This window comes from Firmicutes bacterium HGW-Firmicutes-1, from assembly GCA_002841625.1.
Lineage (GTDB): Bacteria > Bacillota > Clostridia > Lachnospirales > Vallitaleaceae > HGW-1.
Genome location: PHAG01000015.1, coordinates 1 through 57671, shown reverse-complemented (window position 1 = coordinate 57671; position 57671 = coordinate 1). Strand labels below are relative to the sequence as shown.

Genomic DNA, 57671 nt, shown 5'->3' with positions numbered 1-57671 from the left:
CTTTTAACTCAGCTAAGTCCCATTCATCAATTTCATCCATACCATTAGAATGAGAATTAACAACACGTTCTATAGTCTCTTTAAGCATATTGAAAATATATTCGCGCATGTCATCGCCTTCTAACACTTTTCTTCTCTCACCATATATAATTTCTCTTTGCTCATTCATAACTTGATCATAATCTAGTAAACGCTTACGAATACCAAAGTTATTACCTTCAACTTTCTTTTGAGCATTTTCAATTGCGTTGGATAAAATTCCTGCTGCAATTGGCTGACCTTCTGGCAATCCTAATCTATTTACTGTATTTTTCATCTTTTCTGATCCAAATAAGCGCATCAAATCATCATCTAAAGATAAATAGAAAGTAGATTCTCCCGGATCACCTTGACGTCCTGAACGTCCTCTTAACTGGTTATCTATACGTCTCGATTCATGTCTTTCTGTTCCCATGATTTTCAATCCGCCTACTTCGATAACACCTTCTCCAAGTTTAATATCAGTACCACGACCTGCCATATTCGTTGCAATTGTCACCGCACCGAATTGCCCTGCGTCTGCTACGATTTCTGCTTCTCTTTCATGGAACTTAGCATTTAAGACATTATGCTTTACACCATTCTTTCTTAATTTATTACTAAGGTCTTCCGATGCATCAATTGTAATCGTACCCACTAAAACTGGTTGCCCGATTTTATTTGCCTCTATGATATCTTGAATGATTGCATTTGTTTTCTCTTCGTGAGAACGATAAACAAAGTCTGGATGATCCTTTCTTGTAATCGGTCTGTTGGTTGGTATCACAATAACGTCCATACCATATATTTCTCTAAATTCAAGTTCTTCAGTCAATGCTGTTCCTGTCATTCCTGACTTTTTAGTATATCTATTGAAATAATTTTGGAAGGTAATTGTTGCAAGCGTCTTACTTTCTCTTCGCACTTTTACAGATTCCTTCGCTTCTATTGCTTGGTGAAGCCCGTTAGAATATCTTCTTCCTGGCATTAAACGTCCCGTAAATTCATCAACTATAAGAATTTCTTCATCTTTAATAACATAATCCTTATCTTTAAACATAATATTATGAGCTTTAAGCGCTAACGTAATATGATGTTGGATTTCCATGTTCTCAGGATCTGCAAGATTCGTTATTTGAAAATATGATTCTGATTTGTGTACTCCATCAGCAGTCAAAGTAACGTTCTTTGCCTTTTCATCAACAACATAGTCGCCTTCTTCTTGAATTTCTTCATTTAAGATGGCACTCATCTTAGTGACTTCTCCAATGATACGTCCTTTTGTAAGTCTTCTAACAAAAATATCTGCTTGTTGGTATAAATGGGTAGATTTATTACTACTTCCAGATATAATCAAAGGTGTTCTAGCTTCGTCGACTAAAACTGAGTCAACCTCATCGATGATTGCATAATGGAGTGGTCGTTGAACCATATCCTGTTTATATAAAACCATATTATCTCTTAAATAATCAAATCCATATTCATTGTTCGTTCCATATGTAATGTCACATCCATAGGCTGCTCTTCTTTCTTCATTTGTAATACCATTGACAATTACACCAACAGTTAAACCTAAAAATTCATATACCTTGCCCATCCACTCAGCATCACGACTTGCTAGATAATCATTCACTGTAACAACGTGAACGCCCTCTCCTTCAAGTGAATTTAAATAAGCAGCTAAGGGAGCAACTAAAGTTTTACCTTCACCTGTTTTCATTTCTGCTATTCTTCCTTGATGTAAAATAACACCCCCAATTAACTGCACTCTATAATGTGTCATGCCAAGAACTCTGGTTGATGCTTCTCTTACTGTCGCAAACGCTTCAGGCAACAAATCATCTAATGTTTCCCCTTGCTTGTAGCGTTCTCTTAAATGTGCTGTCATTCCTTTTAATTCATCATCAGATAGACCTTTAAACTTATCTTCTAAATTCTCGATTTGATCTACCAAGTCTACTATTCTTTTTAATTCTCTTTCACTATGTGTTCCAAATATTTTTTCAAATACATTCATTATTTACACCTTCCATTCCATTGAGTAAAACAAGATTGTGATTACCTTATTCTTACAATTATAGTCTATTTTTATACAATAATCATGTATGTTTTTTATATTCACATTATTTCATTCTACCATTAAGTGGTAGGTTATTCAATATTAATTTCTTTTTTGTTATTGATTTGTAACAGGCCTAAGTTGAAAATAATTGCTCAATGTATCTGATTTATGTTAAAATACTTGTAAACTTCATAGTATTATAAGAAAATCGGCTAAAGGGAGTTAATATCCTCGTTACACTTCTGCCGCTTTTCCAATTACTTATGCATTACATGATTCGTAATCAAATAAATTAGGGGGTATTATCTATGAAATTAGCTTTTTCCACATTAGGATGTCCTAACTGGTCATGGTCAGATATGATATCAACTGCTAAAGACCTAGGTTTTGATGGAATTGAAGTGCGAGGCATAGCACATCAACTATTCGCACCAAAGGCTTTGCCTTTCACACCAGAAAACATTGAAGCTACTAAGTCAAAATTAAATCATCTTAATCTTGAGATCTCATGTCTTTCTTCTGCTTGTTATTTATTTGATCAAGTAAATCTTTTGCAACATCTTAGTGATGGCAAAGAATATATAGACCTTGCAAGTAATCTTGGCGTAAAATATGTTAGAGTTCTTGGTGATAAAGAGCCCCATGTTACTGAACCTGTTGACATGAATGCTGTTAGAGAAGCAACAATTATTTTAGCTGATTATGCCAAAAGCAAGGATGTCACCATTTTAATTGAAACAAATGGTGTATTTGCCAATTCTGCTACTATGAAAGCTTTTATTGGTTCTCTAAAAAAAGAAAATGTAGGCGTTCTCTGGGATATACACCATCCTTTTACTTTCATGAATGAAACCTTGGAACATACTTACGATACATTAAAGTCATTTATTAAATACATTCATGTTAAGGACTCTGTTGTTGTAAATGGTACTGTAATCTATAAAATGCTCGGAGAGGGTACTATACCAATAAAGGAACTTATTAAATATTTATCAGCTGATCAATACGATGGTTATGTTGTACTTGAATGGACAAAAAGATGGCAAAAGGATTTAGAAGATCCCGGTATTGTTTTCCCTCACTTCATGAATACCATTAAATCTTATCAAGTATCTTCCTCTAATGTGTTAACAGCAAAAGGCCTTGTTAAACTAACTATGGGTGATTTAATTGACCAAGTTGCAGATGCTTATCCTAATCATGAAGGTGTTGCCTATGGAGATCAAGATTATAGGAAAACTTATGGTGAACTAAGAGATGAAATTAATCAAGTTGCTAAAGGCTTTATGGCTTTAGGTATTAAAAAGGGAGATAGTGTTGCTGTTTGGGCAACTAATTATCCCGAATGGATTACCGCATTATTTGCAACCGCTAAAATTGGAGCTGTCCTCGTAACTGTTAACACAAATTATAAAATCTATGAAGCAGAATATTTATTGAAACAATCTGATTCAACAACTTTAATTTTAATGGACGGTTTTAAGGATACTAATTATGTAGAAATATTAAATAAATTGTGCCCTGAACTTAGCCAATCGGAACCTGGCAAATTAAACTCTGTTAAGTTCCCCTATTTAAAAAACATTATTTATTTAGATAATGCTACGTATGCAGGAATGTATCATTGGAAAGACCTCACTTCCTTAGGTAAAGATATTCCTGACGAAGACCTGTTCAGTATTCAACGATCTTTAGATCCTGATGATATCATCAATATGCAATATACCTCGGGAACCACTGGTTTTCCAAAAGGTGTTATGTTGACTCACTACAATATTGTGAACAACGGAAAAAACATTGGTGACTGTATGCACTTTACAAAGGATGATCGTTTGTGCATTCCTGTACCTTTCTTCCATTGCTTTGGTCTTGTACTCGGTTTACTTGCTTGTGTAACGCATGGTTCTACTATGGTGCCTGTTGATCATTATAATCCAGAAGTTGTTATGTCTACACTTGACAAAGAAAAATGTACAGCATGTCATGGTGTTCCAACAATGTGGATTGCAATGCTTAATCATCCAAATTTCAAAAATTATGATTTTACTTCACTAAGAACTGGAATAATGGCTGGCTCACCTTGCCCTGAAAAAGCGATGAGACAAGTAGTGGAAGATATGGGTTGTACAGAAATAACCATTGCCTACGGGCAAACTGAAGCAGCTCCTGTTTGTACACAATCAAAGGCTGATGATAGTATAGAAAGAAAGGTTACAACTGTAGGACGTGCCCTTCCTTTTGTAGAATGTAAAGTCGTAGATCCAGAGACTGGTGAAACCTCACCATACGGTATTCAAGGAGAATTTGTAGCTAGAGGCTATAATGTTATGAAAGGCTATTACAAAATGCCTGAAGCCACTTCTGCTGCAATCGATGAAAATGGTTGGCTACATACTGGTGATTTAGCTACAATGGATGAAGAAGGCTATTATAAAATTACTGGTCGGATCAAAGACATGATTATTCGTGGTGGTGAGAATATTTACCCTAAGGAAATCGAGGAATTTCTGTACACTGTTGATGGTATATTGGATGTTCAAGTTATTGGTATTCCAGATAAGGAATATAATGAAGTCGTAGGCGCATTTGTTATTTTGAAGGAAGGTTCTACCCTTACCGTTGATAACATCAAGGATGAAGTTCGTACACACATGGCAAGACACAAGGTTCCTAAACATATTTTCTTTACAGATAGCTTTCCTATGACTGCTAGTGGTAAAATACAAAAGTTCAAATTAAGAGATCTTGCAGTTGAAACGCTTCAATTATCAGAAGATGACTTAAATGCAACAGTATAAGAGTTCATGTAATCTCATTGATAATATAATATCTAACACAAATTACGAAAGAGCTAAGTAATTATTTTACTTAGCTCTTTACTCATCTATTCACTTACCCTATGGCATACTTATTTAAGATCTGCAAAGTGTGTCATAATTTTTGACCAAACACGTTGTGTTTCTTGAAATTTATTATAGTGATTTTTGACATTCCTATTGTATTTTTCTAATTCAGTTAAGACATTCATAAAATTTGGTTGTTTAAAATATGCACAGATTTTTGGCAATGTTACTTTAAGCTGCTCCCGCATTTCATCAATTCTTTCTTCGTAACAATCTGGTTGTGTGATATAGAGTAGTAAAGGTTTATATCGAATCCAGCCTATACAAGCTTTGTAAAATCGAGTAATAATCTTTTCATTATCGGCTATGATCGGCTTCAAGCGAATAGGTAAAACTCCTTCTAAAAGGTGATTATAGGTTGAGAACCCATCATGGAACGCGTAACATGGAACACGAAGCACCTTTCGATCACTTAGACAGGTACTCAAAAAGGTATCCTCGCCTCTAGCTGACGGTGGATTGTAAAAAGGAAAAACACGTTGTGAATCAACTAGATTAATGCACAAATTTGCACCTGAGATGAATTTAGCATGATTTGTTTCCTGTACCTCTGTAGCCTCATCGCTGGTTAATATGCTTATATCAGCATATGTAACACCACCGTTTTTCATATTGGTTTTCAAAGTATCCCAATTAACAATATCATTGCTAATTGCTTCAATAAAAATACGAAAATCAGTTTCGGTCATTATGTCATTAAATTCTAAAGATGGAATTGGTGATATATAACCACAATGATGTCCATGAGTAATGTCTGCACCAGCAATATGTTTAAGATGATTCGTAAGAACCTGCTGACCTCCCCAAATTGCAGTATTACGTGTATTGGTTACAGCCAATGGATATTCGTCATCATCTAAAAAAATCAGATAATCCATATTATTCTTTATAGCGTTATACAACACTGCATTACGTTTACCAGCATACCCCTTTCCAAATATCAAGGTCGCTTCATTACTCGATATAATACCTTCATTCACTAAATACTCAATTTCTTCTTGAATAGCTTCGATTCCAATAAATTTACTGCTATCAATCTGCTCAACGAGTTCAGGATGTATATTGGTGTAATCCGCTCTTTTCGTTTTGTTATAATTAAGGTCATAAGCAACAAAAAGATTCAAACTAATCTTTTCATTTTCTACCAAACCCGATTCCTTCCAACTATGCATATATGTTCTTAGCACCTTTTGAAAACTTTTTCTCCCAGTTGAAAAGCCAATTCCAACTTTGATATACTTTTGTTTCTGCATTTCATCACTCCCCTAACCAAATGAATTCTCATAACTTGTAGAACTATTCATTTCGTATATTTACCTAATTTTTGTTACAAATCGTTTATTTCCTTATGCCCGTTTCTATCCTTCTAATATTTCTTTTTGTGCCTTTTTACTCATTGCACCTAGTACCAATTCATAGGATTGATCAATCATATGCTGTAGCACCTCATCTGGTACAATACCATCTAAATAGACCGAGCTCCAATGGTCCTTATTCATATAATATCCTGCAATAATGTGTTTATGCTGTGTTCTTAGTATTTGTCCAAATTGTGGTTCGTTTTTCAAAGTAATGATTGCTTTCTTTTCTTTATCACCACCCTGCATGGCAAACATTTTATTGCCGATAAGGTATCGTATTGCATCCCATTCAACTTTATATTCCTTTACAGCTCCTTTCTTTGATAAGCAGTATTCATCAATCCATGAGTATTTCATATGATATCCTCCTTCAGGTTATAAACAAGAGCATCCTTACAGGATGCTCTTGTAAAAAATCCTCATATTATGTTTTAAGCAATGATTATCTTATTCTTCAATTCCATCTGGCTCTATTAAACCATAGTTTCCACTTTTTCTTTTATATACTACATTAACTTCATCTGTTTCACTATTTCTAAAAACATAGAAGTCATGTCCTAATAAATCCATTTCCATACAAGCTTCTTCAGAATCCATTGGCTTGACTGCAAACTTTTTACTTCTAACAATTTCAATACCTTCTTTATCATGAAAATATTCATGATCTATGAAGTCTTGTTTAAAAGTACCGTGATGCCTATGCTTATCCATGAGTTTATTTTTATGCTTCAACAATTGTCTTTCAAGAACATCTACCACCAAGTCAATAGCCGCATACATGCTTTCTGCTTCTTCCTCAGCTCGAATGATACTTCCTTTAATAGGTATCGTTACCTCGATGATTTGACGCTGTTTTTCAACAACCATTGTAATAATTGCTTCATTGTCTTTAGAAAAGTACTTTTCAAGTTTACCAATCTTCTCCATTACTACATCTTTAAGAGCTTTTGTAACATCAATATTTTTACCCGTAATAATATAACGCATATATAACACTCCTTCCAAAATGATATGAGAGATGTACATATCATTTGCTTCTTAATATATAATTACTGTTAAAATATCTTGTCTATGTATAACTAGAATTTAGGCATCCATATCAACAAGTAATTATACTTAAATATTCTATATTTGTTTCAAATTTCCTTTTATGCATTGAAAAATAAATAATCTGATTAATTAGTCATTTGTCTGTTAATTCATACAATTTAACACATCTTCCTGTGGATAACTCTCAATTATCGCTGTCATGACTACATAATTTATGTGGATAGTGTGTTTAACTCTGTGCACAACCCTAAATTCTTGGATTTTTTCATTTTTTGGATGTGGATATTATTTTTTAACATTCGTGTTATGTAAACCAACTTATGCCCGATATATACCTTAATTTTCTTGTTCAATTACATTAATTTTTGTGTTCAAAATATATACATTGTATAACAAAGACTTAATGATTTAAAAGGTAAAATGATATAGGTATTTGTTCCCAACTTTAAAATTAAATTATGCATTATTTCTTGAATTGTATGTAAATATGTCGAAAATTGAAAAAATTTGACAAGTGAATAATTTTTAAATAATCGTAAATTTTGTTATGCAGGTGAAAGGGGACAGGCACTTTTCCTCACCTTTTTCTCTTTGGAACTCCCTATTAAAAATGCTATTAGTTTCCACTGTTATAGTTGGCTCTTTTTAAGACAACAGTACCTGTCCCCTATGACTTCAGTTTGCTAACTAATCTCTCTTCTTAAGACAATAGTACCTGTCCCCTATAACCTATTTTAAGACAATAGTACCTGTCCCCTATAACCTACCCTTTAACCTGTCCCCAATAAACCTAAAAAACAGGCTACCTCTACGTAGAATTGATCTACTTTGAGATAGCCCATTTGGCAATTTAATTTATCTATTATACTTTATCTTTAACATGGTAATGAGTATGAAGTAACTTGTGAGATAATTCACTCATTGGTTTTCCAAGGAAAGTTTCATAAATCTCAGTAATAGCTGGATTTTCATGTGACTTTCTAATTGGCATTTCTCTATCTATTTGATAAAGTGCTGCTTGACGTTTCTTAAGGATTTCTGAATCTCCATGATGATAAGGTTGACCAGCTCCACCAATACATCCGCCAGGACAAGCCATAACTTCAATTGCATGAAGGTTTCTTGGGTTGCCATCTCTTACTTCTTTAAGTAAAGATTTTGCATTTCCAAGTCCATGAGCAATACCAATGTTAAGCATTAAGCCATCTACATCGACCGAAGCTACTCTTACGCCATCAAATCCTCTTAACTCTTCAAAGTCAATTTTTGGTAATGGTTTTTTCGTATATACTTCATATGCTGTACGAACTGCTGCTTCAATAACACCACCAGTTGTACCGAAAATAACTCCAGCACCAGTTGAAATACCTAATGGATTGTCAAACTCTGATTCTTCTAATGATGCTAGGTCAATATTAGCATGCTTAATAAGATGACCTAATTCACGAGTTGAGATTACAATATCTACATCTGGATTTCCATCTACAGCAAATTCTTTTCTTGATGCTTCATATTTCTTAGCAAGACAAGGCATTACTGAAACTACAACCATCTTTTCTCTAGGAATGTTCAATTTTTGTGCAAAATATGTTTTTGCAACAGCACCAAACATTTGTTGAGGAGATTTCGCTGATGAAGGAATATCAATTAACTCTGGAAATTGGCTTTCAATAAAGTTAACCCATGCTGGACAGCAAGAAGTTAAAATTGGTAATGCTCTTGTGTCTCCACCTAAGAATGCTTCTAATCTGCCTAGTAACTCAGTACCTTCTTCTAATATAGTTAAATCCGCTGCAAAATCAGTGTCAAATACTTGATCAAAGCCTAATTGTCTAAGCGCCGTTACCATTTGACCTGTAACAATACTTCCTGGACCTTTACCAAACTCTTCACCAATTGCAACTCTTACTGCAGGCGCAGTTTGAACAACTACAACTTTTTCAGGGTCAGCTAAAGCTTGAACAACTTCCCAAGTTGCATCGTTTTCAGTTAATGCACCTGTAGGACAAACTGCAACACATTGTCCACAATGAGTACATACAGTTTCGCCCATTGGTAGTTCAAATGCAGGTGATACTACTGCGTTAAAACCTCTATTGATTCCTGATAATGCACCAACATCTTGAACTACGTTACACATCGTTTCACAACGACGGCACATAATACATTTGTCCATATCACGGATTAATGATCTAGTAATATCTTTTTTATATGTAGATTGAGCTTGACCAGTTATGTCAATTTTTCTAAGTCCACATCTTGCAGCTAAATCTTGAAGCTCACACTCGCCTGCTTTAGCACAGCTTAAGCAATCTTTAGGGTGATCTGAAATTAATAATTCTAATACTGTTTTTCTTGCTTCCAAAACTCTCATTGTGTTTGTTTTAATTTCCATTCCATCTGTAGCTGGAGTAGCACATGAAGGTGCAAGGTTTCTTCTTCCAGCAACTTCTACAACACAAACACGACATGAAGCAGCTTGGTTCACCATTTTAGTGTCATGTAAATCTAAATGACATAATGTTGGAACATGAACGCCTGCCTTTTTAGTGGCATCTAAAATAGTACTACCACTAGGTACAAGCACTTCTTTATTGTCAACAATAACTTTAATATCTGACATGGGTTACACTCCTTTTTTATCTATTTAATTTCAATCTATACTTCCGATAAATAATCACCTTCAACAATTTTCAAAAACGATTGTCTACATGTGTAATTTATAACTGAATAGATTATTTTTTTGAAATAGCTCCAAATTTACATTTATCGTAGCATGCACCACATTTGATACATTTTGCTTGATCAATTGTATGTGGCTTTTTAACTGTTCCTGTAATCGCATTTGTAGGACAAACCCTAACACAAGCTGTACAGCCAACACATGTTGTATCGCTAATAATAAATTGAAGTAAGTTCGTACATTGTCCTGCTGGACATTTACCATCTTGAATATGGGCAATGTATTCATCCCAGAAAGCATCCATAGTTGATAAAACTGGATTAGGTGCTGTTTGACCAAGTCCGCAAAGTGCAGTATCTTTAATTACTCTACTTAATCTCTTAAGCTCATCAAGGTGTTCCATTTTACCCTTACCCTCTGTAATGATCTCAAGTAACTCAGATAATCTCTTCGTACCTACACGACAAGGTGTACATTTACCACAAGATTCTTCTTCTGTGAACTCTAAGTAGAATTTAGCAACTGCTACCATACAGTCATCTTCGTCCATAACAATCATACCGCCTGAACCCATCATAGATCCTTTTGCAATTAAGTTGTCATAGTCAATTGGTGTATCTAAGTCATTCATAGTTAAGCAACCACCTGATGGTCCGCCTGTTTGAACAGCTTTGAATTTCTTTCCGTCTTTGATGCCACCACCGATGTCATAAATAACTTCGCGAAGTGTTGTACCCATTGGTACTTCAATAAGACCTACGTTATTAATTTTACCAGCTAATGCAAATACTTTTGTACCTTTTGATTTTTCTGAACCAATACTCGAGAACCAGTCTGCACCTTTTAATAAGATAACTGGTACGTTTGCAAAGGTTTCAACGTTATTAACGTTAGTTGGTTTACCCCAATATCCTGATTCTGCTGGGAATGGAGGTTTTGTAGTAGGTTCGCCACGCTCACCTTCCATTGAATGAATTAATGCTGTTTCTTCACCACAAACGAAAGCGCCTGCGCCAAAGGTTAGATCAATATCAAAATCAAAACCAGTACCCATAATATCCTTGCCAAGTAAACCGTAGCCTCTTGCATCTTCAATTGCTTTTTCTAAACGTGTGATTGCAAGTGGATATTCTGCACGAATATAAACCTTACCTATTGTAGCGCCCATAGAGTAACCACAAATAGCCATTGCTTCGACTACTGAATGTGGGTCTCCTTCTAATATAGAACGGTCCATGAAAGCACCTGGATCTCCTTCATCAGCATTACATACAACATATTTTTGATCAGCATCATTTTTAGATGCAATTTCCCATTTAAGACCAGTTGGGAAGCCGCCGCCCCCTCTACCTCTTAGGCCTGAATCTTTAACAACCTTAATTACTTCTTGAGGTGTCATTTCAGTTAAAGCCATTCCTAAAGCATGGTAACCGTCTCTTGCTATGTACTCGTCAATATTATCTGGATCAATTAATCCACAGTTTCTAAGTGCAATACGTAATTGTTTCTTGTAGAAATCCATGTGTTTAGAATCGGAAACCATTTCCTCTGTTTTTGGATCTACATATAATAATCTTTCTACTTTTCTACCCTTAATGATGTGTTCTTTAATAATTTCATCAGCATCATCAGGTGTTACTTGAACGTAAAATGTGTTATCAGGTAATATTTTTACTACAGGTCCTTTTTCGCAAAATCCGAAACAGCCTGTCTTTAATACTTGTACTTCATCTGACAAATTAGCTTCTTCGACACATTTTTCTAAGTTTGCAATAATTTCATCAGAATCAGCTGATTTACAGCCTGTTCCTGCACAGACCAACATATGCATATTATAATTAGCCATTTTTTAACCTCCCAATCTTTTTCGGTAAGATGATAATTTATTTCTTATTGATTGATTACTTAAATCATTTATTGATCAATTGTTTTATGAGTCATTGGTATAATGCCATCTACTAACTCACCATTGATTATATGGTTATCAATAATTTCTTTTGCTTTTTCTTGTGTTACATCACCATAAATTACTGCTTCTTTTCCTGGTGTTGTTACTTCAATGGTTGGTTCAGCATAACAATAACCCATACAACCTGTTTGTGTTACAACTACGTTTCCAATACCTTGACTTGCCAATTCATCAATCATATAGTTCATAATTTCTCTAGCTCCAGATGCGATACCGCATGTTGCCATTGCCACTCTAATTTGAACTAAACTATCAATATTTTCGCCTTTTTCTCTTAAGTCGACTTTAGATTGAACTTGATCTTTGATTTTTTTAAGTTCTTCAAATGATTTGATTTTAGCCATTATCTGTTCCTCCTTAAAAATATAATTATCTGTAATTATCTAAAATTCCTTTTACCATGTCTGGTGTAATACGACCATACACTTTTTCACCTACCATAATAACAGGTGCTAAACCACACGCACCTATACAACGAAGTGCAGTAATTGAAAATTTACCATCTGGAGTTGTTTCACCAACATTAATGTTGATTTCTTTTTTAATCGCGTCGAGAATTTTCTCGGCACCTCTTACATAACAAGCAGTTCCTAAGCAAAGAGCGATATCATGCTCTCCTTTTGGTGTCATTGTAAAGTAAGAATAAAATGTTACAACACCATAAACTTTAGCAGTTGGGACATCAAGCTTTTTAGCAACAAACTTTTGTACTTCTGCTGGAAGATACCCAAATATGTTTTGTGCCTTATGTAGCACACGAATAAGCTCGCCTTTAGTCGTTGGTAGGCCTTTGATAAATGCGTCTAGTTCTTGATACATTTCTTCTGTTAATAGATTGTTAGCAACCATTGATTAACCTCCTTAATTATTTAGCATTAATATATATTTAAATTAGACAAATGTTTTATTAAAACACTTATCCTAGACAAAAAAAACAAGAAAAAATCGCTCTTTTCGTCTATTTGTTAACCGGGGGAATAGCATTAATACTTTCAATAATGCATTGAATGGACTTCGTATTCACTTCGATCTGCCTATTGCAAATTCCAATAAAGCCAAGCTCATGGGCATCTGAAGATTGTAGAATAGAGTAATTAGAATATTGTTTAACATATGCCTCATAATCTGCATGTCTAGAAATTTCTAATGTTGGTAAATTCAAATTACTTGGTATCATACCTAAGTTAGAAATAATGCTATAACTTGGTCTATCGATATGAGCCGGAATAAATGCACCATGATGTTCCTGTACCAGCTTTAAAACCTCATTTAAGGATAGTTCCGTAGCCTGAACCAATAATCTGTCCATTCTTCCTATTATGTCATCTTCTGAATTAAATAGTAACTGTTCACCAAATATTTGATCTTTATTTTGTATACTTGGGAGCTTGTTAAAAATGCAGTTCTGCATTTCATAAGCAGTTTTAAGATCTTGAAATAAGCAAACGATATGTATTTCTTCCTTTGTCTCAATCTCCATTCCTGGAATGACAAGGAGTTTGGTACCTTTAGCAACTTGCATGACTGCTTCAACATTTTGACAAGTATTGTGATCAGATATGGCAATGACATCTAGTCCATTTAACAACGCCATGTTCACAATGTTATTTGGTGTCATTGTGTTTTCACCACAAGGTGAAAGTGCAGTATGTATATGAAAATCATACGAAAGCTTCATATAGACTCCTATTGTTAAATATTTGTCAATTTGATGTGCAGACCCTTATTATTATACCACCTTTATTGGTTGCTGTAAATAATATAATGTGATATTTTCTTTTCTTTTTTTCACAGGATTAATCAGGTGTTTTTGTTACTTTTTATGAGCTCTACAACAATAACCATTTGTATTCTTGCCGTTTTTTTGTTAGAATAGAGATATAAAATAAGTAGTAGGTGATGCCATGAAAGTAATATTTGACATAATTCCATATTTTTTTAGTTTATTCTTCCTTGTAGGCGCTTTCATATTTATTAGGAAAACTCAACATAATCATACAAAGGAAATGGAAGCATACAAAGCAACCCATCCATCCTCTTTAATTCAGCTTCATGCCTTAGAAGCTTATGATGATATGGTGATCGCTTATTCTCAAACGAATGAAATACTATATATAAACCCTTTCGCAATTTCCTTTTTTAATATTAAAGATGCAGTAGTTGGCAAATCCATTAAGGATGTATTACCCAAAATCTATACTGCATCACTTAATATGGGAAACACCCTGCCTTTAGAAAAAAGAGTATTGTATGAACACTCTACAGGAAAGCACAATCTTTCTCTTAGAGTAAAAGCTATTGATACGGAAGAATTCAAGGGTAACATTTTATATATTAATAACTTAGATGACATCTCAAAACTAGAGAAAGAATTAGAAATTCTTAAAGAAAAGACAGAAGATGTTATCAAATCAAAAAGTATGTTCTTGGCAAATATGAGCCATGAGCTAAGAACACCATTAAATGCCATTATTGGAATGTCCGAATTGCTTATTGATACTAATTTAGAACCGACTCAAAAGGACTTAATCCACAGTATAAATCAATCTGCAAGTGTATTATATGATATTATCAATACAATTTTAGATTTTTCAAAACTAGAGGCGAATCAAATGGGTCTTGAAAGCGTTTCAGTTGAGATTCCAAAATTATTATCAGAAATAGAGAACATTTTCTCTCACCAAGCTTCTGTTAAAAAAATTGGTTTGAGTTTTATTGTTCCAAATCAAATGCCTATAGTGATTGGTGATCCAATTAGATTGCGTCAAATTCTTGTCAATATCATTGGTAATGCGATTAAATTTACCCATATTGGCTCTGTTACTGTTTCTGTTAGTGTGAAGAATATAAACAACAAGACTGTGAATTTAGAATTTAAGATAGAAGATACGGGAATAGGCTTCCCTATGGAAGTAAAGGAAAAAATATTCAATCCTTTTGTACAAGAGGATGCCTCAATTACCAGAAACTTTGGTGGTACAGGCCTTGGACTTCCAATATGTAAATCCTTAGTAAAAATACACAATGGAAGTATTGATGTGACTAGTGTGGTTGGAAAAGGATCCACCTTCATAATTACGATACCTTATCAAATTGCTGAAGGTAATACAAGTCTTACAAATAAAAAGGTATTGGTTCAGAAGGACGTTACTGCAAGAATCTTAGTTGCAGAAGATAATTTAACAAATCAAAAGTTACTTTCGATGCAGCTTAGAAACTTAAATTATGAGGTTAATATTGTAGAAAACGGGCAGCAAGCTGTAGAGGAATATTTCGAGAATGATTATGACATCATTATTATGGACTGCCAAATGCCTATTATGGATGGTTTTTGTGCTACCTTAATCATAAGACAACAAGAAGAACTGTTTAATAGACATATTCCAATTGTTGCATTAACTGCTAGTGCACTGAAGGAGGATAAGGATAAATGTATCGAGTGTGGTATGGACGATTATATCACCAAACCTGTTAAAATCGAAACCCTCCACAAAACGCTCCAACACTGGTTATCTGAAGCAAGTAAACTCAAATCATAAAGGTAGGTGAATTGTATGGAAGAAAATATTTCTCTGTTCATAAAAGATATGGGTATTGACTCATTAGAAGATATTGTCGGACTCTATCAAGATTTCATGGATGAATGCAATCAGCTAGTATTAGAAATCGAAAAATCCTTTGAAGAAAACTCCTTTGATATGGTTTTTACCGAAAAGTTATTACATAATCTAAAGGGAGTTTCTGCCAACCTTTATGTTAACGAAGTTTTTGAAAAGGCCACAATACTTGATGATTTATTAAAAACTCAAGATAAGAATTCTTATGTTTACAAAGAAATGTTTCATTTATGGCAACAGGTCTTAGCAGCATATACTGTAGCTAAGGTTGGAATTATAAATTATTTTTTGCAACGTGGTTATAACCTCACATCATAATTTTAAGGGCGTGATTTTATGTTATTTAAAAATAATGTAGTGCTCATTGTTGATGACTCATATACTATACGTCATCAGGTGAAGCTCTTATTAAAAAAATATGATTTAACCGTTGTTGAAGCAAGTGATAGAAATACTATGTTAAATTATTTGTCTGTTAACAATAAACCTGTTGATTTAATCATTATGGATCTTGGACTTAAAAATGAATCCGGTTATGATTTGATGAAGTGTGTTAGAGATCATAAATCACACAAAAACACCCCGATTATCGTTTTAACAGGTAACGCGAAAAAGGATGCTGTTTTAGCAACGATTCCTTATTCAATCACTTACTATGCAATAAAGCCTATTAATCCATATGATTTATCCTTAAAGGTATTAACAGCTATAGAACTGAATTCAAAAAACAAACCTTCAAAATCATCACAAAACGTAACGGAAGACCCCTTCTTATTTGAAGATTATGAAGATGATTTGTATGATCAGAATTATATGGTTAATACTGATCACTTACACAAAGACACAAAAGTAAATAAAATTTCAGATGTAGATATTGGCCCTAGGAAAAAACCGCCTAAAGATGTTTAGCTATGCTGTTTCTAAATATTTAATGATCATTTCCTTATACACATCTAACGCTGTTGATACTTTTATTGGATCCCTTAATTTTAACACCTGTTCTCTTAAAACTAGTTTTTGAGCAAGCGCAATAAAAAGATCTAGACAAGTATTTCCAGCCTCTTCAGAACGAATGTCTTTTCTAATGGTGCCATCTAGCTTCCCTTTTTCAATGATGCTCGTTAAGAGAGGTATGTTATAGTTCACTATTTTGCTATATTCATCCATTGGATATTGGTCCTTCCAACTCATAACAAATGTATCCAGTTGATCCATAAATACTAGCATAGATGGATTCTCACTGAACTTCTGAGAAAGATGATTCATGATTTGTGATGTTTGTTCAATACCCGTTCCGAACAATTGGGAGTCATCATAGGATAACTCATTTATCCAATAGTCCTTTGCAACCTCCATCACCAATTCCATTTTAGTTGTATAATATCTATAAACCGAGGCAACACCTACTTCAGCACCAATGGCAATGTCCTGCATTGTTGTTTTTTCAATTGATTTTTCAGCGAATATAACTTTTGCAGCGTTAATGACATCTCTTTTCCTTTTGTCGATAGCCTCTATTCGTTCCTTTTCTCGCTTATCTTTAGCTCCCATAATGCCACCTTTTTATGTTTCTGTTCAATCAAAATGCCCGGCAAATCTTATAACCATATTTATATTCTATATTTTTCCTAAGTTGATATTTCTTTTGTTTTGATTCATCATAACCAACACCCTTTTGCTTATAATCAATGTTCAACGTAATGCTGTTTCTCATTCGCAAAGCATGAATATGATGAGCTTCATCTAAATCCTTTAAGGTATACGGCCAAGCACTCATATTAAGCAGTGTTTTTCCTGCATCTTCAAAAAACAATCCTTCACCTTCTTCAGTAGTAGCTGAGAACCATCTAATGTCTGTTCTATTAGAGTTTTCTTGTGGTCTTAAGTAATTATGTATGTACTCATTTATATGGCATGAATATACTCCTACCTTTGCACCCTCCTGCCTATCGCTATAATTCTCATGTAAGCCCTTACCAAACCAAGAAATGGTATTGAACTCATTGCTGATTTCCATTGTGCTACCAAATTTAATTAAATTCTTTTTTGGTGTTAATTGATGACTAACATAAACCTCTCCATTGCCATCAATCGTATATTCTGTAATGAGGCTGTTTTTAATATGCTTTACCTTTCGCATAATTTTAATAACTACTTCAGATCTATTGTTTTCAATAATCACCTTTTGAACCTTGTAGCTTTCTGAAACCTTTTTCCAATTAACCTTTCCAAAGAAAATGAAACCTTTTCTTTCACTTGATTCTTTTAAATCATTGTCCGTAGCCGCTCTATAAAAATTAAGCTTCAGCGGGGATAAGAGATACTCCTTATTTTCAAAAACAAGGGAGGTCACATCTCCTGTTAGTTTTGAAATTCTACAAGAAAAACCTTCTCCTAATACTTCAACCTTAATTTTACGATCATGAACTGCTAACGACTTCTGAGATACCTTCTTCTCTTTTGCCCGGACAACATTAGGTAGCTTAAGCTGTTCCCAACCAATTACCTCTTCAACGGAACCCCAATTATTCGCTTCTTTCAAATAACAATTCATACTTATATGATATTCTGCTTCTTCTAATTTTTTGTACTCTGGTATAGGAACAGTGATAATCTTAGATTCTCCCGGTTCCACATTCATTTCTTCAAGTTCTCCTTGTTTTAAGACTTCTCCATCTTCAAGAAGTTCCCAGTTCATTTTATATAAATTCATGTTAATGAAGGAGTTATGATTATACAGTTCAACCATATTAAGTATTAAGTCTATCTCTTTCACTTCAAATCCTTGATAGACCTTTTTAACCTCATAGGCAGTAGGATGCAGTGATCGATCTGCTGCGACTATACCACTCGCACATAAATGCCCACTTGTTTTTTCTTCTCCAAAATCTCCTCCATATAACCAAATGTTTTTACCATCAACATTTTTCCTAATTGCTTGGTCTGCGAAATCATAAATAAAACCACCACACCAATTATCATACTTTTGGAACTTATCCATATACATTTTCAAATTGCCAAGGCCGTTTTCCCTTCCTGGACCATAAGCGCAAAGAAGCGCAGGCTTTTTATAGTTATCTCTATCGCATCCAACCTTATCAATATATTCAAGTGAAGCATTTTGCTTGGAAATAAAATCACTAATTAGAAGTTCTAAATCACCTTCATAATGAAAGGGTCTCGTTTTATCTATCTCAATTGCCGCCTTCTTCATTTCAAAAAAATTCTCTCCATATCCAGCTTCATTTCCTAACGACCAAATAATTACACTTGGATGATTCCTATCTCTAACTACCATTCTAATCATTCTATCTACCATAGGCTGACACCAATCTGGATTGTTAGATATGCTAGCATGCTTCTCCAGTTGATGGGTTTCTATATCTGCCTCATCCATAACATATAACCCATATTGATCACATAAATCATAAAAATATGCATCATTAGGATAATGACTGGTTCTGATTGCATTGATATTGCAGCTCTTTAGTAGTTTAATATCTTGTTCATATCTCTCCTTTGAAACTGCAAATCCTGTATCCGGATCAAAGTCATGTCTATTAATGCCCTTTAATATAATTGATTTACCATTCACCAGTAGTTTGGCATCATGAATTTCTACGGTTCTGAAACCAAATACAAATTTTTTAGTAGTAATGATTTGTCCTGTATTGTTTTTAAGCACAATTGCACCAACATATAGATTAGGTGCTTCAGCTGTCCATTTCTTAGGGTTGATTATTGTTGACTCCATCGTCACTTTTGTTCTGCAAGCTACTTGTGCTACCAATCTACATTCGGTCAAATATCCAGCTTCTATATCTTTAATAGATTCTGCTAAATATGCAGACATTTGTAGCCCTTGGTCTTCAGCAGCATGATTTTCTACCTGAACATCTATTTTTAAATATGCATCTTCGTAGGAATCATCCATACTACATGATACAAAATAATCTCTTATTCTTATCTTAGGTTCAGCGTATACATATACATCTCTATATATTCCACTTAAGAACCAAGTGTTTTGCCCTTCTAAATATGTTCCATCAGAGTATCTATAAACTTCAACAGATATTGTATTTTCATCACCATACTTCAAATATTTAGTAATATTAAACTCAGCAGGCGTCATAGAACCTTGACTATATCCAACTCTATTCCCATTAACCCAAATATAAAATGCCGACTTTACTGCCCCAAATCGAACAAAAACCTCTCTATTAGCCCATTCACCCGGAACAGCAAAGAATTTTTTATAAGATCCAACTGCATTTTCATTGTGACTTATAGCAGGTATATGTTTTAAATTCATGGAAGGTGGAAAATCTGAGGTCAAATAATAAGGCAGATCTTCTTCCTCATACCCTTGTAACTGCCATAAACCAGGTACCTCAATATTCTGCCAATCACTAACATCATAGCTTTCTTCATAAAAATCTGCAGGTCTAACATCAGGATTCTTAGATAATTTGAAATGCCATGTACCATTTAGATCTAACCTCCACGAAGAAGCGTCACCTTTTTTCAGCTGTTCTAACGTGCTGTAGTGGAAACTTTCCACGTGTGGCTTTTCCTTGTTAATTTCGATAACTGCAGGGTTTTCCCAATCTGCCATAACTCGATTCACCTTAATTCCCCTCCTTTTGATAGTGTTGCTATCACATTGATATAGATTATATCACCACCTTCCGATTTTGTCAAGAAATGTAATATTTTAATGTAATGAATTGTCATAATGGAAACTCTTTTACCCAAGAACAAAGCGCATGTCAGCCCGTTACATAATAATTTATGATATCTAACGCTTTGTTCTATGCTTCGTGGAAAGTAGAACTTTTACTGGACAAAAAAGAGGCTATCTCTATATCTAGAAATAACCTCTTGCCAATATTACGCTTCGTGATTAAGTAACTTTTCATACTCATCAACTTTTTTAGATAAAAACTCCGCAAGTCCTACAAACTCACAACCGTAAAGAACGGTATCTTCAATCGCCTCTTTCCTTATAATCTTAAGTACGCAATAAAAGAACTGTGTCTTATCAAATTCTATCTTTGCATTAAAATAATATTCCAACGGAAATTGTGCCTTACTCAAAAATCCTAATCCAGTTTTCGAAATATTAATAACCTCAATATCCTCTTCAAGGTTCTCAATAATTTCATTGTCCTGTTTAAATAACTTGTTAATTTCCAACTGCAAAAAGATCGGCAATCTCTTATGCTTTCTTCTTTCATCCATATGGTATCCCTCCTTATATGATTAGATTAGTTGTGTATAATTAGCAGCTTGTATCTCCTCAGTTGCAATACACAATTGATTTCTTCCATTATCCTTCGCTTTATAAAGCGCTTTATCAGCAATTCTTATCATGTCTTCAGCATTATTTGGATGACCGATTTTATTATCTGTAACCCCTAAACTAATTGTTGAAATTATTTCAACTTCTTCAACTGTTACTGGTGAGTTTCGTAAGGTTTCAAGGATTTTATATCCAACATTTCGGGCATCTTCTAAGCCTTTTCCCATAAGAATAATGACAAACTCATCTCCACCGAATCTACCAATAATATCACTTTTATCAGCAACCATATTACATATGTTTACAATATGTTTAATCACTGTATCTCCAGCAATATGACCGTAGGTATCGTTGATTCCTTTAAACTTATCAACATCAAATACAATACACGCTAAATCTTTACTATGTTCATCTGCTATACTGAATTCCTCATCAAATTTAAGCATGAAGTACTTTCTATTGTATGCTCCAGTTAAATAGTCATTGATAGCAATTGATAATAGCTCTTCATTTTGCTTTCCTAAAATATCCATTACATATTGTAGTTCTTGCCTTTGTTGCGTAACCTTTTCGTAACTAGCTTTAAGAACTCTCATTTCCTTTTGATATTGATACACATCATATTTAATTCGCATTCTTGAGAGAATGTCTTCTCTATCTTTTTTATTCATTTTTCTTTGGAGTTCAATAAATTTTTTAGACGAATCATAGGCAACTTCAAATTCACCTTGCTTAGCATAAGCTTTATGTAGCCACTCATAAGAGCAAAGTAGTTCATAGTTAAACTCATATTTATCTGATAGAATTTCAGCCTTCTTGGCATAATCAATTGCCAAATCATAATACTTCTTCTCATAGGAAATGTTAGCGTCAAGAATATAGCACCAAATTAATTGAATTACATTATTGCTATCATTGGCCTCTGACTCTGCATCTTCTAAAAAGGTTTTAGCAACATTAAAAACGCCTTTAGCAATATATAATCGTGCCAAATTCACTTTGATTTCTGTAATATGCTTATAGGTGTTTTTCTGAGCAATTTCTAAAGCATTTTTAAGATATCCCTCTGAAGTATCATATTGTTGCAAGTAAAAATGTGCTTCTCCAATACTATTAAACATACTTGCAACTTGCTTGCTTTTATCATATTTATGTGCAATTTTTAATCCCTTCTTTAGAAGCTCAATAGCTTCTTTGAAGGCCTCCTGCCTAATCATAAGTTTTGCAAAGAAATTAAGATTGTCCAATGCTCTATTAACAGACTGCACTTGTTCTAATAACTCGGCTGCCTTTAACGCGTATTCATATGCATTGGCATAATCGGATCTATTAAAGCTCACCCTGCTCATAATTTGATTGACTTCAATCTTACCAGCAATATCATTTATTTCAATGCAATCATTCAAAATTTCATTACACAAGTCAATTGCAGTGTTATAATCAAGTTGATCAATTAAATCATGTAAAGTATTAAATTTATTATGAAGTTGGATTTTAATGTCATTTTCCACTTTTTATCCCTTTCCATGCTAATTAAATGCTTTATGTACATCTAACAACATTTTACACTATTTAAGTCGTGTTTTCAAATTATTTTAGCTTCTTTAATACTTCTTGTTAAACAATTTTTTATAGGTTTCAATTTCTTCTTTTCTAATATCACTAAATGTTCCTCTTATTCTTCCAAGTAGTCTACTGTTCATTATTCCCTCATCTAATAATTCTATTAATTCCCTTGCTCTTTCTCCATCCTTAGGATAAGAAATTCCATAAATCGTGACACTAGCCTTATTTTTAAATTTATTGAAATTTTCTTTCACTAACATTCTAACCTTATTTTCAACCTCGACAATATTTTCTTTGCCAGTAAAAGGACAAATTAACAAAAGTTTTAAAGGACCATATCTCATTACCAAATCTGTTTCTCTGAGTCTACTCTTTAGTTTCTCAATTAATTCAATGATTTCTTCCTCATTAATGCTATGTAGCTCAACCATTACCAAAGAAATACTATAATTCCCTCTGTCTGCTCGAATGATTTCGTGATCAATGATTGTATCATCTATATAGGAATACTCATTATCTTCTTCTAACTCAAAAGGCTTAACTATATTTGCAAGAATGTTTTTTATTTTACTTTTTAGCATTTCTTCTTTCAACGGTAAGACAATAATATCATTGGCACCCGCCTCTATAGCGTCGTCAATCACCTTAGTTTCATACCTATCAATAATGAGCAACACTTTTATTTTTTTATTGCTTACTTCTTTAATCATTTCAAAATCTCTTTCATATGTAGCATAATTTATCTCATGCAATAGCATTATAATGGAATCCTTTAAAAGACTATGTTTAAATTTCAAATCCTCTGGGCTTTGAAATTCAATAAAATCATAACCTAAATTAACCACTGTAAATAATGCAATTTTTCTTGTAGCAGATCCTGCAACATTCACTAAAACCTTATTTTTCATAACTTCATCCCCGCTCTCTCAGTAATCCATCCTATTAATGATTTTTAATCCAATCCAAAATATAATAATATACTTCCTCTTTATTAATTTCATTTAATATTTCGTGTCTACAACCGTCAAATAGCTTTAAGGAAACGTTTTCTCCATAGCCAAATGCTTCATACAAGTTCACTACTTTCTTAACACCTTCACTATTAAATCCAACTGGATCTGATGCACCCGAAACAAAGAGCAACGGTATTTGAGGTGTTTTCTTTATATTTGCTTTTACTTGACTAATCATAACCTCCTTAAACAGATTAATATAAAAGGTTGCTGAATAGCTGTACCCGCATAGTTCGTCGGATAGATATTTATCTACCTGACTGTTGTCTCTCGAAAGCCAATCACATTCAGTCCTTGTAGGCTCAAACTGCAAATTAAATCCACCTACAACTAATTTATTTAAGAAGGCACTTCTGGAGCCCTTTGAAGAAAAAAGTCTTACAATCTTTCCTGATATTATTGCTACTTTCAAAAGAAGCGGTTGAGCTGCCATTGTGCCCATAATGATCGCCTTGGAAACGTAGGCTCCATGCTCTTGAAGATATCTTCTACAAATAAGCGATCCCATACTATGTCCTAGCAAAATCAATTCAAGCCCTTTTTCCCTGTTCTTAATGAAATCTTGAACGATTCTAACATCTTCAATTACATTAGAAAAGGTATCTTTTTTGTCAAATATTCCAATTGTTTGCCCTTTTGCAATGCTCTTTCCATGCTTTCTATGATCATGTGTATAAACAACATATCCATTGCTTACCAAATAACTTGCGAAGTGCCTATATCTTTCACAATGTTCGGCCATACCATGCAACAGGTGAACTATGCCAATAGGGGAATCCTCCCCTCTATACATCATAATATGAATACTACTGCCGTCTATTCCATCAATCCTAAAACGCTTTTCCTCCATAACACTATCTCCTATTCGTTTTTTCTTCAACAAAACCAATTGTTCTATATCTTACATACGTATCTAATTCCTTATTTTGAAGGAAATACATTTCTTCTTGAGCGATGAATCCACCGGCCATTTCCTTGTGTCCACCACCTACACCTTTATCTTTTAATATATGTTTAACCAATTCATCGGCGTAAATATATTTTTCACCACTTCTAACTGAAAATTTAATTCCATCGGGTCTTTTTGCGTAGGATACTACAATGGATGTACCTTCAATAGTATACACCATATCACTGATTGTGCCCAATAGCGAATCGTTGCAATTTTCGATGTGTACAAACCCTATGTTCCCGTATATTTCAAAGGTCTCTAATGCTTTAGCATAAGCATATATATCCTCTCTGCCAATTTCATTCATTCTAAGCTTCTTAATTTTTGTAAGATTAGATAATCCATATAACCAATAAAAATTATCTAAATCACCTTGTTCAGATGATCTTGTTAAATTATTTGTATCGCTCATAATACCATATAAAAGTGCAGTAGCTACATCTGTAGACGGTTCAATATTTAAGTCCTTATAGTAACTAGTGATAATTGTAGCACAAGCACCAACTTGCTCTTGAATATCCTTAAAGACATAGTTTTGATCTCCCATGTCATGATGATGGTCAATTACCGCAACTTTTTTGCCTCTTATTGATGTTATGTTCGAATTGCCTGCTTGTGAATCAATCAAAATCACAAAATCATTAGGAGAACTTAAAAAGCTATTTTCCTTTACCACCATATTAATATTAAACATTTCTACCATCTTCTTTGAATTAACCTTTTCTATTACATTCATATATATTATTTTTGCTTCAATATTAAATTTCTTCAGTAGTTCACATAGCGCAAAGCTACTTGCAATTGCATCTGGGTCCGGCATATTATGGGGCTGAATATAAACCTTTTCTGCTCCTTTAATGATGTCAAGTAAACCTAAAAATGCACTACTCATATTACCATCCCCTTTCGAATTTCATTTCATTGCATCTATTCTATAGTACTAGTAAAGGCTTTCAAACAGACATTACTATCAAATATATTTTCAGTACTGTCCCAAGAAGTACCATGTTGACTCATATAACCTTCACCATCACTAATAATAACCTTATCTAACCAATCAACTTTTTTATAGTATTCTGCTGCTACCGGTAAGCTACTACCTGCTGTAGTAATTTTTACAACAACTGCAAACTTATTCTCTATTAAAATAGGAGAATCAAAATCAATTGTATAATAACCTTCGTAGTCTAACGATCCCTTTTTCACTAGCGTCATATTCTTGAAATCAGAAGTAGTTTTAAACTTTTTAACTACATATACCTCATATTTTGTATTTTTATCTGTTGCATAAAAGCTAACTGCTCGAAGATTTTCTTTTTTATCCTTTATATCATAAGCATTCGCAAAATAGGCTGAGTCTGTACCATAGCCTAAACGACCAACCCATCCTAAATAATCTGTTTGATAAATTCGAGAATAGTTAGAAATATTATCAACTCTCGAATACACCACGTTCTCTGTTCCAATGTGTTTGTCAAAGTATGAAACATAAAAATATCCATCATCTCCGAAATCTTTACCATAGCTATTTTTACAAATGAAAGCTCCGTTTGCCTCTGGTTGTGTCGAGAAATTACCCTTTGGATAATTATCATCCCACCCTACAATGACTACTGCATGATTAAATTTAGCATTTCCTTTATAATAAAATGAATATGTTTCATTATTATATATTGTATTGTTACCTTTTGTTAAACTTTCATCAAAATACATGGCAGATTGCACTCCACCATAAAGAAGAAGTGATAGCTTTATAGCACTATAGTCTTTGGATGGCAAAACCTTAGCCTCTTGAACATGCTTAACTACCTTTGCTGTAGCATTCATTTTACCGTCACCATAGGGATCATCAACTTCTAAAACCGGTCCATCCCACCTAGCCAAGTAACTCATAGCAATATTAAAATCTCCACCTTTGTTTTGAGAGACGTTATAACCATGACCTAAGCTTAAATGATCCTCCGATAAGTCAAACGCCTTACTAGGCATCAGCACTGATTCAATTGATCCAAGTGTGGCAAACGCCCAGCATGCACCAATTTCCTTTTGATCCTTAACAGGTGTTAATTTATTGAATTTTCTTAAATCATATTTTGAAGGTATCTTATTGATTGTTGTATCATTGTTCGTGTTACTTATGTATATTACCTTTTCTTTTTCGGACCAGTTTACGTCACATCCAAAGCTTTCCATAACTGCTCGAATAGGTAAATAGGTTCTTCCATTGATTAGCATAGAATTGGTGTCGTTAATAATTACATCAGAATTTCTATAGATATACTTCTTCCCAATCGGTACTTTTACAATAATATCACCCTTTTGGGCAATCGCCATTTTTTCATTTTCATTCCAAGTTACCTTAGCGCCAAACATTTCCAATATAACTCTAAAAGGCGTCTGCACTCTATTGTTGCCATCCAAAAATGGGAATCCCACCTTTTCATTGAAAATGACCTTGTCATTGTTTAGTTGCACTTTTATATTATCTTTGCTCTGCTCTGTTGCAACTACACTCACTTGCACTAAAAGGGATATTAAGATTGCAAGAAAAATACTCGTGAAATTTTTTTTCAATTCCTTACCACCTTTCCCGGATTTTAACTATTATAACGCGGCTTTGGACCCAAATACTGATAGAGGTTTGTTTTAAGCATCCCACTATAAAGCTTCCTTTTTTTATCAGCACTTTTTCCGAAATGTCTTTCAAAGTCCTCAAAGGATGTAATGATACTATAAGACCATGTGTCAAGTAACCTAAATTGTTCTCCCATTTCTTTGTATAATTTAATTACACTATTTTTATCTTCTAATCTTTCACCATAGGGAGGATTTGTCACAATTACACCACATTTTTTATTAGATGTAAACTTTTGCATTTCTCTTTCTTGAAAATGAATATACTGATCAACACCTGCAGTTTTTGCATTTTCTCTTGCTATTTTTAATATTTGATAATCTACATCAAATGCTTGAATATTTAATTCTACTGAATGATCTTGTAAATCCTTGGCTTCATCAACAGCTTCCTTCCAACACTTAGATGGAATCAAATGTTGCCAGCTTTCAGCTACAAAGCTTCTATTTAAACCAGGTGCAATGTTTGCGCCCATCATAGCTGCTTCAATTGGGAAAGTTCCACTTCCACAAAAAGGATCCGCAAATACACGATCTTTGTTCCATGGAGATAATTGAATGATCCCTGCCGCTAAGCTCTCTCTAATTGGTGCTATTCCTGAAAATTGTCTATAGCCTCTCTTATGAAGGGAAGCTCCTGAAGTATCAATGCCAATTGATACAATATTTTTTTTAATAAATACTCGCATTGGAAATTCTGGCCCATCTTCTTTAAACCAATCAACCTTATACGTCTTTTTTAATCTTTCAACAATTGCTTTTTTGACAATGGATTGAATATCAGAAGGACTAAAAAGCTCAGATTTTATCGAACTAGCTTTTGACACCCAAAATTTACCATCTTCAGGTATATAATCTTCCCATGGTAATTTCTTGATTGCTTCAAATAATTCATCAAAGGTTTTAGCTTCAAATTGACCTATGTCTAAAAGTACTCTTTCCCCTGATCTTACCCACAGGTTGCTCTTACATATAGCCCCTGCATCCCCAACAAAGGTAATTCTACCATCATCAACGCTTTGGATATTATAACCTAACTTTTGTATTTCTTTTTTAACAACTGCCTCTATACCAAATAGGCATGGAATGGTTAATGTATATTCTGTCATTTTTTTCTCCTAAACTTCTAGTGAATCATAACTGTTCTATCCTTTATTATACGTTATTGTAACCAATAACTCAATAAAGTAAAATTAATTTTTCAATACATTTTAATATCTGTTTCATCTTTAAACCAATTATCGATTATTCTATGATATAATAGTACAAGATGTCTAATGAAAATCCTTTGGACTCAATAATTTTATCAGAAGAAAGGATCACATTTCCATGAAAAAGCCTCGTTTTTTTAGCAAAATATATTTAAGCATGACTTCCAGTGCTTTTTATGTAACAATTATTCATGAGCACTTATTTAAGTCATTCTTATATTTAGTATTGCTATCTATACTTTTATCTACGCCATATTCAATTTATTCTGGATTATTGTCTTATGATAAAACCTCCGATACGATTGAATTTATTAACAGTGAAAATTTTCCTTCCTTTAAACTCCAAGATAAAAAGCTCGAAATTTATGATGATGAACCCTTTGTTTTTTCAATCGAAGATAAATCTATAAGAGTAATTATTGATAAGACTAATAGCTATTCCTATAATGACTTAGCCGGATATTATATGGGATATTTATTTACTCCAAATAATATTGTATATTCACAATTAGGAACAACACCAAGATCAATTGGTTATGATATTTTTATGGTCCAACACCTAGATAATAATGAGCTAGTTGAAATCATACAGTCCTATCAAACCATCTTTGCTATTGGTTATGGTTGTTTAGCTTTACTGATTGCACTGATTTCTGTATTGTTGAAAAGCTTATTCTCATATTTCTTGGTTTCATTTTTCAAGAACTTACTTCGGGTACCTTTGAGTTTTTCTCAATCTTATAAAATAGCCATATATTCAATGACTACTTCAATTGTAATCATGGAGGTATTAAAAGCAATCAATTTCATACCATCTCAATTGTTTTTCGGGATCTTTTTCTTCATAAATTCTGTTTACATCGGAAATATATTAAAGTATTTTAGTAACCTAAAGACGAACATATCAGTATAGAAAATCTATTTCCTAGCAAAAAGGGAGTATCAAAACTTATAAGTTTTAGTACTCCCTTTTTATTTGACTATTATCCATTTTCGCTCTATCACAAAAAAGCAAAGAAACCCTTATATAATTTAAACTTAAGTATTTGCCTGACAAGTGCTTTGTTCTCTTTGTCTAACTGCTTCATACATCAAAATTCCAGCTGCTACTGCTGCATTTAACGATTCAGCTTGACCTAAGATTGGTATCTTAATATAGGAAGATGCTAGTGCCGCAACCTCTTCTGATAACCCATTTCCTTCATTGCCAATCAAAAAGCATGTACTTTCCTTATAATCCATAGAATAGTAATAATCATCACCTTTTAAATGTGCAGCATATAGCCTAATATCTCTTTTTGATAATTGCATTAGGACATCTACTAGATCAGCCTCAATGATAATTGGAACCCTGAAAATCGACCCCATAGTAGCCCTTACAACCTTTGGATTATAGATATCTACCGATCCAGCTGATATGATTACCCCTTGTGCATTAATTGCATCTGCAGTCCTTATAATTGTGCCCATATTTCCAGGATCTTGTATGTTATCTAAAGCAATCAACAAAGGTTTATTTACTAGGTTTAAACCATTAAGCTGCGTCGTTCTTTGCCTTACCACACCCAGAATGCCTTGAGGAGTTACAAGAGTAGACATATGAAGTAACACCTTGTCAGTTACAAGCTCCAAGCTTTTGAGTGATAATGCATCCAAATATTGCTTATTATGTTGATAAAAGGTATCGGTAACAAATACCTCTTCTATCAGCTCAACAGGTGTTTCTTCCATCATCTTTTTGCCCTCTACAACAAACACACCTTCACTATTTCTTTCCTTTTGTTTTTGCTGTAAAGCACATACCCTTTTAATTCTGACATTCTGAACACTAGTAATCATAAAGTATCCCTTAATTGTTTATTTTTTGCAACTCTACATTGCTACCAATGACAACCAATACATCTCTTTCTCTTAACACTTCATTTGGACCAGGTGTAATTGTTAGAGTATCATCACTATTTCTAATAGCCATTACATTAAGACCGAATTTTGCTCTTAAATTTAATTCCTTTAACGTTTTGCCTACCCATGCATCCTTAGCTGTTATCTCAACGATACTATATTCTTCCGATAACTCAACATAGTCAACAAAGTTATCTGATATTAAGTTATTTGCAATGCGAATTCCTATTTCTCTTTCGGGAAAAACCACCTTGTCGGCTCCAACTTTTTCTAATACCCTTTTATGAATATCATTTTGTGCCTTTGCTATTACAAATGGAACGCCTAATTCCTTCGCCAAGATTGTAGCCATAATGCTTGATTGCATATTATTAGATATCGCAATAATTGCAACATCAAAATTTCTAATGCCAAGTGCATGTAGCGCTTCTGCGTCAGTAACATCCGCCTGTACTGCATGAGTAACACGTTCAGATATATCTTGAATGATTTCTTCATTAATATCAATCGCAAGTACATCACACCCATTTTTTGATAAAGTTTGTGCAACACTGCGTCCAAATTTACCTAACCCAAATACAACAAAATCTCTTTTCTTAGCCATAATAATCCTCCAATGATAAAACCATTTAATGACAATATTTATATATAGGCACTTTTCTTACCCTACCATTACTTTTTCCTCTGGATTTCTAATTGTGCTCTTGTGTTTTTTATCTTTTAATGAAAAGGCAACCATCATAGTGATTGGTCCTAATCTACCAATAAACATGGTAAAACAAAGTATAATCTTTCCAATGGGTGATAGCGCTGATGTAATTCCTAGTGATAAGCCTACTGTACCAAAGCCAGAAACTGCTTCAAAGAATACATCCATAAAACTAAACTTATGCATAATTGCAACCTCTGTTAAGGATAGCAGCATTGTAGCACTAATAACAACTGTTATACTGATCACCATGACCGCCAATGCCTTCTTAACAATGTCCCAAGAAATTCTTTTATGAAACGCCTCAACATCATCTCTTCCTTTTGTTACAGATACAACTGCCAAAAATATAATACCAAAGGTTACTGTTTTTATCCCCCCTGCTGTACCCGCAGGAGAACCTCCAATAAACATCAAAATAATAGTCATGAACTTCGATGCATCATTCATTCCTGGAAGATATAATGTATTAAAGCCCGCAGTCCTTGTCGTCACTGAGTGAAACAAGCTACCAAGTATTTTTTCTTTCAAACTCAAAGGTCCAAGTGTTGCCGGGTTCATACCTTCAATTACTAAAAAAAAGAGAAAACCTACTCCAATCAAGGCGACGGTAAGAACCGTAACCAACTTCGTATGGAGTGTTAATTTATGAAAATACCTTCTTAAACTATAATTATATTTCTTTTTATCTTTTAGAAGCTTAATATAATCCAACCAAACCGTAAAACCTAAACCACCTAAAACAATTAAGGTCATAATCGTAATATTAACCAAAACATCCCCTACATAAGGTGCTAAACTCTGATCTCCGACTATGTCGAAGCCTGCATTACAAAATGATGATACCGAATGGAAAATACCCATAAAGACACCATACAATTTGTACTCTGGTACAAAGCGAATAGATAATAATATTGCACCAATACCCTCTATAAGCAAAGTACCTAGAACGACATTTTTTGTCAATCTTACCATGCCTGACAAGGTATACTGATTAAGTGCTTCTTGAATAATTAGTCTTTCCTTTAATCTAATCTTTTTACCAAGGATTATAAATAAAGTCGTCGCAATCGTCATAAATCCTAAACCACCTATTTGAATGAGTCCTAAGATAACTATCTTTCCAAAAAACGTCCAATGGTTTAATGTATTGACTACCACTAATCCTGTTACACACACTGCAGAGGTAGAAGTAAATAAAGCATTTACAAAGCCGACACTATGTCCGTCATAACTAGACATTGGAAGATTTAATGCTAATGCACCGATTAATATAACTAACAAAAACCCTATCACAAGTATTTGTGTAGGTTTCAAATTCATTATAATGCCTTTCTTTTCCATTCATTGCCTCCGTAAATATATAATAACCCTCATATATTATAACTCATGTTTGTCGTAATGACAATTATTATTCAGTAATATAAAATGTTTCCCCCTAATGCCAATATAAATATAATTCAAAACGCACTTGACAGCTACACCTTATTGGTGTACTATGTATCTATGACACTAATACGGGAGGCGTAGATATGGAATTTAATACTAGTGTACCAATATATCTTCAGGTTATGGATGCCATTAAAAAACAATTAATACTTGGAATCCTAGGGCCCGGAGAGCAGCTCCCTTCTACTAGAAGCCTTGCTGTCTCCTATAACGTTAATCCAAATACTGCAGCTAGGATTTATAAGGAACTAGAACTAGAAAACATCTGTTTTACAAAAAGAGGTCTAGGAACTTTTGTAACAGATTCTGAGGAGACCCTCTTAAAACTAAAAGAACCAATGGCTAACAAGGTAATTGATCACTTCATAGCAGAAATGACAGAATTGGGATATAACTTCTCGGATATGGTAAAAATTATTAAAGAAAGAGAGCGTGAATAATATGGCTTTATTACAAACAAATGATTTAAGTAAACGGTTTGGGAAAACACTAGCTGTTGACGGAGCTTCAATAACACTTGAACCCGGAAAAATATATGGGTTATTAGGACCTAACGGTAGTGGTAAATCTACACTCATGAAAATGATTGCAGGTCTTTTTCATCCCACAAATGGTAGCATCGAAGTATTAGGTAGCCCCGTTGGAGTAAACTCCAAAAAACATGTTGCATATATGACTACAGAACAATACTTGTATGAATACATGACAATTAAAACAGTAGGTCAATTTCATAAGGATTTTTATGAGGATTTTGAGATAGATACCTATAAAAGATTAATTGACACAATGAAACTTGACATGAGAACGAAAGTGTCATCACTATCCTCAGGTATGGCTTCCAAACTAAAGATCGCTGCTACTATGTCTCGAAACGCTAAGCTATTTATGTTAGATGAACCCCTAAACGGAATAGATTTAATAGCCAGAGATCAAATAATAAATGCAATGATTGAACGTGCAACTCCTGAAAACACCTTGTTAATCTCAAGTCATCTGATTGATGAAATGGAAAAAATATTAGACGATGTTATTTTCATTAAGGAAGGAAAGATTGTTGTTATGGGAAATGCCGAAGAAGTAAGAGAAAAACATGGAAAATCAATTGTTGACCTTTACAGGGAGGTGTATGAAGTATGATTAAGTTAATAAAATATGAACTTCTAAGAAAACAAAACAATATATTTATTTCATTGATCATTTTAGCATTCTTAGAGCTGGGAATTCTTTTTGGGATCTATAAAGGTGGTGAATGGATACTACTATCTATGGTCTTTATATTTACAATGATTGCCGGCGGAATTCTCATGGTTTTTATTGATACAATTCGCTCTTACTCCTTTGACTTAAATCAGAAGCAGGGCTATTCATTGTTTTTAACACCAACGAGTGGCTATAAAATCATTGGGTCAAAAGGTCTTGTTAGCTTGATAGAATTGTTATTTGTAGTAATTGTAGTATTTGGTCTCATGTTTCTTAACTTTCAGTTTACCAAAACCTTATACTATGATCAGATAAATCAAGTAAGTGGAGAGATCTTTCATGTAATTAAGCAGTCAAACGTATTACCTTCTCTAGGTCAATTCTTTTTATTTGTAACTGCAAGCACCTTTGAATGGTTTACAGTCATCATGATTGCAATTCTTGCAATCACCTTAAGAAAGACAATATTGTCTGATTCTAAAATTGGTTGGATAATTAGTTTGGTTTTCTTCATCGCTATCTATAGTCTTATGGAGATCATTAATGCTACTGCACTTGCATCCTTTGGGTTCATTGGGGATATGAACGAAATGGTTCAATTATCTTCAACAACACCAGATCCATCCGTTATTACCGAATATATTTACAAGTATCTTAGAATTGCATGCGCATTGTTCCCAATATATATTGGTGTGCTTTTCTACTTCTCTGGAAAGCTTTTGAACAAACGCGTAGACCTATAATAATATTTTGCCTAGTAACATATAGTGTTACTAGGTCTTTTTTTTTGATTAGAAAAACCGAAAGGAGCTTTTTTTGAATACAAAATTAAGTAAACGATTAAGGATATCAATCCTATTTACTGCCGTCCTACTCATTTTATTCATCTTTATTTTTATCTATAAAACATATCATGGACCTTCATCTGCTTTATTACAAAAAGAAGAACTTATCATCAGCTATACTCCTGAAAGCATCCAAAAAGAAATGGATGACTTTAATACATGGACCACTTGCTTAGTGCCTGACATCATAAGTTCGTCACCACTTGCTGCAACTTTTATGTATCATGATTTAAAAGCTCTAGGCTTGGAGGAATTAACTTATCAATTAGATGACTTCTCCCCTTCAGCCTTTCATAAGAAAATACAAAAGTCTCGTCTAATATTAGACGAATTAGCAAACATAGATTATGATTTGCTGAGTTATGAACAAAAAGAAACTTATGAAATGCTCGAGTTCCAAAACCAGCTCATTGTCAATGGAGAACCTTACATATATTATAACCATATCATTGAACCAAGCTCTGGTATTCAAATGAATCTATTGCTTGCCTTGATACAGATTGATCTATCAACAAAGGAAGATGTGGACGCCTATTTAATGCGTTTACAACAAATTCCAAGGTTATTTAATCAGTTAATAGAGTATGAAAAAGTGAAGGCCACGAAGGGTTTACTTATGCCTCGCGAATTATATGATTTGGTAATCTTGCAGCTTGATAGCTTATTAGTCGAGCCTGAAAACTTTCTTTTATATTTATCCTTTGAAGACCGAATTGATGAAATGATCAATATGGACCACGAAACAAAAGAGGCTTATAAATTCGCTTGCTTATCTATTATTTCCGAACAAATTTATCCAGCCTACGAGAAACTTATCACTTCAATTAATGATACTAAAAAACTAGCCAATACTGATCAAGGCATTTGCTCTTTTCAAAATGGTCAAAATTATTATAAATATATTATCAAAAAAGAAACCTCCTATGATATGTCTGTTGAAGAGCTTAGGGGATGGGTAACGAATGAACTATATAATACTATGGGAAAGGTAGAACAACTCTACGCTGACTACCCCGAACTTATGGAATACGAGGAGCTTACCTGTAAATTGCCAACCTATGATAGCTTGGAGGATTTATATGCAGTAGAAGAAAAATGCTTAAATGAGCAGTTCTATGACTATGATATAGATAGAGCCTCAGAATATGTCATTCCGAGTTACTTAGAAGATTATGTTGCTGCAGGTTTTTATTTTCCTGTAGCAATTGACGGAGAGGAGTATGGGAACATGTACTTACAAGAAAGTGCATATACCAATATTAATTCAACAACACTAGAATTATATTTTCACGAGAATATTCCTGGTCATCATATGTATTTTAGTAAATTTTACGAAAGCGATTTGCCTATGATTCGAAAGGTATGTTCATGGTTACCTTATGAGGAAGGCTGGGCTCAATACGTCCAAGGTATTAGCATAGATTATTACGGTTTAGAGGAACCTTTTACACAACTACTAAAAGCAACCAGCAAGCTTTCCTACTACTATATGTTGCTTATTGACATAAGATATCATTATGATGGAATTAGCTCAACAGAAGCTCTACAAGCTTTTTTAGACTTAGGGTTTCCAAAAGAATCTGCTCAAAGAATTGTGAATCGTATGATAGCACACCCAGGCGAAATCATTCATTATGTATATGGTGGTTATAAAATCGAAGGCTACTTGGAGCAGAGCAAGCAATCACTGGGTAATAACTTTGATATAAAAGATTTTCACGATATGATATTAGTACATGCGGAGTTGCCTTTTACAACTATGGATAACGTAGTCGAAAAATACATTAGCCATTAAGCCTAGCATCACGTTCTCTTTTATTTTTTAATTTACTCATTCCGATACTCATAATAATCCATGTCAATGATAACCCTAAGGCTAAAAAAAACGGGGTTGTTAACGTCATCGTATATGGATAAAATACTGTTTTTACTGCAATACCCTTTTGAGTCAATATAGCTGCATCATAACCTTCTAGCATTCTTAATTCATTTAATGCCCTAAGTGCAAACATGTTAAAATATGAAATTTTCATAACAATAAAGTTTAATGCAAATATTAAAAATCCTATTAACGAAAAAAATGCAACTAATTTTAACCCTTTTAACTCTTTAAAAATGAAAAGTATAAATATTGAAATCAGGGATAGTAGTACTATTCCAATATAGGAAATGATATAAATGATATGTAACCAAGAAAAAACAGACTGTACCTCATTCCTTTTTTCATCTTGAATTGTCTTATGCTCATCAAAATAATCAAAAACATATACAATCAAATCTACAGGAGACGCTTCGATAAATACGCCTTCATAAACTTTTTGCTCACTAATATTTAAATCCTTGTATTCTTTAGAAATAATATTTTGGGATATTCTAACAAAGCCTTTATAAGTTGTATTTCCTCCTAATTTAAACCATGGAAATATCATCATAAATACAAATAAGCCTATGATTGCAACTAAAATAAGCTTCATTTTTTTTATGTTTTTTTCTTCCTTGCCTTTCATATCTTCTTCTTTATTTTTAGAATTAAGCTGTTGTCTTAGCTGTTCATCCTCTTCATCAATAATTTCTTGAATAATATCTTCTACTTCCATTGTACTCTCCTTCATAGTTAACACTTCGTTTATTGGGTCATCATAATTTTACCATACACTCATAAAATTGTAAAACGGTTCGACAAGAAAATCGGCTGCGGCAAGTTAAAAATCCTAGTTTCATATCTGCCGCTTTTCCAATTGCATATGCAGAACTTTCCTAGTAAATTAAAAGATTGTTTTGTAACAATAAAGAACCAATAAATTTTGCAATGTTCTACAAAGTTTATTGGTTCTTTGGGGGTATAGGGGTAATACTTACTTCTGTTATATATTAAATAGAACTATGAATGGGTTTAAAAATTGTAATGAATTAGATTAAATAGTTTTTCTTCACGTTATCTTTTCCATAAACGCCCCATTTTGCTAATGCAACGCCTAATTCTTTGTGCTCTCTGCCGGCTTCTTCTAAGTCTTGACCCTTCATATGTGCGTCAATTGCCTGTCTAAAGGCTACAGCACCTTTTGTAGGGCCATCTGGGTAGCCATGGATAGCTGCTCCAACTCCTAATAAACAATCATTTCCTGTAGCATCAAGAATTGTAGGTATTAAGCCCTCTACGACTCCACCACCCATAAATGGCATAGAAGGTTTCATATCGTATAATTTGCCTGTACAAGCAATAACTCTTGATATATATTTGTTTGCTAAATTATCAAATTTGCCCCAAGGAGCCTCAAGTAAGATGATATCTGCTCCACACATTCTTGTTAATTTTGTCATTACTACCGAGCTTACTCCTTGATACTTAGAAGTTGTTTGTGCTCCACTGTAGCAACTATGTGATAAGATTGGTACATTAATCCTTGGGTCTTCTGCTAAATCTCTTAGAGCTGATAATCCAATACCAAATGCGTCTACCATAATCGCATTCGCTCCAGCTGCGATAGCTCTTAAAGCGTTATCTTTAAGTCTAGAAACCTCATCAGTGATGTTAACCGTGTATAATGTTTTTTCACCTTTCACTGCATCTGCTTTTGCAGCCGCTGCCATATTCATTCTTACTCTATCTTCAAGTTTATTAAATGCTCTGTCTCCACCAATTAGTTCATCATCTTTCACGATATCAACGCCACCTACTGCAGCATCATAAAATAATTTTGCTCCGACTTCTGGTGTGTATCCTGTACATGGCTTAATCATGTTGTTTAATAAAGGTCTGTCATAAACTCCTAATAGATCTCTAACGCCTTGAATACCAAACTTTGGTCCTTTGAACTTCTTTACAAAGTTTTTAGGGAAATCAACATCTAAAAGCTTTAAATATGGCATTGCCATAATATTTCCAGTTACTGTAGCAAAGAATAATGGAAGATTATCATCAACGTTTACAACTGGATATCCAATCCTCATTATATAAAATCTCATTCCATCTTCGCCAACAGTTTTATCAAGATCCATTTTAGTTTCAAAATCAGGAACCTCATATACACTAATTGTTTTGCCTGCATATAACTCTCTTACTTCATCTGTTTCTCCAGCTACATCAACCCATGAACCAGTTGTTTGTTCAATAGCGATACTTGCAGCCTTTAAAATGGGATCTTCATGTTTTTCAGCTCCAACTAAATATGTTGCTACGATTAGGTTTTCAATATCAGCACCCTCATAAAGCTTATTTAATACATTACTATATAGTCTATTCATTTTTATTCCTCCGTCATTATTAATGTTATTTTTTTGCGTTTTTGTTTGGTGTTTTTGTTTTATGTATTTTGTTGTTGTTTTGTTGGTTGTTTTGTTTTGTTTTGTTTTGTTTCTTGCCTTTCTTGCCTTTCTTGCCTTTCTTGCTGTTCTTGCTGTTCTTGCTGTTCTTGCTTTTCTTGCTTTTCTTGCTTTTCTTGCTTTTCTCTTTTCTTGCTTTTCTTGCTTTTCTTGCTTTTCTTGCTTTTCTTGCTTTTCTTGCTTTTCTTGCTTTTCTTGCTTTTCTTGCTTTTCTTGCTTTTCTTGTTTTTCTTGCTTTTCTTGTTGTTACGTTTTACTTCTATTCATGTTTTCTGGATATTGGCCAAATACTATCCTTAAATACATTCTAGTTCACAATAATATTATTATCAATATTGAAAATATTTTCATATAGATCTAAATTCATATAGCCGCATGAAACCAGAAAACCTTAAGTACTTCGGAATCTTCATCTCTTCTTACAGCATGATCTACGCCAGCCGGAACTATAAATGCTGTTTCAGGCTCAAGCTTAAACTCTTGCTCTCCAACCTTTGCCCATCCCGTTCCTTGTAAAACGAGAAATCCTTCTTGATCCTCATGGGATTGTGAATTTGGATATTCTGTTCTGTGATGGCTACTGATACCAGTGAAACAACCAGCTACACAACCATTTTCTTCGTTTACTAAATATTGACTGGTATAATAAGGTCTTTGTGTAGCCTCAACATCTTTCAATCTTACAAAATATTTCATAAACATTCTCCTTATGATTAATAATTTATTGTAACCATACTTAAGATACTTTTTCAATATTTCTAGTGCACACTAAATCCACACCTGTTCCGGCAAGATTTGACATTACTACATCTCCAATCTTTACTGGGGATTCAATTTCTAATTTACTTATGATTTTCATAATTTCGAATATTTTTTCTTTATTCACTGGATTCATTGTTTTAACGGGTACAAAAGGTAAGTTTCCGGACTTTATTTTCACAGTAGTTGTTATAATTCTCTTTGGTTCAATGAATTCAGTTTTAGCATACTCTAGTCCAATTTTACAACTATAGTCAGCAACCTCATGAATAGTCTTACCAGTGTGAGTTATATTTAAATTGCACCCTTTAGGGCAACCAATGCAAATTAATTTTGTTTCTTCCACGACTTTTTTCACCTCCATATTTTTCTGACTATTCCTTAGAAATGGAAATATTAATTGATGAAGTATCATTTGTAACAAACTTTCTTGGCAAAGAGAACGTTATCATTGTTCCTGGTTCAACTATTGCTTTTTTTATTGTTAATAAAGTTTTATCAGTATTATCCTTTACTACTAATTTTATATCTTCATTAGGATTTTTTACACGTAAATAGAATTTTACTGCTTTTTCTTGATTATTTAATGCATCAATATGTTGAGGCACTACATATCCAATATGATTGTCATGTGTAATTTCTACATCCTTTTCTTCTTTATTCATTTCGTTATTAATTAATGCTGCCGCTGCTTTACCAGCAATTTCGGCCTCTTGTGTAACATTATCAACTAGATCATGTACATGAAGTACATTACCACAAGCAAATACCCAAGGAATATTTGTTATGCGTTTTTCATTCACTACAGGTCCTCTAGTTACACTATCTATTTGGCAGCCTAAATTGGCAGACAATTCGTTTTCTGGTATTAAACCTACTGAAAGTAAAAGAGTATCACACGCAACATATTGCTCTGTGCCTTCTATTGGTTTAAGATCTTTACCAACTTCTACTATAGTTACACCTTCTAATCTTTCTTTACCATGAATGTCAATGATAGAGTGGCTTAATAATAGTGGAATACCATAATCATCCAAACACTGAACTCTATTTCGTACTAACCCTGTAGAATAAGGCATAAGTTCAACAACACCTTTTACATTTACGCCTTCTAAGGTAAGTCGTCTTGCCATAATTAATCCAATATCTCCAGATCCTAGAATTACTACTTCTTTTCCCGGAATAAATCCTTCTAAGTTTACATAGCTTTGTGCTGTACCTGCTGTCATAACGCCTGCTGGACGGTTACCCGGTATTGTAATAGCACCACGGGTTCTTTCTCTACAACCCATTGATAAGATTACCGCCTTTGTCTCTACAGAAAACATTCCATCTTCTCTGTTTACAGCAATTACTTTTTTATCTTCCATTATTTCCATTACCATAGTTCCTAATTTCACATCAATATCAGAATTTTCAACCTCTTTAATAAATCGACCTGCATATTCTGGACCAGTTAATTCTTCCTTAAAATATTGTAAACCAAATCCATTATGAATACATTGTTGTAGAATACCCCCTAGGTAAGAGGCTCTTTCACAAATAAGTACTTTTTTAACGCCATTTTTTCTTGCTTCTAGTGCTGCTGCAAGACCAGCAGGACCTCCACCAACAATGACTAAATCATACTCTAATTTTTTCATGACTGCTATCTCCTTCCTCTAAAGATAATTCTTTATTCCTAAACGCTAATACCGTAGATTTTCCACCTTTTAGTGTAACCTCGAGCGGAGAAATATGTAACTCCTTACTAATTATGTCTAGTACCTTAGTTCCGCAAAAACCGCCTTGACAACGTCCCATTCCTGCTCTAACTCTACGTTTAATTGCATCCATATCCATCGCTGGTATAGGTCTATGAATTGCATCAATAATTTCGCCTCTGCTAATGGACTCACATCTACAAATGATTTCGCCAAAATCAGGATTTTTTTCAATATAAGAAGTTCTCTCCTCATAAGATAATTCTGCAAGCAGTACAGGTTTTTCTCTACCGATAATATAATTTGCTTTTGGAGAAAAATCCAAATCATAATCTAACTCTTTAATGAGACCCTCAACCATAGTGGCTATAGCAGGTGCTGATGTTAACCCTGGTGATTGAATTCCTGCAACATTGATGAGTCCCCTTACTGTTTTAGCATGTTCAATAATAAAATCTTCGTTATCACTTGCTGCCCTAAGTCCAGAGAATGCAGTAATTACTTCACCCATTCTTGGTAAAGCAGGAAATAAATGTGAAATCGCATTTTTATATATGTCATTTAAGGCTTCTGCAGTAGTAGCTAAATCTGTTTTGTCATCAATTTCTTCCGCATTTGAACCTGCTATTATATTTCCATGAACTGTAGGATTAACAATCATCCCCTTTGAAACTTTAGTTGGAGATGTATATATTGTATGATTTAATAATTTACCCCATTTTTTATCGTATATGAAATATTGTCCTTTTCTTGGTGTAATATTAAATTCTATTTCTTCAACCATACTTGCTATTTTGTCTGAATACAGCCCTGCTGCATTAATAACAACATTAGCCTCAATATCACCTTTGTTCGTCTTAACACCAAAGACTGTTTTATTTTTAACAATAACGTCTAAAACTTCGGTATTAAATAAAACCGTAGTACCATTAAGCACTGCATTTTCTGCTAATGCTACCGTATATTCAAATGGATTAATAATCCCTGTTTCAGGTTCGAATAATCCATATTTCGCCTCTGGATTTAAATTAGGTTCCATTTCATGCAATTCTTTTTGATCAAGAATCTTCATGCCTTTAATACCATTTTTTGTGCCATTTTCTAATGTCTTTTTCATTTTCTCTAGGTCAGTTTCATCGAATCCAACTGTTATTGAACCAAATGGCTTTTCCAAACATACATCTAATTCCTCGCATAATTTCTTAATTACTCGATTTGCTTCCAAAGCTAATTTACCCTTTAATTTGTCTGCATCAATGTTAAAGCCGCTATGAATCATAGCAGAATTCGCTTTGCTTGATCCCATACAAACATCACTAGCTTTTTCCACTAGAGTAATGTTTAAATTGTATTTTGCTAGTTGATATGCAATTGAAGTACCAATCACACCACCACCAATTATCAAAATATCTGTTTCCATGGTTTCATCTCCTTGTTTTATGATTTTTTTATAATAACTTGGGTAGCGTTTACATACCATTCATGTAAACGCCTCCCAAATAATTATGTTTGAATCAAATGTCTATTTGTCGTCTGCCCAAGCTAATGTAGCTTTTACAGCTCGTTTATAACCTTTATAAAGTTCAGTTCTTCTTTCTGCAGTCATTTCTGGTTTGAATAATCTATTAATCGTTCTATTTTTAACGATGTCATCTTGATCTTTCCAGAATCCTACTGCTAAACCAGCTAAGTAAGCAGCTCCAGCAGCTGTTGTTTCTACGTTGTCCGGTCTTTCAACTTCTACGTCAACGATATCAGCGATAAATTGCATCAATAGGTTATTGTTGCTAGCGCCACCATCAACCTTTAAGATAGATAATCTTTCGCCTAAATCTTCTGAGAAGCAATCAAATAAATCTCTTGTTGCATATCCTAAGGACTCTAATGTTGCTCTAATAATGTGATTTTTTGTAGTGCCTCTAGACATACCAAAGATAGCTGCTCTAGCGTAAGAATTCCAATATGGAGCGCCTAATCCTACAAGTGCTGGAACAAGATAAATTTCTCCTGATTCTACTTTACTTGCAAAGTATTCAGAGTCAGGTGTTGCTTCTACCATTTTCAATTCATCACGTAACCATTGCATTGATGCACCTGCAGCAAATACAACAGCTTCTAATAAGTATTCAACTTTGCCGTTAAGGCCCCAACCGATTGTAGTACAAAGTCCGTTCTTTGATAAAAATGGTTTTTCACCAATATTCATCATCATAACGCCTGCTGTACCATATGTATACTTAGCCATACCTTTTTTGAAACAAGCTTGACCAAATGTAGCTGCTTGTTGGTCACCAGCATCGCCAGTAATTGGGATAGCTCTATCAAAGATTTGAGCAGTAACACCAAATTCTCCACTGCTAGGTAATACTGTTGGTAATATTGACGCTGGTATATCAAACATTTCTAACAACTCTTTATCCCATTCAAGAGTATGAATATTGTAAACCATTGTTCTTGAAGCATTACTATAATCTGTTACATGATTTTTTCTGCCAGTAAGATTCCATAAAATCCAAGTATCAACTGTACCGAAAAGTAATTCTCCATTATTTGCTTTCTCACGAGCGCCTGGGACGTTATCTAGCATCCATCTTATTTTTGTTGCAGAGAAATAAGAGTCTATCACTAAACCTGTTTTTTCTCTAACAGTTTGGTTAGCATTAGGATCTTTAGCTTTTAATTCGTCACAGAATTCCGCTGTTCTTCTATCTTGCCATACGATAGCATTGAAGATTGGTTCTCCAGTATTTTTGTTCCAAACAATTGATGTTTCACGTTGATTTGTGATACCAATAGAAACGATTTCATCCTCTGTAATGCTAGCTTTTTTCATAGCAGCTGCTATAACTTCAACAGTTACTTGCCACATTTCCATTGGATCTTGTTCTACCCAACCCGAATGAGGATAGAATTGTGCAAATTCCTTTGCAAATACACTACAAATTTCCCCAGCATGATTAAAAAAAATCGCCCTAATACTAGTAGTTCCTTGATCAATACTTAAAATATATTTTTTCATTGCCGCCTTACCACCTTTCCATTTATTAAAAATGCAATGTTACGCACTTTTTTCATTATTCAATGTTACAAAACCTCCCCATTCGCTACGGTTAAACTTCTTACCTTGTTTTCATTCGTCTTTTCGAACTAGCTCCATAATTGCACGACCGAGTGCATAATCAATAATAAGTACATCCACTAATTTACCTTTTAATGCAGCTAAAATTGTATGAGCCTTGCTTTCATCCGAGGCTATTGTTATTTTAGTGTTGATTTTCTTAAACTTATCTAAATCAATGGCAATTGTTCTATCCCTTAAATCTCCAACACATTCTTCACCATTTTCATTGATAAATCTTAGTGCTATATCACCAAAAACGTTTTCTTTCTTAAGCCCAGCTAATTCTTCTTCCGTTAAATAATCCTTACCTGCTAAAACTGAACTTAATTGTGGATACATTGACCCAATACCATTGATTGCAATTGTTACATTATCAAACATATCAAAAACAACTTTAGTGTTTTTTTCATTTATAATCGAATCCGCAATTTTCCTATTACTCATTAACGCTTCTGACAGAAGATAATAATTTCTTCCCCCAAATGCCATCGCCATTCTTGAAACCAGCGTTCTTACATCTAATTCATGATCACAACATGCAATACTACCATGTAAAGTAACAAATGCTGCATCTACTTTTTGACACGGATTCAAGTAATGTATCAAATAGTACATTGTTGTTCCCCAGGTAATACCTAATACATCATCCTCCGTGATTATTCTTTGAAGATATCGTGCACCTTCTAGAGCCACTAGCTTTTTAATCGCCTCAGCATTATTTCCTTTTTCGTCTACTTGGCTCACGAAATCATTTGGTGCGATAATAACATCCTTCAATCCAAATGCTTTTAGTAGATCTTCCTCTAAATACATACACTCAATATATGGATCTCTAATTACAAATTCTATAATTTTTTCTTCTTTGGCTTTTTTAATAAGGCGTGAAACAGTTGTTATTGATATATTCATTTTTTCTGCAATTTCATTCTGGGGCACATTTTTTATATAGTATAGATATGCTGCCTTAAGAATTGCAAAATTCGATTGATTATATACTTCTGGTTCCATATTCATACTTCCTTTTTATATATTTAATGTGTTTTTTCCTTTATTGCTAGTATCTGTTATATTAATTAAATTTACTTTATGTTACCTTATTCGTATATATAAATATATTATTTGTTAATTTTATTATTAATATTTATTTGTTGTTGAGTTTTCAAGTTCCTGCTTTCAAGGTGATTATACTGCGCATAGAATTTATTAGCAATAGAGAAATTATTTTCACTACGCTATAATCATATGTCTAAATAATAAAAAGCACTTTGGTATAATTTATACTACAAATGTGCTTTTCCTTAGTCGATTAAATAGAAAAGACTTCAAATAAACAAAGTGTTTACTTGAAGCCTAATATGAATCTATCTAGTCTCTAATAATTTGCTTATATCATATCTAAAATCTGAAAAGTGTTTTTCCATAGTTAAGCCTTCATCAATATCGAAATCTACATATTTGCCATTTTTAAAGGCAACTACTCTATTGCTTTTTCCCTCACACAACAAATCAACAGCATAAGCTCCCATCATTGATGCATGCATTCTGTCAAGTGCTGTTGGGCTACCTCCACGTTGTAAGTGACCTAATATTGTAGCTCTACTTTCGATACCTGTTACTCTTTCAATTTTTTCAGCCAACTCTATAGAACCACCAACACCTTCAGCAATAATAATTAAATTGTGTCTTTTACCTTTTTTTCTATTTTCTAGTACTCGTCTAATAATTTCATTTTCATTAATTTCTGGTCTTTCTGGAATAATAATTTCCTCTGCTCCATTTACGATACCACACCATAACGCAATATAGCCTGCATCTCTACCCATAACTTCGACGATAGAGCATCTTTCGTGTGAAGTTGATGTATCTCTAATTCTATCGATGTTTTGCATTGCAGTATTCACTGCAGTGTCGAAGCCAATTGTATAATCTGTACATCCTATGTCCAAATCAATGGTACCAGGAACACCAATCGTATTAATTCCTAGATTTGAAAGTTTTTCAGCACCTCTAAAAGAACCATCTCCACCAATGACAACAAGACCATCAATGCCAAATACCTTACACATTTCAGCTCCTCTTTGTTGTCCCTCTGGTGTCAAGAACTCTTTACACCTTGCTGTATATAAAATTGTACCGCCTCTTTGAATTGTATCTGAAACACTTTTTGAATCCATTTCAAAGATTTCTCCAGATATTAACCCATTATAACCTTTTCTAATACCCATAACCTTTTTGCCTTTTGCTAAAGACGTTCTAACCACTGCACGTATTGCAGCATTCATACCTGGTGCATCTCCACCACTTGTAAGAACACCAATCGTTGATATTTCTTTACTCATTTTTTTACCTCCATATGATTTCACAAGAAAATCGGCTGTACCGAGTTAAAAATCCTCGTTTCATATCTGCCGCTTTTCCAATTGTTTATGCAGAACTTTCCTTATCAACAAGAAAATCGGCTAAGTTGAGTTCACATTCTAATACCAATCTACCACTTTTCCGACTTACTTATGAAAACTTTATACTTGATATTAATATTCTTATAATAGAGTTAAACTCCAGTTTACTTTTGAAAGTGGGTGATGCTTCCAATATGAGCAATGACACTAAAACTATTCTATTCCTGAATTGTTTTTTACAATGCTTTTATAGCAGTCTTATTGTATTACATTTTACTTAAAATTTCAACACTCTTTCTTTAACTTTTACATTCTCTTCTCCAGCTATCGTCTCAAAGACCGCTAAAGACTCTTTTGTTAACCGTATTCTGTAATTTTTCAATTCTCTTTTCATGTTTTCTTTTTGCAAGTAAAGCACTACCCTATGCTCCCCAAACAGCTGTTCCATACTAAATTCTAAAGCTGCTCTTTTTTCTTCATAATCTTCCTCGTCATTAAAACGGATAAATAACTTCTTTTCAATGATATCATCAAACCTTGAGATCTGACTGCAAATTATTTTAGCATTTTGTTCTTCTTGAATGCTCACTCTACCTTTGATAAATATTTTTTCATCCTCTAATAGGATACTTTTATATTGTTCATATAGATTTGGAAATACAATCGCTTCAACAACACCATATAGGTCCTCTACCATTAAAAAAGCCATTGTTTTATTATTTCTAACGGTTTTAATTGTCTTTTCACTAATAAGACCACCAATGATCACATTTTGTCCTTCATATAGTCTATGCATTGATATCCCTTGGTCATCTTCATAAGAAAAATCAAAACTTTTATGCGAAATTAATCTCTCCCAAGTTTCGCCATAGCTTTGTAACGGATGCCCGCTAACGTATATTCCTAAGACTTCTTTTTCAAAAGTCAACAGTTGCTCTTCATGATATTCCTCTACCTGAGGTAGCAAATCATCTAGAAATGATTCTTTAACTACGTCCTCCGAAAATGAGAACAAATCAATCTGTCCATCAAATACAGTTTTTTGTCCATGTGTTATAGCATCTAATATTGGTTTATAGCCTTGCATATACTGTTTTCTATTTCCTCCTAAAGAATCAAAAGCTCCTGCTTTTATTAGGCTTTCAAGCAACCTTTTATTTAGATTGCTTGTTCCTAGTCTTTCGCAAACTTGGGTAAACGATTCAAATCTTCCATTTCTTTCTCTTTCATCAACAATAACCTTTATGGCATTTTTACCAACATTCTTAACAGCTGCTAGAGAAAATCTCATTTGATCTTTTGAAACTGAAAAATACCAGTATCCTTCATTAATATCCGGAGGCAGCAAAGTAATCTCCATACTCTTTAAGGTTGCAATGTACTCTGATACCTTAGATGGATTATCCATTACTGAAGTAAGCAATGCGGCCATAAACTCAATAGGGTAATGTGTTTTCAACCATGCTGTTTGATATGCTACAATTGCATATGCTGCTGCATGAGATTTATTAAATGCATATTTTGCAAAATCTGTCATTGTATTAAATATTTCTGTAGCTGCAGCCTCTGATATACCTTTCTTTGCACAACCTGGTACTCCGTCTACATCATTGCCATAAATAAAGTTGTTTCTTTCTTCATTCATTACGTCTTCTTTTTTCTTTGACATAGCACGTCTTACCAAATCACTTCGCCCTAAGGTATACCCCGCTAAGTCTCGAACGATCTGCATAACCTGTTCTTGGTAGACAATACATCCATAAGTAGGTTCTAGTATGGGTATTAGTTCTTCACAAGCATACTTAATGGCACCAGGATTTCTTTTTCCAGCTATGTACTGCGGAATGAAATCCATTGGTCCTGGGCGATATAGGGATACCCCTGCAATAATATCCTCAATATTCTCAGGTTTTAAATCCTTCATAAAGCTCTTCATTCCAGCGCTTTCTAATTGAAATACACCTTCTGTTTTACCAGAACTAATTAGCTCAAAGGTGGCTGAATCATCATATGGGATAGTGTCCATATTGATATCAATATTTTTGCTGACCTTAATTTGCTTCACTGCATTTTGTATTACTGTTAAGGTTCTAAGCCCTAAAAAGTCCATCTTTAATAACCCAAGCTCTTCTAATGTTGTCATGGTAAATTGAGTCGTTATTGCTCCATCACTCGCATTAAGTGGAACATATTCATATACTGGTTTTTCACAAATAACTACACCAGCCGCATGGGTAGAGCTATGTCTTGGCAAACCCTCTAACCTTCTTGACATATCAATTAAATATTTGATTTGTTCATCTTCTTTATATAATGTACCCAGCTCCGAATTTACCTTCAGTGCCTTATCTATAGTGATTTTAAGCTCTTGAGGGATCATCTTTGCAACTTTATCAACTATTGGATAGGGAAGGTTTAGCGCCCTACCTACATCACGAATAACAGCTCTTGCAGACATAGTTCCAAATGTAATGATTTGTGCCACCTTATCTTCACCATACTTAGCAACAACATAATCAATAATTTCTTGGCGTCTTTCATAACAAAAATCTATATCAATATCAGGTAGACTGATTCTTTCAGGATTTAAGAATCGTTCAAACAATAATTGGTATTTAATCGGGTCAATATCCGTAATCCTTAATACATAGGAAACAATACTTCCTGCTGCCGAGCCTCTACCTGGTCCAACAATTATATCGTTGTCCTTAGCATATTTTATAAAATCCCAAACAATTAGAAAGTAATCTACGTACCCCATTTCTTCAATAACAGACAATTCAAATTCCATTCTCTCAAGTAGCTCTGTACTAACATCTACATATCTTTCTTTTATTCCATGATTACACAAATATCTTAAATACTCCCTAGCATCATAACCCTTTGGCACATCATATTTAGGGAGTTTGATATTACCAAACTCAAAATCAACTTTGCATCTTTCAGCAATCTTATGTGTATTTTCAAGAGCTTCCAAATGTTCAGGAAAGATCTCCAGCATTTCCTCAGGAGATTTGGCATAAAATTGTCCCCCAGGATATCTCATTCTATCTTGGTCATCTACTTTTTTATTTGTTTGTATGCATAGAAGTATATCGTGAGCTTTCGCATCCTCCGCAAAGGTATAATGGATATCGTTTGTTGCAACAAGAGGTATGTTTATTTCCTTGCTTAATTTAATAAGACCAATGTTAACTTTCTTTTGTTCTTTATAACCATGGTCTTGCAATTCCAGAAAAAAATTACCTTTTCCTAATATAGCTTCATATTGCAATGCGACTTCTTTTGCATGTTCATAATCATCTTTTAAAATGGCATTGGATACTTGTCCAGCTAAGCACGCACTTAATCCAATGATCCCCTCGCTGTGATTTGCAAGTAACTCAAGATCTATTCGAGGCTTATAGTAAAATCCTTCTGTAAATCCGTCTGAAACTAGCTTCATCAAATTTTGATAACCAACTTGATTCTCAGCTAATAAAACAAGGTGGTAATAACCAGACTCTTGTTTAGATTCCTTGTTCCACCTGGAATGATGTGCCACATATACTTCACATCCAATAATAGGTTTAATACCTTGCTTCTTTGCTTCCTTGTAAAAATCTATAACGCCATACATAACACCATGATCTGTTATGGCGATTGAATCCATACCCATTTTTTTAACTTGTTCAATAAGCTCAGTAATTTTACTGGAGCCATCTAATAAGCTATATTCAGTATGTACGTGCAAATGGGTAAAGGGAATTTTTTTGTTTGTTGATGTCATAGGTTCACTTCCTTTGGTGAAAAAAGCTAGTTTGAATTAATTATATCATCACTTATTGTAAAATACTAGGGCCACAAATTGCGCTAGCACAAGAAAATCGGCTGTGCTGAATTAAAATCTTTGTTACCTATCTGCCGCTTTTCTAATTGCTTACGCAGAACTTTCTTAATAAACAAGAAAATCGGCTGTGCTGAATTAAAATCTTTGTTACCTATCTGCCGCTTTTCTAATTGCTTACGCAGAACTTTCTTAATAAACAAGATAATCGGCTGTGCAGAACTTTCTAGGATAATAATAAAAGCCCGAATATAATTCGGGCTTTTTGTATTATCTTTTTGAGAATTGAGGTGCACGTCTTGCAGCCTTCAAACCATATTTCTTTCTTTCTTTCATTCTAGGATCTCTTGTTAAGTAACCTGCTTTTTTAAGCGCCGGTCTAAATTCGATATCTGCTTCCAAAAGAGCTCTTGAAATTCCGTGTCTGATAGCTCCTGCTTGACCAGTATAACCGCCACCTTTTACAGTAACAAGAACATCAAATTTATCAAGCGTTGCTGTTAAATTAAGTGGTTGACGAACGATAACCTTTAAGGTTTCTAATGCTAAATAATCATCAAATTCTCTTTTATTTATAGTAATTTTCCCTTTACCAGGTACTAGATAAACTCTTGCAACACTACTTTTTCTACGACCAGTTCCATAATATTTAACTTGTGCCACTGTGGTTCCTCCTTCCAATATACATTATTAACTACCTTCATTTATTAGAATTTGATTTCTAATACTTCTGGTAATTGTGCTTCATGATTGTGTTCTGTGCCTTTGTATACACGTAATTTCTTTAACATTTTTCTACCGATTTTGTTTTTTGGTAGCATACCTTTAACTGCATGCATAAAAACTTCTTCAGGTTTGTTAATCATCATATCACGGTATTTTGTTTCTTTTAAGCCACCTGGATGTCCAGTATGGTATCTATATAGTTTTTGATCTAGTTTTTTCCCAGTTAAAACAACCTTCTCTACGTTTAAAACAATAACGTGATCGCCTGTGTCAACATGTGGTGTATAAATTGGTTTGTTCTTACCACTAAGAATTTTTGCAACTTCTGATGCAACCCTACCAAGAACTAGGTCTTTTGCATCAACCACATACCACTTGCTCTCAACGCTTTCTGCATTAGGCATATAAGTATTCATCGAGTTTCCTCCTTATTGAGTTCTATTGCTTAAAGTTTTCATTGTATGGTTAAAATCCGGGGCTAAGGGATTTTAAGATACGGTCTCACGAAAAATAATTATAGTACATTCTTCCTCGTGTGTCAAGCCTTTTTTACCAGTTCGTCAATGTTTTTGTTATAGTGAAAGCCTTTTATTGACGCATCCTTTACCCTCTCGTCTAAATTACACCATCATTAATACACTATAACTTTATTTCTTCCTAATTCTTTGCCCTTATATAAGGCCTGATCTGCAATGCTAATGCAGTGATCAATGTTCATATTATCCATATGTTTACTTATTCCAAATGTCATTGTGACATTAACTTGAATATTTTTAACCATAATATTGGTATTTTCCACTCCATCTCTAAGCAATTCTGTAAAGGTTATTACTCTTTCTGAATCTTCTTCATCAACAATGAAAAGAAATTCTTCTCCACCCCATCTACTTGCAACACCTTTTCCTTTGATCATCTCTTTAAAAAGTTTTGCTAGGTGTAAAAGCAATTCATCTCCTACACTATGTCCATAAGTATCATTGATGGTTTTAAAATTATCTATATCTCCTAGAATAATATAAAATTTTTCATTGTTTCTTATTTTAAATGCCATAATGTCATACATATGTCTTCTGTTAGAAAGTTTAGTCAAGTAGTCCGTTTTTGTCATTGCTACTAGCTCTGCCAATGTATTACTGAGCTCCTTTGTTCTTTCACTTACTCTCTCTTCCAAAGATATATTTGCATTTTTTAAATCAAGTAAAATCTCTTCCTTTTCCTGCGTTAATTTTTCAGCAGTTGAAAAAGCCTTTGAAAATTTTGTGGCTAACGTAAATGCTTGAGAAATAGCAAAGGCAGCAACACCGAAAGGAATCATAGAGCCTTTATTGATTAATACAAATTGATAAATGATATCATTGATAATTGCGACCCCAAAAAGCATAAATCCAAACAATACATGATCTGCATACTCCCATTTTTTCAAATATCCTTTTACAAGTTTTATAAGGCTATAACCTAAAAACAGAGCTATAAAAAGACAGAAAGGAATCGATAGCAAATCATAATAATGATAGCTAAACAGTAATGTAGTCCCTCCAAAAGCCAAAGAAATATATTTTGATATTGTATAAAATCTCTTAGGGAAAAGACCGTCTAATGTATAGTACAAAAATCCTGCTAATGCAAACATGGAAATATATGCCGTTAAATATCCTAATCTAGAATATATATTATGAGAAATAATCGGAAATAAGGTTATAAAAAATCTTTCACCGACAAATAAAGTTCTTGCAGCCACCAAGAAACAGAAGAGAGAAAAAAATAAAGGTGATTTATCCTTTCTTCTTTTTAGGTATAAACCCAAGTGATAGATACTAATGATGATTAGAATTCCAAACAGAAACAAATCCTTTCCTAGTGCTAATTGATTTTCATGATAGATTGCATCAACTAGGCCTATATCTGGTGGGCCAACCAAACAATCTCCAAGATAAAAGTCTGAAGCATGAATTACTATTTCGATTTCCTCATCATCCGGCTTAAAGAAAGTCACAAGATTTTTGTACCTAGGCGAGCTGGTTTCTTTAGATGTTCCAATTTCGCCGATTCCTCCAAGTTCCTTTCCATCTACAAACACCTTATACGATGATAAAATGAGGGTAGTCTTTAAACCAATAATCTTTGAGGGATCACTTATTTTTACTTTTGTACGTAAGGTAGCATAAAAATAGTCTTCTTCAAAAGGCTTAATATGATCGAAAACCGTTCTATTTGCTGGCAATTTAACATAACTAGCCTCTCCTTGTAGATTCTTTTGAAAAGTATCTGGAGAAATAAACTGGTTGAAATAAATTTCCCATTGGTTATTCAATTTAACAATACCATTTTTTTCAAAATCCCATTTGGTTAAATCAACATAACCTTCATTCATAATTTTGTCCGCATTCTTAGTGGTATTGTTGTTTAAAATCCCATACCCAAGAGATCCAAAAAAAACAATAAGAACAATTCCAATAATAACTATTCTGTGTTTCATGACCTTCCCCCTAAAACTATACGTGATTAATAATTGCCCCATCAAACAAATGAAATCTCTTTGTACTTGGCAATGAACCATTATTGTTAAACTCTACAGGAGAATATCCGTTAGCTACATAGCGTTCCGATAAATAACCCATTTTCATATATGTTTGGGCAACTAATTGACTGCAAAAATACATTCCAGTAGGTCCTTGAATGTTTTTTTCTTTTCCTTCTAGATATATTTTACACAAATCTTTTATTGTAGGGAAACTAGCCGTATGTACCTCAAAAATGAATTTCTTAAGCTCTGTCAATTCATCTTTGGAAATCACACTATTTAAATATCTAATCTTAAAATGGTTATCAAACCCTTGTTTGATATCCTCTGATATTCTGTCCTTCAAGGGAATAAGCATAGGACCATTGGGTTTCTCCTTACCTAAAATCACATCAATAATTCCGTCTCCTGATGATGTGGATTCCCATATAAATGGTCCTTCACCTTCCAATCCAACATCTTTTGGAAGTACAATCATCCCAATATGGGACCAATAAGACCACTCTAATAATTCTATGAGTTCGCTAGTTGATTGTTTTCCATGAAACAATATTAAGTCACCTGTAGCTAATGTTTTTTCAATTTCTGAGTAATGTATTTGTCTGTCCATTTTTTCCTCTCTTATCTTTCGCAATTGGTACTATATACCCATATATTAACACATACAAATCATTATTGCCATAATAGCTTGCCATATTTTTACATTTTATCCCTTTCACTTTACAAATTTCCCTTCCCAACTTCCTATCAAATAAAAAATATAATTGCATTATAACTTGTCACCTCTTATAGCTTGACTCATATAATAAACTAAGGGAATATCTTAAACTTGAAATTAAATAATGATTTTGAACCTTAAAAGAAGGGAGGGAAAATATATGAGTGATTCTGATTTTAGAAATGAAAAGTGCGATGATAAATATGACAAATTTGACAAATATGAAAAACATGATAAATACGATAAATACGATAAATACGATAAATACGATAAGTACGATAAAGAGAAAAAATACAAAAAAGATGTGGTGATTGCTTGTGGACAAGTATGTGACCAATGTATTAATGTTTTTGATTGTGACAGAAAATGCGAGGTAGCTTCTTTAGAAATTGACTTAAAACATTTTAAAAAACCAATTGTAAAACTCGACTTCTCTAGTATTGTAAAATTCAGAGACCTAGAAGTTAACCTAGATCTTCCGATTCTTGACTTACTTACTGCCGCTAATGCAAGCTTTACACTTCAATTGTTCAAGGTTACAAATTGTTGCAAAAAAGTATGTATCGGAACTTGGAAGTTTGCTAGATATTACAACAGCGCCGAAGATTTACTTTCAACAACAAATGGTATTGAATTAGGTTTATTCTTAGCTGCTACATCTGATTCTTTCTGTTTTACAACTTGCGATGAACCAAAATGTGATGACTGCGTACTATATACATTAGAAGTTAAAGAAACAACTGGTCTTAACATAGAAATACCATTTATTTCGAAATTGATTTTAACACAAATTAACTTTAATGCAATTGCTGTAGAAAAATGCTAAATACCAATAGAGTTTAATTATTCCTGGTTTTAATACGTAATCCAAATTTACTAATATAATGGGGACGGTTCTCTCATTTATTTTGAAATCAAAATGAATGAGAGAACCGTCCCCATATTCGTTGTTGAGCAAAAAACTTTTCCAAACAAATACTCTATAAAGAGTCCCCAATGTCTCTCAAGTGTTCTATGAGCTGTGTAGTCTCTTGGGATAATTGAATTTGTTGAGAATCAGTATCCATCATCTTCTGCGTACAATCAACTGCTACTCGAATAGAATCCCCTACCTTTTCTAATTTCTCCACAACATTTTTACTCGAAACTTGATTTTTACTTACAGAAGACATCACTTCTAAGATATTCATGACCACTTCATTGATATATTCACCTATCATGTCAAATGCTTTCTCAGACTCTTCAAATGAAACAATTCCTATATCCACTTTTTCATGTTCATCTTTAATAAGATCACTTGCTACAATAATTTCATTTTGAATGTTTTGTGTCAAAAATTGAATATTTTGTGCCGACTCTTGTGTTTGTGAAGCCAATTTTCTAATTTCATCTGCAACAACAGCAAATCCTCTGCCGTGTTCTCCCGCTCTTGCAGCTTCTATTGCTGCATTTAGGGCAAGTAAATTGGTCTGTTCTGAAATTTGAGTGATTAAAGCGTTCATATTACCAATTTCAACAGATTGTTTTTTCAGAGATTGTATAACGGTCTCTAAACTATTTGCCCCTTCTTTAATACAATGCATCTGCGTCATAGAATTTTGAATTGAGTCTTGTCCTTCGGCGGCTGTTGTAAAAGCTAATTCAGCACTTTTTGACATAGTTTGAATAAATGCATCTGTCTCTTCAACTGAAGTGGTCATTTCATCCACTAAATGGTTCACTTCACCCATATAATTGCTTTGATTTTCTACTTCATCACACATTTTATTTAGTAAGTTTCTTTTCTGATTAAGTAAATCTCGATTTTCTTCTTCATAGTTAAATAAATTTTTAATAATTTCCAATATTTCTTTCCCGAAAGCTTTTTTACTTTGAATCGCTTCTTTAATATTAGAAAGCATTAAAAACAAACTTCTCTCAACTTTTTGCAGGCCTCTTAGGTTAGAATTTTCGGTGATATTTGGATTAAGATTGATAATAATGTCCTTTGATTCTTCATCCCAAGCATTTTCTATTATCTTATTCAGATTATTATAATGCTTATTATTTATAGATTTCATGAAATTCATCATAGTATTTTGCTCCTTTTTTTTTATTTAAAATATATAATCCCTAGAAAATCTGGGGAGGATTCATTAGGGATTATATAAAGGGAGTCTATCGAAAATGTAGGTACTTACTTCATAGGGTCTATATTACTTTTTAATGCTTCTTCAATTTCAGAAGCTGTATTGAGCAGCATAATGCTTTCACATAATTTTGCTGCTTCCTCCATGTTTATGTTTTGAATTAACCATTTTGATTCTAATATGGCAGAAGCACTCATACTAAATTCATCAAGGCCCATTCCTAACCAAAGAGGAATTAATCTTTTTAATCAGACGTATAACTGCAGGATCATAAGGTGAATATAGGTGGGAAACCAATGGATTCATTCGATCCACAGCAATCGTATATTGAATTAAGTCATTTGTTCCAATACTAAAGAAATCAACTTCTTTTGCAAATACATCAGCCATTATAGCAGCAGCTGGGGTTTCCATCATCATACCCACTTCAAGTTCTTGATTAAAGGCTATGTTTTCTTCTGTTAATTCTTTCTTAACCTCATTTAGAATAACTTTTGCTTCTACAAGCTCTTTATAGGTTGAGATCATAGGAAACATTATTTTTACATTCCCAAAAGCACTTGCTCTTAGTATGGCTCTTAGTTGCGTCTTCCACAAATCTACACGCTCTAAACACAATCTGATTGCTCTAAAGCCGAGAAATGGATTCATTTCTTTTTCAATTTCTAAACATTTTAGTTCTTTGTCTCCACCAATGTCTAAGGTTCTAATGACAACAGGGTTCCCTTTCATTGCTTCAGTTACTTTTTTGTAAGCACAGAATTGTTCTTCTTCAGTAGGTAACGTATCCCTACTCATGTAAAGAAATTCTGTTCGAAACAAACCAATACCTTGACCATTTTTATCTAGTACATTTTTTATATCATCTGGTGTACCTATATTAGCAGCTAATTCAATTTCTACTCCATCTTTGGTAATTGCCTTTGTATATTTCAATTGACTTAGCTTTGTTTTATATTCTTCAATTATAATTTTCTCATTGTTAAAATGTTCTATCGTG

General features: G+C 33.6%; 49 protein-coding genes and 1 pseudogene (1 of these 50 running past the window's edge). 11 read left to right on the top strand and 39 right to left on the bottom strand.

Features of this window, described 5'->3' with window-relative positions; translation table 11 throughout:
- A protein-coding gene (locus CVU84_16255) for a preprotein translocase subunit SecA (GenBank protein PKM93370.1) crosses the window boundary here: on the bottom strand, positions 1-2035 show its 5' portion. It extends 536 nt beyond the left edge of the window; only the first 2035 of its 2571 coding nucleotides appear in the window; it begins with the start codon at positions 2033-2035; its stop codon lies off the left edge, out of view.
- Positions 2036-2388: 353 nt separating this feature from the next.
- Between CVU84_16255 and CVU84_16250 the strand changes: the two genes are divergently transcribed.
- Positions 2389-4878 carry an AMP-dependent synthetase gene (locus CVU84_16250; GenBank protein PKM93369.1) on the top strand — a complete coding sequence of 830 codons (2490 nt, stop codon included), beginning with the start codon at positions 2389-2391 and terminating at the stop codon, positions 4876-4878.
- Between the two features lie 110 nt (positions 4879-4988).
- Here the strand turns inward: CVU84_16250 and CVU84_16245 are convergent, their stop codons facing one another.
- The 8 genes from CVU84_16245 to CVU84_16210 form a co-directional block, all read right to left on the bottom strand.
- Positions 4989-6236 (bottom strand): hypothetical protein, encoded by a 1248-nt coding sequence (locus CVU84_16245; GenBank protein ID PKM93368.1) that lies wholly within the window; start codon positions 6234-6236, stop codon positions 4989-4991.
- Positions 6237-6341: 105 nt separating this feature from the next.
- Positions 6342-6701 carry a DNA-binding protein gene (locus tag CVU84_16240; GenBank protein PKM93367.1) on the bottom strand — a complete coding sequence of 120 codons (360 nt, stop codon included), beginning with the start codon at positions 6699-6701 and terminating at the stop codon, positions 6342-6344.
- Positions 6702-6791: 90 nt separating this feature from the next.
- Complete coding sequence (raiA, locus tag CVU84_16235) at positions 6792-7331, bottom strand: ribosomal subunit interface protein (GenBank protein PKM93366.1); 540 nt, start codon at positions 7329-7331, stop codon at positions 6792-6794.
- A gap of 925 nt (positions 7332-8256) precedes the next feature.
- Entirely contained in the window at positions 8257-10017 is a 1761-nt protein-coding gene (locus CVU84_16230; GenBank protein ID PKM93365.1) for an NADH:ubiquinone oxidoreductase, read from the bottom strand.
- A 112-nt stretch (positions 10018-10129) separates the two neighbouring features.
- Entirely contained in the window at positions 10130-11923 is a 1794-nt protein-coding gene (locus CVU84_16225; protein PKM93364.1) for an NADH-quinone oxidoreductase subunit J/K, read from the bottom strand.
- A gap of 68 nt (positions 11924-11991) precedes the next feature.
- A complete protein-coding gene (locus tag CVU84_16220) occupies positions 11992-12390 on the bottom strand; it encodes an NADP oxidoreductase (protein ID PKM93363.1) in 399 nt (132 codons plus the stop codon).
- A 25-nt stretch (positions 12391-12415) separates the two neighbouring features.
- Positions 12416-12895: an NADH-quinone oxidoreductase subunit NuoE gene (locus tag CVU84_16215; GenBank protein PKM93362.1), complete on the bottom strand. Its 480-nt coding sequence runs from the start codon at positions 12893-12895 to the stop codon at positions 12416-12418.
- Positions 12896-13004: 109 nt separating this feature from the next.
- On the bottom strand, positions 13005-13724 hold the full coding sequence (locus CVU84_16210; protein PKM93361.1) for a phosphoesterase: 720 nt from the start codon (positions 13722-13724) through the stop codon (positions 13005-13007).
- 226 nt (positions 13725-13950) lie between these two features.
- On the opposite strand from CVU84_16210, the gene CVU84_16205 reads away from it, so the two are divergent.
- Genes CVU84_16205 through CVU84_16195 form a run of 3 tightly spaced genes read left to right on the top strand, consistent with a single transcriptional unit; the run spans position 13951 to position 16572 of the window.
- Complete coding sequence (locus CVU84_16205; protein PKM93360.1) at positions 13951-15585, top strand: hypothetical protein; 1635 nt, start codon at positions 13951-13953, stop codon at positions 15583-15585.
- A 15-nt stretch (positions 15586-15600) separates the two neighbouring features.
- Positions 15601-15981, top strand: a complete 381-nt coding sequence (locus CVU84_16200; protein ID PKM93359.1) for a hypothetical protein — start codon at positions 15601-15603, stop codon at positions 15979-15981.
- An 18-nt stretch (positions 15982-15999) separates the two neighbouring features.
- Positions 16000-16572 carry a hypothetical protein gene (locus tag CVU84_16195; GenBank protein PKM93358.1) on the top strand — a complete coding sequence of 191 codons (573 nt, stop codon included), beginning with the start codon at positions 16000-16002 and terminating at the stop codon, positions 16570-16572.
- Here the strand turns inward: CVU84_16195 and CVU84_16190 are convergent, their stop codons facing one another.
- The 9 genes from CVU84_16190 to CVU84_16150 form a co-directional block, all read right to left on the bottom strand.
- Positions 16573-17214 carry a hypothetical protein gene (locus CVU84_16190; protein PKM93357.1) on the bottom strand — a complete coding sequence of 214 codons (642 nt, stop codon included), beginning with the start codon at positions 17212-17214 and terminating at the stop codon, positions 16573-16575.
- Between the two features lie 28 nt (positions 17215-17242).
- Positions 17243-20290 carry a hypothetical protein gene (locus CVU84_16185; protein PKM93356.1) on the bottom strand — a complete coding sequence of 1016 codons (3048 nt, stop codon included), beginning with the start codon at positions 20288-20290 and terminating at the stop codon, positions 17243-17245.
- Positions 20291-20553: 263 nt separating this feature from the next.
- Positions 20554-20904, bottom strand: a complete 351-nt coding sequence (locus CVU84_16180) for a PilZ domain-containing protein (protein ID PKM93355.1) — start codon at positions 20902-20904, stop codon at positions 20554-20556.
- A 21-nt stretch (positions 20905-20925) separates the two neighbouring features.
- Positions 20926-22476, bottom strand: coding sequence for a hypothetical protein (locus tag CVU84_16175; protein PKM93354.1), 1551 nt, complete (start codon positions 22474-22476; stop codon positions 20926-20928).
- Between the two features lie 93 nt (positions 22477-22569).
- Positions 22570-23439 carry a hypothetical protein gene (locus CVU84_16170; protein ID PKM93353.1) on the bottom strand — a complete coding sequence of 290 codons (870 nt, stop codon included), beginning with the start codon at positions 23437-23439 and terminating at the stop codon, positions 22570-22572.
- A 34-nt stretch (positions 23440-23473) separates the two neighbouring features.
- Positions 23474-24394, bottom strand: a complete 921-nt coding sequence (locus tag CVU84_16165; protein PKM93352.1) for an alpha/beta hydrolase — start codon at positions 24392-24394, stop codon at positions 23474-23476.
- 4 nt (positions 24395-24398) lie between these two features.
- The gene (locus tag CVU84_16160; protein PKM93351.1) at positions 24399-25388 is read right to left on the bottom strand and encodes a DHH family phosphoesterase; all 990 of its coding nucleotides are present in this window, start codon (positions 25386-25388) and stop codon (positions 24399-24401) included.
- Positions 25389-25423: 35 nt separating this feature from the next.
- On the bottom strand, positions 25424-27070 hold the full coding sequence (locus CVU84_16155; GenBank protein ID PKM93350.1) for a peptidase C1: 1647 nt from the start codon (positions 27068-27070) through the stop codon (positions 25424-25426).
- A gap of 23 nt (positions 27071-27093) precedes the next feature.
- Positions 27094-28239: an RNA methyltransferase gene (locus tag CVU84_16150; GenBank protein PKM93349.1), complete on the bottom strand. Its 1146-nt coding sequence runs from the start codon at positions 28237-28239 to the stop codon at positions 27094-27096.
- 220 nt (positions 28240-28459) lie between these two features.
- Between CVU84_16150 and CVU84_16145 the strand changes: the two genes are divergently transcribed.
- Positions 28460-29254, top strand: coding sequence for a hypothetical protein (locus CVU84_16145; GenBank protein ID PKM93348.1), 795 nt, complete (start codon positions 28460-28462; stop codon positions 29252-29254).
- Positions 29255-29379: 125 nt separating this feature from the next.
- On the opposite strand, the gene CVU84_16140 is transcribed toward CVU84_16145, so the two are convergent.
- The 3 genes from CVU84_16140 to CVU84_16130 are packed head-to-tail and all read right to left on the bottom strand — an operon-like array spanning position 29380 to position 32296.
- Entirely contained in the window at positions 29380-30180 is an 801-nt protein-coding gene (locus CVU84_16140; GenBank protein ID PKM93347.1) for a 23S rRNA (guanosine(2251)-2'-O)-methyltransferase RlmB, read from the bottom strand.
- 10 nt (positions 30181-30190) lie between these two features.
- On the bottom strand, positions 30191-30847 hold the full coding sequence (locus CVU84_16135; GenBank protein PKM93346.1) for a potassium transporter Trk: 657 nt from the start codon (positions 30845-30847) through the stop codon (positions 30191-30193).
- A gap of 57 nt (positions 30848-30904) precedes the next feature.
- Complete coding sequence (locus tag CVU84_16130; protein ID PKM93345.1) at positions 30905-32296, bottom strand: Trk family potassium uptake protein; 1392 nt, start codon at positions 32294-32296, stop codon at positions 30905-30907.
- A 188-nt stretch (positions 32297-32484) separates the two neighbouring features.
- Here CVU84_16130 and CVU84_16125 point away from each other — a divergent pair, with 188 nt between their 5' ends.
- From CVU84_16125 to CVU84_16110, 4 genes are all read left to right on the top strand, one after another.
- Positions 32485-32841, top strand: coding sequence for a GntR family transcriptional regulator (locus CVU84_16125; GenBank protein PKM93344.1), 357 nt, complete (start codon positions 32485-32487; stop codon positions 32839-32841).
- A 1-nt stretch (position 32842) separates the two neighbouring features.
- Complete coding sequence (locus tag CVU84_16120) at positions 32843-33538, top strand: ABC transporter ATP-binding protein (protein PKM93343.1); 696 nt, start codon at positions 32843-32845, stop codon at positions 33536-33538.
- Complete coding sequence (locus tag CVU84_16115; protein PKM93342.1) at positions 33535-34344, top strand: hypothetical protein; 810 nt, start codon at positions 33535-33537, stop codon at positions 34342-34344. Before CVU84_16120 ends, CVU84_16115 begins: the two co-directional genes overlap by 4 nt.
- A 73-nt stretch (positions 34345-34417) precedes the next feature.
- The gene (locus CVU84_16110) at positions 34418-36241 is read left to right on the top strand and encodes a hypothetical protein (GenBank protein PKM93341.1); all 1824 of its coding nucleotides are present in this window, start codon (positions 34418-34420) and stop codon (positions 36239-36241) included.
- Here CVU84_16110 and CVU84_16105 read toward each other — a convergent pair.
- Together CVU84_16105 and CVU84_16100 are read right to left on the bottom strand one after the other, a co-directional pair.
- Positions 36231-37043: a hypothetical protein gene (locus CVU84_16105; protein PKM93340.1), complete on the bottom strand. Its 813-nt coding sequence runs from the start codon at positions 37041-37043 to the stop codon at positions 36231-36233. The genes CVU84_16110 and CVU84_16105 overlap by 11 nt on opposite strands.
- A 313-nt stretch (positions 37044-37356) precedes the next feature.
- Positions 37357-38691, bottom strand: a complete 1335-nt coding sequence (locus tag CVU84_16100) for a ribulose 1,5-bisphosphate carboxylase (GenBank protein ID PKM93339.1) — start codon at positions 38689-38691, stop codon at positions 37357-37359.
- A gap of 122 nt (positions 38692-38813) precedes the next feature.
- On the opposite strand from CVU84_16100, the gene CVU84_16095 reads away from it, so the two are divergent.
- On the top strand, positions 38814-39080 hold the full coding sequence (locus CVU84_16095) for a hypothetical protein (protein PKM93338.1): 267 nt from the start codon (positions 38814-38816) through the stop codon (positions 39078-39080).
- Between the two features lie 52 nt (positions 39081-39132).
- On the opposite strand, the gene CVU84_16090 is transcribed toward CVU84_16095, so the two are convergent.
- From CVU84_16090 to CVU84_16025, 14 genes are all read right to left on the bottom strand, one after another.
- Positions 39133-39471, bottom strand: coding sequence for a hypothetical protein (locus tag CVU84_16090; GenBank protein PKM93337.1), 339 nt, complete (start codon positions 39469-39471; stop codon positions 39133-39135).
- A gap of 34 nt (positions 39472-39505) precedes the next feature.
- Complete coding sequence (locus tag CVU84_16085) at positions 39506-39874, bottom strand: molybdopterin oxidoreductase (protein PKM93336.1); 369 nt, start codon at positions 39872-39874, stop codon at positions 39506-39508.
- Positions 39875-39902: 28 nt separating this feature from the next.
- Positions 39903-41171: a pyridine nucleotide-disulfide oxidoreductase gene (locus tag CVU84_16080; protein ID PKM93335.1), complete on the bottom strand. Its 1269-nt coding sequence runs from the start codon at positions 41169-41171 to the stop codon at positions 39903-39905.
- Positions 41152-42651, bottom strand: coding sequence for an FAD/NAD(P)-binding oxidoreductase (locus tag CVU84_16075; protein ID PKM93388.1), 1500 nt, complete (start codon positions 42649-42651; stop codon positions 41152-41154). The genes CVU84_16080 and CVU84_16075 overlap by 20 nt, the downstream gene beginning before the upstream one ends.
- Positions 42652-42753: 102 nt before the next feature.
- Positions 42754-44250: a glycerol kinase gene (gene glpK, locus CVU84_16070; GenBank protein PKM93334.1), complete on the bottom strand. Its 1497-nt coding sequence runs from the start codon at positions 44248-44250 to the stop codon at positions 42754-42756.
- A gap of 111 nt (positions 44251-44361) precedes the next feature.
- Positions 44362-45366 carry a hypothetical protein gene (locus tag CVU84_16065; protein ID PKM93333.1) on the bottom strand — a complete coding sequence of 335 codons (1005 nt, stop codon included), beginning with the start codon at positions 45364-45366 and terminating at the stop codon, positions 44362-44364.
- 347 nt (positions 45367-45713) lie between these two features.
- Positions 45714-46691: a 6-phosphofructokinase gene (gene pfkA, locus CVU84_16060; protein ID PKM93332.1), complete on the bottom strand. Its 978-nt coding sequence runs from the start codon at positions 46689-46691 to the stop codon at positions 45714-45716.
- A 337-nt stretch (positions 46692-47028) separates the two neighbouring features.
- The gene (locus CVU84_16055; protein PKM93387.1) at positions 47029-50499 is read right to left on the bottom strand and encodes a DNA polymerase III subunit alpha; all 3471 of its coding nucleotides are present in this window, start codon (positions 50497-50499) and stop codon (positions 47029-47031) included.
- 104 nt (positions 50500-50603) lie between these two features.
- Positions 50604-50873, bottom strand: a complete 270-nt coding sequence (locus tag CVU84_16050) for a hypothetical protein (GenBank protein PKM93331.1) — start codon at positions 50871-50873, stop codon at positions 50604-50606.
- Entirely contained in the window at positions 50848-51240 is a 393-nt protein-coding gene (locus CVU84_16045; GenBank protein PKM93330.1) for a 30S ribosomal protein S9, read from the bottom strand. The genes CVU84_16050 and CVU84_16045 overlap by 26 nt, the downstream gene beginning before the upstream one ends.
- A 44-nt stretch (positions 51241-51284) precedes the next feature.
- The gene (locus CVU84_16040) at positions 51285-51719 is read right to left on the bottom strand and encodes a 50S ribosomal protein L13 (protein PKM93329.1); all 435 of its coding nucleotides are present in this window, start codon (positions 51717-51719) and stop codon (positions 51285-51287) included.
- A 215-nt stretch (positions 51720-51934) separates the two neighbouring features.
- Positions 51935-53860, bottom strand: coding sequence for a diguanylate cyclase (locus CVU84_16035; GenBank protein ID PKM93328.1), 1926 nt, complete (start codon positions 53858-53860; stop codon positions 51935-51937).
- The gene (locus tag CVU84_16030; protein PKM93327.1) at positions 53796-54434 is read right to left on the bottom strand and encodes a hypothetical protein; all 639 of its coding nucleotides are present in this window, start codon (positions 54432-54434) and stop codon (positions 53796-53798) included. The genes CVU84_16035 and CVU84_16030 overlap by 65 nt, the downstream gene beginning before the upstream one ends.
- Complete coding sequence (locus CVU84_16025; GenBank protein PKM93326.1) at positions 54403-54594, bottom strand: hypothetical protein; 192 nt, start codon at positions 54592-54594, stop codon at positions 54403-54405. The genes CVU84_16030 and CVU84_16025 overlap by 32 nt, the downstream gene beginning before the upstream one ends.
- Positions 54595-54702: 108 nt before the next feature.
- On the opposite strand from CVU84_16025, the gene CVU84_16020 reads away from it, so the two are divergent.
- Positions 54703-55368 carry a hypothetical protein gene (locus tag CVU84_16020; protein PKM93325.1) on the top strand — a complete coding sequence of 222 codons (666 nt, stop codon included), beginning with the start codon at positions 54703-54705 and terminating at the stop codon, positions 55366-55368.
- 154 nt (positions 55369-55522) lie between these two features.
- Here the strand turns inward: CVU84_16020 and CVU84_16015 are convergent, their stop codons facing one another.
- Positions 55523-56614 carry a hypothetical protein gene (locus tag CVU84_16015; GenBank protein PKM93324.1) on the bottom strand — a complete coding sequence of 364 codons (1092 nt, stop codon included), beginning with the start codon at positions 56612-56614 and terminating at the stop codon, positions 55523-55525.
- Positions 56615-56718: 104 nt separating this feature from the next.
- Positions 56719-57671: pseudogene (gene ptsP, locus CVU84_16010) on the bottom strand (phosphoenolpyruvate--protein phosphotransferase).

What these genes read in the sequence shown, in the direction of transcription:
- CVU84_16250 (PKM93369.1), top strand. Translation starts at nt 2,389, where the DNA reads ATGAAATTAGCTTTTTCCACATTAGGATGTCCTAACTGGTCATGGTCA.
- CVU84_16245 (PKM93368.1), bottom strand. Translation starts at nt 6,236, where the DNA reads ATGCAGAAACAAAAGTATATCAAAGTTGGAATTGGCTTTTCAACTGGG.
- CVU84_16240 (PKM93367.1), bottom strand. Translation starts at nt 6,701, where the DNA reads ATGAAATACTCATGGATTGATGAATACTGCTTATCAAAGAAAGGAGCT.
- raiA (PKM93366.1), bottom strand. Translation starts at nt 7,331, where the DNA reads ATGCGTTATATTATTACGGGTAAAAATATTGATGTTACAAAAGCTCTT.
- CVU84_16230 (PKM93365.1), bottom strand. Translation starts at nt 10,017, where the DNA reads ATGTCAGATATTAAAGTTATTGTTGACAATAAAGAAGTGCTTGTACCT.
- CVU84_16225 (PKM93364.1), bottom strand. Translation starts at nt 11,923, where the DNA reads ATGGCTAATTATAATATGCATATGTTGGTCTGTGCAGGAACAGGCTGT.
- CVU84_16220 (PKM93363.1), bottom strand. Translation starts at nt 12,390, where the DNA reads ATGGCTAAAATCAAATCATTTGAAGAACTTAAAAAAATCAAAGATCAA.
- CVU84_16215 (PKM93362.1), bottom strand. Translation starts at nt 12,895, where the DNA reads ATGGTTGCTAACAATCTATTAACAGAAGAAATGTATCAAGAACTAGAC.
- CVU84_16210 (PKM93361.1), bottom strand. Translation starts at nt 13,724, where the DNA reads ATGAAGCTTTCGTATGATTTTCATATACATACTGCACTTTCACCTTGT.
- CVU84_16205 (PKM93360.1), top strand. Translation starts at nt 13,951, where the DNA reads ATGAAAGTAATATTTGACATAATTCCATATTTTTTTAGTTTATTCTTC.
- CVU84_16200 (PKM93359.1), top strand. Translation starts at nt 15,601, where the DNA reads ATGGAAGAAAATATTTCTCTGTTCATAAAAGATATGGGTATTGACTCA.
- CVU84_16195 (PKM93358.1), top strand. Translation starts at nt 16,000, where the DNA reads ATGTTATTTAAAAATAATGTAGTGCTCATTGTTGATGACTCATATACT.
- CVU84_16190 (PKM93357.1), bottom strand. Translation starts at nt 17,214, where the DNA reads ATGGGAGCTAAAGATAAGCGAGAAAAGGAACGAATAGAGGCTATCGAC.
- CVU84_16180 (PKM93355.1), bottom strand. Translation starts at nt 20,904, where the DNA reads ATGGATGAAAGAAGAAAGCATAAGAGATTGCCGATCTTTTTGCAGTTG.
- CVU84_16170 (PKM93353.1), bottom strand. Translation starts at nt 23,439, where the DNA reads ATGAAAAATAAGGTTTTAGTGAATGTTGCAGGATCTGCTACAAGAAAA.
- CVU84_16165 (PKM93352.1), bottom strand. Translation starts at nt 24,394, where the DNA reads ATGGAGGAAAAGCGTTTTAGGATTGATGGAATAGACGGCAGTAGTATT.
- CVU84_16160 (PKM93351.1), bottom strand. Translation starts at nt 25,388, where the DNA reads ATGAGTAGTGCATTTTTAGGTTTACTTGACATCATTAAAGGAGCAGAA.
- CVU84_16150 (PKM93349.1), bottom strand. Translation starts at nt 28,239, where the DNA reads ATGACAGAATATACATTAACCATTCCATGCCTATTTGGTATAGAGGCA.
- CVU84_16145 (PKM93348.1), top strand. Translation starts at nt 28,460, where the DNA reads ATGAAAAAGCCTCGTTTTTTTAGCAAAATATATTTAAGCATGACTTCC.
- CVU84_16140 (PKM93347.1), bottom strand. Translation starts at nt 30,180, where the DNA reads ATGATTACTAGTGTTCAGAATGTCAGAATTAAAAGGGTATGTGCTTTA.
- CVU84_16135 (PKM93346.1), bottom strand. Translation starts at nt 30,847, where the DNA reads ATGGCTAAGAAAAGAGATTTTGTTGTATTTGGGTTAGGTAAATTTGGA.
- CVU84_16130 (PKM93345.1), bottom strand. Translation starts at nt 32,296, where the DNA reads ATGGAAAAGAAAGGCATTATAATGAATTTGAAACCTACACAAATACTT.
- CVU84_16125 (PKM93344.1), top strand. Translation starts at nt 32,485, where the DNA reads ATGGAATTTAATACTAGTGTACCAATATATCTTCAGGTTATGGATGCC.
- CVU84_16120 (PKM93343.1), top strand. Translation starts at nt 32,843, where the DNA reads ATGGCTTTATTACAAACAAATGATTTAAGTAAACGGTTTGGGAAAACA.
- CVU84_16115 (PKM93342.1), top strand. Translation starts at nt 33,535, where the DNA reads ATGATTAAGTTAATAAAATATGAACTTCTAAGAAAACAAAACAATATA.
- CVU84_16105 (PKM93340.1), bottom strand. Translation starts at nt 37,043, where the DNA reads ATGGAAGTAGAAGATATTATTCAAGAAATTATTGATGAAGAGGATGAA.
- CVU84_16100 (PKM93339.1), bottom strand. Translation starts at nt 38,691, where the DNA reads ATGAATAGACTATATAGTAATGTATTAAATAAGCTTTATGAGGGTGCT.
- CVU84_16090 (PKM93337.1), bottom strand. Translation starts at nt 39,471, where the DNA reads ATGTTTATGAAATATTTTGTAAGATTGAAAGATGTTGAGGCTACACAA.
- CVU84_16080 (PKM93335.1), bottom strand. Translation starts at nt 41,171, where the DNA reads ATGAAAAAATTAGAGTATGATTTAGTCATTGTTGGTGGAGGTCCTGCT.
- CVU84_16075 (PKM93388.1), bottom strand. Translation starts at nt 42,651, where the DNA reads ATGGAAACAGATATTTTGATAATTGGTGGTGGTGTGATTGGTACTTCA.
- glpK (PKM93334.1), bottom strand. Translation starts at nt 44,250, where the DNA reads ATGAAAAAATATATTTTAAGTATTGATCAAGGAACTACTAGTATTAGG.
- CVU84_16065 (PKM93333.1), bottom strand. Translation starts at nt 45,366, where the DNA reads ATGAATATGGAACCAGAAGTATATAATCAATCGAATTTTGCAATTCTT.
- pfkA (PKM93332.1), bottom strand. Translation starts at nt 46,691, where the DNA reads ATGAGTAAAGAAATATCAACGATTGGTGTTCTTACAAGTGGTGGAGAT.
- CVU84_16040 (PKM93329.1), bottom strand. Translation starts at nt 51,719, where the DNA reads ATGAATACTTATATGCCTAATGCAGAAAGCGTTGAGAGCAAGTGGTAT.
- CVU84_16035 (PKM93328.1), bottom strand. Translation starts at nt 53,860, where the DNA reads ATGGTTCATTGCCAAGTACAAAGAGATTTCATTTGTTTGATGGGGCAA.
- CVU84_16030 (PKM93327.1), bottom strand. Translation starts at nt 54,434, where the DNA reads ATGGACAGACAAATACATTACTCAGAAATTGAAAAAACATTAGCTACA.
- CVU84_16025 (PKM93326.1), bottom strand. Translation starts at nt 54,594, where the DNA reads ATGCAATTATATTTTTTATTTGATAGGAAGTTGGGAAGGGAAATTTGT.
- CVU84_16020 (PKM93325.1), top strand. Translation starts at nt 54,703, where the DNA reads ATGAGTGATTCTGATTTTAGAAATGAAAAGTGCGATGATAAATATGAC.
- CVU84_16015 (PKM93324.1), bottom strand. Translation starts at nt 56,614, where the DNA reads ATGATGAATTTCATGAAATCTATAAATAATAAGCATTATAATAATCTG.